The following is a 55,739-nucleotide window of genomic DNA, read 5'->3' as shown; positions in this document are numbered from 1 at the left end:
CCCGCCGCAGCAGCGGCCGCCCGCCGGGGGCGGCGCCGCCGAGGCGGAGCGACTCGCCGAGCGCCAGGACGTCGTCGGCCGTGCCGAAGACGCCGGCGTGGCCCGCGACGCCGCCGAGCGCGTAGGAGGTCTCGTCGTGCACCTCGCCGCGCACGCAGCCGGGACCCGGGCGTTCCGGCTTCCACTCGGTGGCGGCGACGCGGTGGAGCTCGGCGGGCCGGTAGCCGGTGTCGGCCAGGCCCAGGACGCCGGTGACGCGGGCGGCCACCAGCGCGTCGAGCGGGGCGCCGCCGGCCACCTCGGCGACCCGGCCCGCCATGATCATGCCGACGTCCGTGTACAGGTACGGGCCGCCCACCGGCGCGGTGACGGGCGTGTCGATCATGGCCGCCATGCGGGTGCCGGGGCTGGCGTCGGGCAGCTCCAGGTCGATGCGGCGGATCGGCTGCAGGCCCGCCGTGTGGGTCAGCAGCCGGCGCAGGGTGATCCGCGCGTCGCGGCCCGGCAGCCAGGTCGCCACCGGTTCGTCGAGGTCCAGCAGGCCGTCCTCGGCCAGCGACAGGATGGCCGCCGTGGTGAACAGCTTGCTGATCGACGCCAGGTCGAAGATCGAGTCACGGCGGGCCGGCGGCCTGTCGCCGGCGAGCGTGAAGTCCGCGTCGCTGTAGCGGACGAGCTCCCCGGCGGCGGCGGACGCCACGACCGCGCCGTCCACGGCGATGAGCGCGACCGCGGCCGGGCACACGCCCGGCACCCCCTCCGCGAGGATCGCCTCCAGCCGGTCGGACATCTCCTCATACCTCCCCGTATGCGATGGCCCGTATGCGATGGCCCGTATGCGATGGCCCGTATGCGATGGCCCGTATGTGACGGCCCGTATGTGACGGCCCGTACGTGATGGCCCGTGTGGTGCTTCGGTCAGCTCAGCGCGTCGCTGAGGCGCTCGCCGTGCGACTCCAGCAGCGCGCGGGCGCCGTCGGCGTCCAGCCCGTGCTTGAGCATGACGACGGCGATCTTCGCGTGCCCGCCCGCCGCGTCCAGCGCCTTGCCCGCCGCGTCGTGGTCGGCGCCGGTGATGTCGCTCACCATGCGCACCGCCCGGCCGGCGAGCTTGCTGTTCATGGCCGACATCTCGATCATCTTGTTCCCGTACGTGCGTCCGAGGCGCACCATCGAGATGGTCGAGATCATGTTGAGCACCAGCTTCTGCGCGGTGCCCGCCTTGAGCCTGGTCGAGCCGGTCACCACCTCGGGGCCGACGACGACCTCGATGGCGTGCTCGGCGGCGGCCGACAGCGGAGCGCCGTCGTTGCACGACAGGGCGGCGGTGAGCGCGCCCCGGCGGGCGGCCTCGGCCAGCGCGCCGAGCACGAACGGGGCACGCCCGCTGGCCGACACGCCCACCACGGAGTCGAGCTCGCCCACCTCCAGCTCGGCGAGCGCGGCGGCGCCCGCCGCGGTGTCGTCCTCGGCGCCCTCGATGGAGCGGGTCAGGGCGTCGGGGCCTCCGGCGATGATCCCCACCACGAGCTCGGGGTCGGTGCCGAAGGTCGGCGGGCACTCGGAGGCGTCGAGCACGGCGAGCCTGCCGGACGTGCCCGCGCCCACGTACAGGAGCCTGCCGCCCTTGGCCATCCGCGCGGAGATCGCGTCGATGGCGTCGGAGATGGCCGGGATGGCCACCGCGACGGCGGCGGGCACGGCCGCGTCGGCCTGGTTCATCAGCCTGGCGAGCTGCGCCGTCGGCAGCCGGTCGATCTGGCTGTAACGGGGGTCGCTCTGCTCGGTGGACAGCTCGGGTAGCGGATCAATCATGACGCTAATTTCCACCCTTTACTTCTCTCTTGTAAATATCTTTCAGACAATGGGTTCATGTCATACGTACGCACCGGAGCTGAACGGCTGGCCGCGGATCCTTCGCTGGCGGCCGGAGCACGCCTCGGCCTGATCACCAACCCCACCGGGGTTCTGCCCGACCTGACCCCCACCGCCGACGCCCTGCTGGCCGCCGGCACGCCGCTGACGGCGCTGTTCGGCCCCGAGCACGGCATCAGGGGCACCGCCCAGGCGGACGGGAGCGAGCAGGACCCCGTCGACCTGCGGACCGGCCTGCCGCTGTTCGACACGCACAAGGCGTCCGGCGAGGCGCTGGACGAGATCGTCGCCCGCTCCGGCGTGGACACGCTCGTGTTCGACATCGCCGACGTCGGAGCCCGCTTCTACACCTACGTCTGGACGATGTACGACCTGATGGCCTCGGCCAGCAGGCTGGGCCTGCGGTTCGTCGTCCTCGACCGGCCGAACCCGCTCGGCGGAACCGTCACCGAGGGCCCGCTGCTCGACCCGGCCTTCGCCAGCTTCGTCGGCCGCTTCCCGCTGCCGGTGCGGCACGGCAGGACCGCCGGGGAGCTGGCCACGTTGTTCGGCTTCGACCTGGACCTGCGGGTCGTCACGATGGAGGGCTGGCGGCGGGAGATGTCCCACGCCGACACGGGCCTGCCCTGGGTGATGCCGTCGGTCAACATGCCCACCCCCGACACCGCCCTCGTCTACCCCGGCACCGGGCTGTTCGAGGGCACCGGGTTCTCCGAGGGGCGCGGCACCACCCGGCCCTTCGAGCTGGTCGGCGCGCCGTACGTGGACGAGCGCTTCCAGCCCGCGCTGGCGGCGCTGGACCTGCCCGGCGTGCGGTTCAGGGACACCTGGTTCACGCCGACCTTCCACAAGCACGCGGGCACCGCCGTACGCGGCGTCCAGCTCCACGTGCACGACCGGGAGGCGTTCCGGCCGGTGCTGACGGGGCTGTCGATGCTGCACGTGGCCCGCACGCTCTACCCGGACGACCTGGTCTGGTGGGGGCCCGAGCTGTTCATGGACCACCTGTGGGGCTCCGACTCGCTGACCAGGTGCCTTGAGGAGGGGCGGGACCCGCGTGAGCTCTGCCCCGACCCCGCACCCCCCGGCGGGCCACTGCTCTACGGGTGACCTCACGCCAGTTCGCGCCCGTACAGCCAGAAGACCCTCTCGGCCCGGGCGCCGACGGCGCGCGAGTAGAACCGCAGCGGACCGACCCAGCCGATCTGGGCGGTCCGCTGACCGGCGGCGCGCTGGTCGGCCAGGCAGCGGCGCAGCAGCACCCCGCCCACGCCCAGGCCGCGCGCCTCCGGCGCGGTGCCCATGGGGCCGAACCACGACGGGCGGGCGCCCCAGGCGGCGAATCCGAGGACGCGGCCGTCTCGCTCGGCGTGGTGCACGCCGGCGGCGTTGGCCACCTCCCAGGCCCAGTTCTCGTTCCAGTGCTCGCGGGCGAAGGCCACGACCCGCTCGCGGCCGTCGCCGGTGGCGTGCACGCTCACGCCCTGCCCGGCCAGGCGGCGCACGTCGTCGCCGGTGGACAGGTCGGCCGACAGGTCGGCGGTCATGTTCCAGGCGACGCGGGACTGCTCGTAGCCGAGGCTCTCGGCCAGGCAGGCGGCGGCGGTGTAGCGCACGTCGATGCCGGGCCAGGCGTAGCAGGGCGGGTTGCCGGCGAAGACGGCGCGCCGGGCGCCCTGCCCGCGCAGCCAGTCCTCCGCCGCGCGTGCCAGGGCCCGGCCGCGCCCCTCGCCCTGGCGGTCCGGGTGCACGGCCAGCAGGTCGATGTGGCCGACGCCCGGGTCCCTGCCCGACACGGAGGCCAGCGCGACGCCGCCGTCGGTCAGCAGCGCGGTCCAGCGGCGGCCCGCGGGCGGGGCCGCCAGCCGGCGGACCAGGGCGGGCGCCTCCCCGGCGTCGAGCGTCAGGGCCGCGCGCGCCACCTCCCCGGCCGCGGCGAGCTCCGCGTCGCCGGGGTCCGCCACCACGCGCACGTCCGGCAGCGGCCGGGACGTGTCAGGGGAGGAGGGCACGGTCACACCTCGCTCAGCGGGCGGGCGATGACGCTGCGGCGCTCGGGGTAGAAGCAGGCGTGCTCCTGCGGGAAGCCCTCGCTGACCTGCAGCAGCGGGCGCTCGCCGCAGCGCTCGCCGCGGAACGGGCACCGGCTCGCGAACAGGCAGCCGGTGTCGTCGCCGGTCGCGTCCAGCGACGACAGCGGGACGACCGGCTGCTCGCCCGGCCGCTCCAGGCCGTGCAGCACCGGGATCGCCGACAGCAGCGACTGCGTGTACGGGTGGACGGGATCGGCGATCACGGTGTCCACGGCGCCGCGCTCGACGACCTGGCCCCGGTAGATCACGTACAGCTCGCCGTCGTCGCCGATGTAACGCGCGGTGGCCACGTCGTGGGTGATGAACAGGACGCTCACCCCGAGCCGCTCGCGCAGGTCCTTCAGCAGCGCCAGGATGCCCAGCCGGAGCGAGACGTCGATCATGGAGACGGCCTCGTCGGCGACGAGCATCTCCGGGTCGACGGTCAGCGCGCGGGCGATGACGACCCGCTGGCGCATGCCGCCCGACAACTGGTGCGGGTAGCGGGCCAGCACGCTGCCCGGGTCGAGGCCGACCAGCGACAGCACCTCGGCGGCCCGCTCCTCGATCCACCCCTTCGACCGGCCGGTCTGCTTGGCGCGCAGGCTCAGCGGCGCGAACAGCGTCTGGTGGACGGTGCGGGTGGGGTTCAGCGCCGAGTACGGGTCCTGGTGGATCATCTGGATCTTGCGGAAGTGCGGCTGGCGCTGCTTGGGCTTCAGGCCGGACATCGCCGTGCCGTCGATGACCACCTCGCCCTCGTCGTAGGACTCCAGCCCGGCGATGATCCGGCCCAGCGTGGTCTTGCCGCAGCCGGACTCGCCGATGAACGAGGCGGCGCCTCCTTTGGGGATGGCGAAGTCGACGCCGCGCAGCGCCCGCACCTCCCGCCCGGCGAGCACGTTGCCGCGCTGCTTGAAGGTCTTGACGATGCCGGTCCCGGTAATCACGCGTGCTCCTTCACGGTCACCGCATGGCAGGCGACGATCCTCGGGCCGTGCGCGACGGCCTCGGGGTCGACGGTGTCACAGACGTCCATCCGCAGCGCGCACCGCTCCCGGAACACGCAGCCCTGCTTGGGCACGGTGGCCAGCGTCGGCGGGCGGCCGGGCAGCGCCCGCGCCTCGTCGATGTCGCCGACCAGCCGGGGGATGGCGTTGATCAGGCCCTTGGTGTAGGGGTGGCTCGGCCTGCCCAGCACCTCGCGGGTGGGGCCCTGCTCGACCAGCCGCCCGCCGTACATGACGGCGAGCCGGTCGGCGACCTCGGCCACCACGCCGATGTCGTGCGTGATCACCAGCGTGGTCAGGCCGCGCTCGGCGTGCACCTCACGGACGATCTTGAGGATGTTGGCCTGCGTGATCATGTCGAGCGCGGTCGTCGGCTCGTCCAGCACCACCAGGTGGGCGTTGAGCACCAGCGCCAGCATGATGCCGACGCGCTGGCGCATGCCGCCCGACAGCTCGTGCTGGTGCGAGTCGAGCACCCGGGCGCCGTCCAGGCCCATCCGGCCCAGCAGCTCCTTGGCGTCGCGCACCAGGCCGCGCAGGTCCTCCACGCCGTGCGAGCGGCCCAGGTCGAGCAACTGCTTGCCGACCGTCTTGAGCGGGTTGAGGGAGTTCTGCGCCGCCTGGAAGACGTAGCCGATGTGGCGGCCCCTGGCCTTGCGGAGCTCCTCGCCCTTGAGGGCGGCCACGTCGCCGAGCCCGTCGATCTCCACCGAGCCGGCGGAGATCCGGCCGGGCGGCTGCACCGCGTTCAGCAGGGACAGGGCCAGCGTCGACTTGCCGGACCCGGACTCGCCGACGATGCCGGTGATCGAGCCGGGCTCCAGGGTCAGGCTGACGTCCCGCACGGCGGGCAGCTCGCCCGCCGGCGTCTTGTAGACGACCGTGAGGCCGCCGATGCGCACTCCCGGCGCTTGTTCCGCCACTGCTACTCCTCACGCAGCCGGGGGTTGAAGATCTCGTCCATGGCGTCGACCACGAGCACGATGCCGAGCGTGAGCAGCAGGATCGCCAGCAGCGGCGCCAGCAGGTAGCCGAGCGCGTTCGGCTGGATCATGGCGCCCGCCTGGAACACGGCCAGGTTGAGCATCACGCCCCAGTTGTCCGACTCGTACGGCAGGACGCCGAGGAAGAACAGGCCCACCTGGGCGTAGACGGCTCCGGTCACCGAGATGAGCATGTTCATCGCGATGTACGGGGCCATGCTGGGCAGCAGTTCCTTGCTCACGATGTGCGTCGTGGACAGGCCCAGCCCGCGCGCCGCCTCGATGAAGCCGCGCTCGCGCAGCGACAGCGTCTGCGCGCGCACCGCCCGGGCCACGCCGCCCCAGCCGAGCAGGCCGAGCACCAGGCCCATCTGCATCGGGCTGCCGAACTTCCACACGGTCGCCAGCACCAGCAGCAGCGGCAGGCCGGGGATGGTGAGCTTCATGTCGGTGATCCGCATGAGCACGGTGTCCCAGCGGCCCCGCTTGAAGCCGGAGAACAGCCCGATCGCGGTGCCGGCGACGACCGTGATGACCGCGGTCACCGCCGCGCACAGCAGCACGTACCGCGAGCCGGTGATGACCAGCGCGAGCACGTCGCGGCCCTGCGGGTCGGTGCCGAACCAGTGCTCCCAGCTCGGCGGCTTGGTGATCTGGTTGATGTCGCCCGGCAGGTGGTCGGGGTAGAACATCGGCCCGAACACGCCCATGAAGGCGAAGCCGACGACGATGACCACCCCGGCCATCCGGCTCGGCTTGCGCTTCATGACCCGCCACACGCCGCGCCAGAAGTTGCGGCGCATGGTCCCGGCGGCCGACGCCGACTCCGGGATGAGCGTCGCGCTCATGCCGCCTCCTCTCCGCCGCGCACCCGCGGGTCGATGACCGTGTAGAACAGGTCGGCCACGATGTTGGCGACGATGACCGCGACCGTGATCAGCAGGAACGCGCCGCCCATCGTGGCGTAGTCGCGCTCGTTGACGCTGTCGATGAGCAGCAGCCCGAGCCCCGGATAGTTGAAGATCTTCTCGATGAAGACCGCGCCGCCCATGAGCAGGCCGAGCGAGAGCGCCAGGATCGTGAACAGCGGCAGGATCGCGTTGCGCGCGATGTAGCGGAAGACGATCGAGCGCTTCATCCCGCGCAGCTCGCTGGCCAGGATGAAGTCGTCGCCGAGCACGGTGACCACGCTGGACTTCATCGCCAGGATCCAGCCGCCGTAGGCCGACAGCGCGTAGGTGACGACCGGCAGCACCGCGTGCTCGACGAGCGAGCCGATGTAGCCGGCGTTGAAGCCCGGCTCGAACAGGATGTCCACGGGCCCGTCGGCGGGGAACAGCGGGATCAGCGTGGAGAAGATGACCACGAGCAGCATGGCGAGCACGTACTGCGGGATGCCGTGCAGCAGCGAGCCGGAGATGGCCAGCGCGTCACCGAGCTTGCCGGTGCGCTTGATGGCCGCGTAGACGCCGAGGATGATGCCGACGAGGAAGCTCAGCAGCGTCCCGGCCAGCACCGGTAGAACGGTCCACTTGGCCTTCTCGCCGAGGACGTCCAGCACCGGGGTGCCCGGCCTGGTGACGGACTCGCCGAGGTCGAGGCGGAGCAGCCCGCTCATGTAGTCGACGTACTGCTGCCACATCGTGCCGTCGGGCTGGAACCCGTACAGCACCTTGACCGCCTGCGCCGCCGCCTCCGGCGACATGCCCTGCTCGACGAGCTTCTCGAAGCGGGCCGCCAGGGGGTCGCCGGGGATGTTGTTGATGATGAAGAAGCTGATCGTGGCGACGACGAGGATCATGACGAACCCGCGGGCCAGGTGGCCCGCGAGTCGGCGTGCGATGACCGTCATGGATTACTTCTTCGACTTGATCATGCCAGCCTGGATCCACACACCGGAGGCGAGCACACCGGTGCCCAGGCGGAGGATCTCGTCATCGTGCGGCCAGCCGGTGAAGCGGCTGTTGTTGACGAACTGGGTGTTGACGTAGTCCCAGAGCTGGATGACGGGCAGGTCCTGGTTGGCGGCCTTGGCCAGCTTGGCCATGATCGGCTTGGCCTCCTCGGCGGTGGCCGAGTTGAGCTCGCCGGTCAGCTCACCGGGGTTGATCTTCTCGCCGTCGACCTCGATCTCCTCGGGGCCGCCCATCCAGTTGCCGTTCTTGCCGGGCGCGGAGTGCGACACCTTGCCCTGGACGTTCGTCCAGCCGTTGGAGGTGCCGTAGAGGCGCTGGAAGATGTCGTACGGCGCGGGGCCGAGCGCCATCAGCCAGAAGCCCGCGTCGTACTTGCCGGCGGCCAGCTCCTCCAGGTAGAGCGGGTAGTCGGTGGTCGTGACGACCTCGGCGTCGACGCCGCCCTTGATGAGCTGGCTCTTGATGTTCTCCTGCGCCGACAGCCAGTCGGAGAAGCCGGACGGCGCGTGCATGGAGACCTTCCACGGCGTGCCGTCGGCCAGCGCCCACTTGCCGTCCTTCTTCTGCAGGCCGGCCTTCTTGAACTCCTCCTCGGCCTTGGCCAGGTCGGGAGCGTAGGGCTCGAGCTGCGGGACGGTCTCGGGGATCCAGGCCTGGGCGGCCTTCTGGTGGATGCCGCTGGTCGTGGTGGCCGGGGTGCCGCCCTCGGGCGAGGCGACCTTCGTGACCTCCTCGCGGTTGATCAGGTGGGCCAGGCCGCGGCGCACGTGCACGTTGTCGTACGGCTTCTTGCTCTGGTTGAACGCCAGGCCGACGGCGACCGGCGAGTAGCCCTTGATGACCTCGCTGCCCGGCGCCGCCTTGATGCGGTTCATCACGTCGGTGGGGGCGGCGACGAAGCCGGAGTGGTCGAGCTTGCCGGCGGTCAGGTAGTTCCAGATCTGCTCGTTGCCGGTGTAGTTGAGGAACTTCACCTGGTCGGGCGCGACGTTGGCGGCGTTGAAGAAGCTCTTGTTCTTGACCAGCAGCGCCTCGCCGGGGTTGACCCGCTCCAGCACGAACGGGCCGGCCGAGACGTCCTTCTGCGGCGCGAACGCGAGCACCTTCTCGCCCAGGCCGGTGATCTCCTCGCGGGCCTTCTCGGCGTCGGCGCCCTCGCCGCGGGCGGTCTTGATCTTGTCCCAGAAGTCGGCGGGCAGGACGCTGCTCCACACGTGCGCGGGCACGACCGTGGTGTCGAGCACGCCGCGCGCGAACTTCGGACTGGGATTGTCCATGTTCTGGGTGATCTTCACCGTCTGGTCGTCGACCACGGTGACCTCACCGGCCGCGCCCGCCGCGCCGGGCGTCACGGCGAAGGCCGTGCTGCCGACGGTGTAGGCGATGCCGATGGAAAGCTGCACGTCCTGCGCGGTGACCGGCTTGCCGTCGGACCACTTGGCGTTGGGCTGGAGCTTCAGCGTGATGGAGGAGTTGTCCGGGGCGATCTCCCAGCTCGCGGCCAGGCCCGGCAGTGCCACGTTCGGGTCCGTCAGGTGGTTCTTGACCCAGCCGAGCTTCATCGAGTTGAAGGCGGAGAACGAGTTGCCCTTGGGGGCGTACGGGTTGGGCGGGGCCGACGGCTCCAGGCCGGGCCGGTTCACGTCGATCGTGGTGAACAGGCCGCCACCGCCGCCGGACGAACCTGACGTGTTGGTGGTGCCTTCGCCGCCGCTGCACGCTGTGGCGGTGGCAAGACCCAGCAACGCCACTACCGCTGCTAGTCGCTTCATCTGCCGCTCCGGGGGTGTCGAACCTGTTGAGGATCTGTAGGGGTTGTCCGGACCCTACGATCGCGCCGGGGGCGCGTCAATAATCTCCAGATGTTGTGAGGCTAATGTAACTTTCCTTCATCACCCGCTCGGATGGCGCTCGTCTCCACCCGGGGGCCATCAGCCTATGCGGAGCACGGCAGCACCGCTGACCTGCCCGGTTGCCAGATCGGCGAGCGCCCGGTCCGCCTCCTCGAAGGCGTACGGGACGGTTTTCACGACCGGCGGGCACTCGGCCGCCAGCGCCAGATACGCCCGCCCGTCCGCGCGGGTGCTGGCCGTGACGCTGCGCAGCGTGCGCTCCTGGAACAGGTGCCGCTCGTAGTCCAGCGGCGGGACGTCCGTCAGGTGGATGCCGGCGACGGCCAGCGTGCCGCCCCGGTCCAGCGCCTCCAGCGCGACCGGCACCAGGTCGCCGCTGGGCGCGAACAGGATGGCCGAGTCCAGCGGCTCGGGCGGCCGGTCGCCGGCCGAGGCCGCGCCCAGCTCCAGCGCCAGCGCGCGGGCCGCCGGCGAGCGGGTCACCACGTGCACCACCGCCCCGCGGGCGATCGCGGCCTGGGCGGTCAGGTGCGCCGACGCGCCGAACCCGTACACGCCCAGCCTGCCGCCCTCGGGCAGGTCGCAGCGCAGCAGCGCCCGGTAGCCGACGATGCCGGCGCACAGCAGCGGCGCCAGCGTCTCGGCGGGGGCGTCCTCCGGCAGCGGGTACACGTACGCGGCCGGAGCGGTCAGGTACTCGGCGAACCCGCCGTCGGCGTCCCACCCCGTGTAGGCGGACTCCGGGCACAGGTTCTCCAGGCCGCGCGCGCACTGGCGGCAGCGCCCGCACGTCGAGCGCAGCCACGCCACCCCGACCCGCCCGCCGTCGCCGCCTCCCGGCCGCACCACCCGGCCGACCGCCTGGTGGCCCGGCGTCGTCAGCGGCCGCCTCGGCCGCAGGTCGCCCTCGGCCAGGTGCAGGTCCGTGCGGCACACCCCGCACGCCTCCACGCGCACCAGCACCTCGCCCGGCCCGGCCACCGGAACCGGCCGCTCGACCAGCGCGAGCGGCCGGGACCTCATCGGCCCGGGCCGGTCAACCGCCCAGGCCCGCATCGGCCGCGGCGGCCGGGTCCGCGGCGGCCAGGGCCAGCCGCTCGTGGGCCAGCGACGCGTACAGCGCCGCCCCGTCGGGCAGCACCGCGTCGTCGAACAGCGCCTCCGGCGAGTGGTTGTAGGCCGCCGTCGCCGGGTCCAGCCCCGGCGGGCACGCCCCCAGGAACACGAACGCCCCCGGCACCGCCTCCAGCACGTACGAGAAGTCCTCCGACCCCATCACCGGCTGCGGCGGGACGAAGAAACGGCCGGGCCCGAACAGCCCGTCGGCCGTGCGCCCGGCGAACCCGGCCTCCACCGGGTCGTTCACCGTCACCGGGTAGCCCATGCCGAAGGAGGTCTCCACGCCCAGCGCGTGCGCCGCCGCCACGCCCTCGACGACCTCCACCAGCCGCCGCTTGACCAGCGTCCGGTTGCCCGGGCTGAACGTGCGCACCGTCGCCTGGAAGACCGCCTCGTCCGGGATCACGTTGTCGGCCGAGCCGCCGTGGAAGCTGCCCACCGTCACCACCACCGGGTCGAACACGTCGAACGTGCGTGTCACCATCGACTGGATCGCCGCCACCATCTCGCAGCCCGCCTGGATCGGGTCCAGCGCCCGGTGCGGGCTGGAGCCGTGCCCGCCGCGCCCCTTGACCGTCACCTGGAACACGTCCGCCGCCGCCATGATCGGCCCCGGCCGCGACGCGAACAGCCCCAGCGGCAGCATCGAGGAGACCACATGCATCCCGTACGCCGCCACCGGCCGCTCGCCCGCCGCGTCGAGCACGCCCTCCTCGATCATGTGCTTGGCGCCCTCGTGCCCCTCCTCGCCCGGCTGGAACATGAAGATCACGTCCCCGGCGAGCTCCTCCCGGCGGGCGCTCAGCAGGTGCGCCGCCCCGGCGAGCATCGCGGTGTGCAGGTCGTGGCCGCACGCGTGCATCTGGCCGGCGATCTGCGAGCGGTACGGCAGGTCGTTGCGCTCGGCGACCGGCAGCGCGTCCATGTCACCGCGCAGCAGGACGGCCGGGCCAGGCCGTCCGCCCCGCAGCACCGCCGTGACCGAGCTGAGCCGGGTGCCGAGGGTGATCTCCAGCGGCAGCCCGTCGAGCGCCGCCAGCACCTTCTCCTGGGTGCGCGGCAGCATGAGCCCCAGCTCCGGCGTGGTGTGCAGCGAGTGACGGAGGCGGACGAGTTCGTCCCGCATGTCCAGCGCGGATTCAGTGAACGACATGAAGAACATTGTTCACGTACCGGGGGGAAAGTCGATGAGCCGCGCTCGGTACGATGGCCGCGTGACCGAGCGTAAGCGGATCGACTTCTGGCTGTCCGACATGGACGGCGTCCTGGTCCACGAGGGGCGGCCGGTGCCCGGCGCCGACGACTTCATCAAGCGGCTCGGCGAGTCGGGCAAACGCTTCCGGGTGCTGACCAACAACTCCATCTACACCCAGCGCGACCTGTCGGTCCGGCTGGCCGGGGCCGGGCTCGACGTGCCCGCCGACTCGATCTACACCTCGGCGCTGGCCACCGCCCAGTTCCTGGACGACCAGCGGCCCGGCGGCTCCGCGTACGTGATCGGCGAGGCCGGGCTGACCACCGCGCTGCACGCCGCCGGCTACGTGCTCACCGACCTCGACCCCGACTACGTGGTGCTCGGCGAGACCCGCACCTACAGCTTCACCCAGATCACCCGGGCCGTCCGCCTCATCGAGGCCGGAGCGCGCTTCATCGCCACCAACCCCGACCCGATCGGCCCCTCCACCGAGGGCTCGCTGCCCGCGTGCGGCGCCGTCGCCGCCATGATCACCCGCGCCACCGGCGTCGAGCCGTACTTCGTCGGCAAGCCCAACCCGCGCATGATGCGCAGCGCGCTCAACGAGATCGGCGGCCACAGCGAGACCACCGCCATGATCGGCGACCGGATGGACACCGACATCGTCTGCGGCATGGAGGCGGGCCTGTTCACCATCCTCGTCCTCACCGGCGTCACCCAGCGCCACGAGGTCGACCGCTTCCCCTACCGGCCGTCGCTGATCGTCGACTCCGTGGCCGACCTCGTCGACCTGATCGAGCCCGCCGGGAGCTGACGGCGGCGTCGGCCGGGGGTCAGCCGGGGCTCAGCGGGAGCCGGCGATGAGCCGGGGCAGCGCCGTGATGTGCGCCGACAGGTAGTCGGCCACCGCCTCGGGGATGAGGTGGCGGGAGGTGATCTCCGCCTCCCGCAGCGGCACCCGCTCCACCTCGTACACCCCGCGCGCCGGGTCCTCGAACTCCGGCCCGTGCCGCAGCGCCGGGTCCATCGACAGCAGGCGGCACCCGTACACGTGCTGGGTCTTGACCCCGCCCTGCCACGGATAGCTGACCGTCGTCAGCGGCGTGACGGAGGAGACGGTGGCGCCGAGCTCCTCCAGCAGTTCGCGGTGGAGGGTGTGCTCCAGGGTCGCGTCGCCGGGCTCCACGTGGCCGCCCGGCACCGACCAGTAGACCTCCCGGCCCGGCACCGTACGCCGGAAGATCACCAGGCGCTCGTCGTCGTCGAGCAGGACACCTCGCACGCTCGGCCGCATACGCCCCACCTTATTTGACCTGTATGTCTTTCCGGTAATCTAACCTACGGTGCCGTAACCTTGAGGGAGAGGATCCTTGCATGGCGATGACCCAGACGCAGCTGCTGCACGAGCTGGAGCCGGTGGTGGCCGGCGAGCTCGACCGCCACGAGAAAGTGGCAAAGGAGTGGTTCCCGCACGAGTACATCCCGTGGAGCGAGGGGCGCGACTTCGACGGCCCCTACGGCGGCCAGGCCTGGCAGGAGGGCGACTCCAAACTGCCGGAACCCGCCCGCGTTTCGCTCATCGTCAACCTCCTCACCGAGGACAACCTGCCCAGCTACCACCACGAGATCGCCAGCACGTTCGGGCGTGACGGCGCGTGGGGCACCTGGGTGCACCGCTGGACCGCCGAGGAGGACCGCCACGGCACCGCGATCCGCGACTACCTGACCGTCACCCGCGCGGTCGACCCCGTCGCGCTGGAGCGGGCCCGCATGTCGCACATGCAGAGCGGCTTCGTCACCGAGTACGGCACGATGCTGCAGCAGCTCGCCTACGTCTCCTTCCAGGAGCTGGCCACCCGCATCGCCCACCGCAACACCGGCAGGGCCTCCGGCGAGGAGGGCTGCGAGCGGCTGCTGGCCCGCATCGCCGCCGACGAGAACCTGCACATGCTCTTCTACCGCAACCTGCTCAAGGCCGCCTTCGAGCTGGACCCGGACCAGACCATGCGGGCCGTCACCGACGTCGTCACCACCTTCCAGATGCCCGGCTCCAACATCGCCGGCTTCACCCGGATGGCCATGACGATCGCCCACGAGGGCATCTACGACCTGCGCCTGCACCTCGACGACGTGCTCATGCCGGTGCTGCGCCAGTGGAGCGTGTTCGACAAGGGCGGGCTCGGCCCCGAGGGCGAGCAGGCGCGCGAGGAGCTGGCCGCGTTCCTGGCCAAGGCCGAGACCACGGCCGCCCGGTTCGTCGCCCGCCGCGAGGAGCGCAAGGCACGCGCCCGGGGCTGACCCGGCATGGGAGGATCTGTCCCTATGGATCTCCCCCTGAGCCTGTTCTTCTCGTTCTTCGCGCTGCTGATGATCATCGCGCTGGCGGTGGTGGCGCAGCGGCTGCTGGACGTCAGGTTCGGCGCGATCCGCACCTTCCTGGCCGGCCTGGTGGCCTTCACGCTCGCCCAGCCGCTGCTGTCGCCGATCCTCGCGTCGTTCGGCGAGCGGCCGCCCGGCGGCGGCCCGACGGCGGCCGAGGACCCGGGGATCGGCGCCCTGTGGGTGCTGTTCCTCATCGTGATGTGCGTCGTGCTCATCCCGATGGTCATCCTGGTGCTGGCCGAGGCGCTGATCCCGCCCGGGTCCATCCCCGGGCCGCTGGAGTTCTTCCGGTCGCTGCGCGGCCGGATCTCCCGGGGCCGCCGCTACTCGCAGATCACCAGGATCGCCGTGCGCCACGGCCTCGGCCCCTACCTGCGCGGCCGGGGCGACCGCCTCGACGACCGCACCGGCAAGGTCCGGCTGGCACGCTCGCTGCGCGCCGCCCTGGAGGACGGCGGCGTCACGTTCGTCAAGCTCGGGCAGGTGCTGTCCACCCGGCGCGACCTGCTGCCGGCCGAGTTCACCGACGAGCTCGGCCGCCTTCAGGACCAGGTCGCGCCCGCCCCCTGGGAGCAGATCGAGCCGGTGCTGGCCGCCGAGCTCGGCGGGCCGGTCGACACCGTGTTCGCCGCCTTCGACCGCACCCCGCTCGCCGCCGCCTCCATCGGCCAGGCCCACACCGCCCGCCTGCACAGCGGCGAGAGCGTCGTGGTCAAGGTGCAGCGGCCCGGCATCGGCCGGACCGTGGCCCGCGACCTCGACATCGTCCGGCGGCTGGCCGCCACCCTGGAGTCACGCACCCGCTGGGGCCGCTCGCTCGGCATGCGCGACCTGGCCGAGGGGTTCGCCGCCGCCATCCGCGAGGAGCTCGACTTCCGCGTCGAGGCGGCCAACATGGCGGCCGTCGCCGCCTCCAACGGCGGCGGCGTCACCTACCCGGCCCCCGTCGCCGCCATGTGCACCGAACGCGTCCTGGTCATGCAGCGCCTCCACGGCAGGCCGGTCACCACCGCCACCCCCGAACAGGCCCCCGCGCTTGCCCGCGACCTGCTCGACTGCCTGCTTCGCCAGATCCTCGTCGAGGGCGTCTTCCACGCCGACCCGCACCCCGGCAACCTCATGCTGCTCGACGACGGCACGCTCGGCCTGCTCGACTTCGGCAGCGTCGGCCGCCTCGACGGCTCCATCCGCTCGGCGCTGCAGCGCTTCCTGCTCGCCCTCAACCGCCAGGACCCGCTCGGCGTCACCGACGCCCTGCTGGAGGTCGTCCCGCGTCCCGAGGACATCGACGAGGCCGCCCTGGAGCGGGCGCTCGGCCAGTTCATGGCCAAGCACCTGGCGCCCGGCCTCGACAGCGCCCAGATGTTCACCGACCTGTTCAAGATCGTCTCCGCGTACGGGCTGTCCATCCCGCCCGAGGTCGCCGCCGTCTTCCGCGCGCTGGCCACCCTGGAGGGCACGCTCGTACGGCTCTCGCCCGGCTTCAACCTCATCGGCGAGGCCCGCGCGTTCGCCGGCCGCTACCTGGCCGAGAAACTCGACGGCGGCACGCTCAAGGAAGCCGCCACCCAGGAGATCGCCGCCCTGCTGCCCATGCTGCGCCGCCTGCCGCGCCGCGTCGAGCGCATCGCCAGCGCCGTCGAGCACGGCCGCCTCGGGCTCAACGTGCGCCTGCTCGCCGACGAGCGCGACCGCCGCTTCGTCACCGGGCTGCTGCACCAGGTGCTGCTCACCGTGCTCGGCGCCACCGCCGGGCTGATGGCGGTGCTGCTGATCGGCACCGAGGGCGGGCCCGTCGTCAGCGCCCAGCTCGACCTGGGACTGTTCGAGCTGATCGGCTACAACCTGCTGGTGATCTGCGCCATCCTCGTGCTCCGCGTGCTCGTGCTGATCTTCCGGCGGCCGCGCGACACCCTCTGACGACGGAAGCGACAACCCGGGCATCCTCTTGACCTGGGGATGGTCTTGGACAACCACGGCATCGGGCAGGTTTCCGACTACCGGCCCTACACCAAGACCGCCTGGGGAGTAGTGGGTGAAAGTCATCGGGATCGCCGCCAGCCTCCACGCGGGTTCGTACATCAACAGGCTGCTGGAAGCGGTGCGCGGCGAGCTGCCGCCCGGCGCCCGCTTCGAGGCCTGGCCGGGGCTGGGGGAGACGCCCCCCTGCACCGGCGGGCCCGCCCCGCGCGCCGTGCGCGAGCTGCTCGCGCTCGTCGAGGAGGCCGACGCGGTGGTCATCACCGCGCCCGAGCACAGCCTGCTGCCCGCCGAGCTGGAGTACGCGCTGGCCTGGCTGTCGGAGAGCGGGGCGCTCGCGGGCAAGCACGTGGCCGTCATGTGCGCCAGCGCCCGCGCGTGCGGCGCGATGTGGGCCCAGGCCGAGCTGTACAAGGAGCTGATGGCCGCCGGGGCCGTGGTCATGGGGGCCGAGCTGGTCATCTCGCCGGTCTGCCCGCACTTCGACGACGACGGGCGGCTGTGGGCCCGCGACCTGCGCGCCCAGGTGCGCGAGGTGGTCGCCCAGCTCTGCCCGGCCGTCCAGCTCACCGTGCGGCTCAGGGAGCCCGTGCTCACGCCGGGCTAGCCGTATGGACCCTGGCTCGTCAGATGTCGCGGCGCAGGCGCTTGACGTCGGAGCGGTGCTTCTTGGCCGCGATGCGGCGCTCGACCGAACCCCGGCTGGGCTTCGTCGGGCGGCGGCGCTTGGGCGGCGGCGCGATGGCCTCCCGGATGCGCTGGGCGAGCCGCTGCTCGGCGGCCTCACGGTTGCGCAGCTGGGAACGGTGCTCGGAGGCGGCGATCGTGATCGTCGGCGCGCCGAGGCGGTCCAGCGCGCGGGCGCGCAGCGGCTCGGAGAACGCGGTGGACGCGGCCACGTCGAAGGTCAGCTCCACCCGGCTGTCGGTGGTGTTGACGCCCTGGCCGCCCGGTCCCGAGGAACGCGAGAAGCGCCAGACGAGCTCGGCGTCGGGGATGACGACCGCGTCGTTGACGACCAGTGGGCCCGGCATGAGCGCTTCCTCCTTCCTCGTTCCGTCTCGCTACGGAACACCACCGTATCCGCCCGCCCCCCGCGCGCGGCAAGCGCATTTCCCGTCACCGGTTGACTGGCCCGGCGCGGACGGCGTATGCCAGAGTCGCGCGAGAGCAACGGGGCGAGGGGAGCGGCTGTGGCGGGCATCGTCGGTGTGCACGGCATCGGCAAGTACAACTACTACGTCGACGCAGGGCATTCCGCGGCGGGCGCGGCCGAGGCGATGCGCGCCAAATGGGACCGCTACCTGCACGCCGCGTGCGGCGGCGGGCCGGAGCGCCGCTACTTCAGCGAGGTCGCCTACTTCTCCCACCTGCTGCACGAGGGGCCGCCCGGCAGCCCGCGCGAGGCCGCGGCGGTGGCCGAGGCCCGGGAGCGGGTGCTCGCCGGGTGGGCCCGCAACCTGGGGCTCGGCGAGCACCTGACCGGCGCGCTGAAGTCGTTCACCGGCTGGCTGCTCGACAAGCTCGACGGCCGCTCGGCCGCGTTCGCCGAGCTGTTCGCGCCCGAGGTGGCCACCTACCTGACCGACGCCGCCAAACGGAGCGAGACCCAGCGCGTCGTGGCCCAGACCATCCGGAAGAACCGGCCGGACGTGGTGATCGCCCACTCGCTCGGCAGCGTCGTCGCCTACGAGACCTTCTGGGCCAACCCCGACCTGCGGACCGATCTGCTCATCACGCTCGGCAGCCCGCTCGGCATGCGCCACGTCGTCTTCGAGCGGCTGCTGCCCGCGCCCATCAACGGCCGGGGCAGCCGCCCCGAGGGCGTGGCCCGCTGGGTGAACATCGCCGACAAGGACGACATCGCCGCCATCCCGCCCGACCTCGCCGGCAGCTTCACCGGCATCGACGTCGAGGAGCTGGTCAACCTCGACTGGATCGACTTCCACACGGCCGAGAAATACCTGGGCTGCCCGGCGATCCATCCGCATCTGCGACCATTTCTCGTATGAAGTGGATCATCTTTGACTACGGCAACGTCCTGTCCCTGGCCCAGCCCGAGGCCGAGGTCGACGCGATGGCGGCCGCCGCCGGAGCCGACCCGGCGGCCTTCCGCCTCGGCTACTGGAAGCACCGCCTCGACTTCGACCGGGGCGTGCTGACCGCCCCCGCCTACTGGTCGGCGGTGCTCGGCCGCGACGTGCCCGGTGAGGAGTCGGCGCGGCTCGTCGCGATGGACGTGGCGAGCTGGTCCCACCCCGACGCCGGCGCGGTCGCGCTGCTCGGCGAGCTGCTGGCCGCCGGGCGCGGCGTGGCGCTGCTGTCGAACGCGCCCGCCGAGACCGCCGACGGCATCGACCGGCTGCCCTGGATCGCCGCCATCCCGCACCGCTTCTACAGCGCCAGGATGGGCCTGGTCAAACCCGGCCGGGAGATCTACGACGAGGTCGCCCGCGCGCTCGGGACCGACCCGGCCGAGGCGGTCTTCGTCGACGACCGGCCCGACAACGTGGCGGGCGCCGAGGCGGCCGGCATGACCGGAGTCCTCTACACCGGCGCGGCCGGCCTGCGGGAGCTGCTGGCCTAAACCCGGGGCGGAATGTCGGTTATGTGATCTATGGTGTGCCGCGTGGACAACGCCTTCCAAGTGGACCTGCGCGGCGTGGTCGATCTCCTCAGCCGCCACCTGTACTCGAGCCCCCGCGTCTACGTGCGCGAACTCCTGCAGAACGCGGCCGACGCGATCACCGCCCGGCGCGCCGCCGACCCCGACGCGCCCGCCACCGTCACCATCGAGGCGACCGGCGGGCTCATCAGCGTCCGCGACACCGGCATCGGCCTGACCGAGGACGAGGTCCACGCGCTGCTGGCCACCATCGGCCGCTCCTCCAAACGCGACGAGCTCGGCTTCGCCCGGCACGAGTTCCTCGGCCAGTTCGGCATCGGCCTGCTGTCCGGGTTCCTCGTCGCCGACGAGATCTCCGTCGAGACCCGGTCGGCCAAGGGCGGCCCCACCGTGCTGTGGACCGGCCGCTCCGACGGCCGCTACCGCGTCGAGCTCGCCCCCGCCGACCGCGCCGAACCCGGCACCACCGTCACCCTGCGCACCCGCCACGACGCCGCCGAATGGGCCGCCCCCCGCACCGTCGCCGAACTCGCCGAACTCTACGGCTCACTGCTGCCCGTCGACGTCACCGTCAACGGCCGCCGCACCACCCTCGGCACCCCGCCCTGGCGGGCCGCCCACCCCTCGCCCGACGCCCGCCGCCGCGCCCTGCAGGCGCACTGCGAGGAACTGTTCGGCTTCGTCCCGCTCGACGTCGTCGACCTCAACGTGCCCGAAGCCGGGCTCACCGGCGTCGCCTACATCCTGCCCGCCCCCGCCAACCCCGCCGTGCGCGGCACCCACCGCGTCTACCTCAAACGCATGCTGCTCACCGAGACGGCCGACGGGCTGCTGCCCGACTGGGCGTTCTTCGCCCGCTGCGTCGTCGACGCCGCCGAACTGCGCCCCACCGCCAGCCGCGAAGCCCTCTACGAGGACGACCTGCTCGACCACACCCGCGAAGAGCTCGGCCGCCGCCTGCGCGCCTGGCTGGTGCGCCTGGCCGAGACCGACCCCGCCGGGCTGCGCGCCTTCCTCAACCTGCACCACCTCGGCGTCAAGGCGCTCGCCCTGCACGACGACGACATGCTGCGCCTGGTCGACCAGTGGCTGGAGTACGAGACCAGCTCCGGGCCGATGACCCTCGCCCAGTTCCGCCTGCGCCACCCCGGCGGGCGCTACACCACCAGCGTCGACGAGTTCCGCCAGCTCGCCGCCGTCTCCGGCGCCCAGGGCGTCGGCCTCGTCAACGGCGGCTACGTCTACGACAGCGAGATCCTCGCCCGGCTGCGCCGCATCGACCCCGGCGCCGTCCTCGACCGCCTCGAACCCGCCGAACTCGCCACCCACCTCGGCCCCGCCGACCCCGACGCCGAACTGCGCGCCCGCCCCTTCCTCACCGCCGCCGCCCGCGCCCTCGACCCGCTCGGCTGCGAGGTCGTGCTGCGCGACTTCGACCCCGCCTCGCTGCCCGCCCTCTACCTCACCAGCCGCGCCGCCCAGCACCACGCCGACCTGCGCGAGGCCCGCGACACCGGCGACGCGCTGTGGGCCGACGTCCTCGGCGCCCTCGAACGCAGCGTCGCCGCCGACCGGCCCAGGCTCGTGCTCAACCACCGCAACCCCCTCGTCCGCCGCGTCACCGGCCTGCCCGACCTCACCCTCGCCGCCACGGCCGTCGAAGCGCTGTACGGCATGGCGCTCCTGCACGGGCACCACCCGCTGCGCCCCGCCGACACCGCCACGCTCAACCGCTCGTTCCTCGGCCTGCTCGACTGGGCCGTCCAGGGAGGCACCCATGACTGAGGACGTCCAGGCGCTGCTCAGCGAGGCCGGCGCGATGCCGTACGGAGAAGCCAGGACCGTCCTCGCCGAACGCGCGCTGCGCGAGGCCGAGGCGCGGCGCGAGCACGCCCTCATCGTGCGCGCCCGGCTCGACCTCACCCAGGCCTACCAGTACGGCGGCGAGCCCGTGAAGGCGTTCACCGTCTTCTCCCGCAACCTCGCCGACCACGACGCCGAACCCGGCCGCTGGGGCCACTGGGAGACCCGCGAACTGCTCTGGCACTTCAAGTGGATCATCGCCGACATGCGGCGCTTCCCCGAGATCCCGCTGCGCCGCGCCCTCGACGCCATCGACGACATGGAACGCCGCTACCGCCAGGCCGGCGACCTGCTGCACGCCGTGCACGCCAAGCGCTGCTTCATCGCCCTGCACCTCGGCGACGACGACGCCACCCGCGAATGGTTCCACCGCTGGCGCACCACGCCCCGCGACAGCCTGTCCGACTGCGAGGCGTGCGACACCGACTCCACCGCCGCCGCCCTCGTCCACCTCGGCCGCGACGAGGACGCCATCGCCGCCGCCCAGCCCATCCTTCAGGGCGAGACCACCTGCGAGGTGCAGCCCCAGGGCATCCTCACCACGCTGATGCTGCCCTACGTGCGCACCGGCCGTCACCGCGAGGCCGTCCAGGCCCACCGGCGCGCCTACCGGCTCGTCCAGGGCAACATCGCCTACCTGGACGACTTCGGCGACCACATGGAGTTCTGCGCGCTCACCGGCAACGAGGCGCGCGGGCTGGAGATCCTGCAACGCGAACTCCCGCTGCTGGAGCGGCCGCCGTCCCCCTCCGACGCGCGGCGCTTCATGGGCTGCGCCGCGCTGCTGCTGCGCCGCCTGGAGGAGACCGGCCACGGCCACCTCACCGTCCACCGCGCCGGCCGCGACGTCCCCGTCCCCGAACTGCGCGCCACGATGGAGGCCGGGGCCCGCGAGATCGCCGCCCGCTTCGACGCCCGCAACGGCAACGACACCTCCACCCGGCGCCTGGAAGCCCTGCTCGCCGCCACCCCGCTGGCCGGCCACCTCCCCCTCGTCGCCCACCACCGCCCCGCCACCACCGGCTCCCCGCACACCCACTGGCGCCGGGGCGCCGCCCTCCTCCCCACCCCCACCGCCTTCTCCACCTCCACCCCACCCACGGAAACCGCCCCCTCGGGGGATGCACCCGCCTCGGCGGGTGAGCCGTCCCCGGAGGGCGGCGCGTCCGTGAGCGGAGCGGCACCGTCCCCGGAGGGCGCCGTCCGTGCGGTGGGTGGCTCGGCTTCGGGGGTGGAGGCGGCCGTGGGGGAGCTGGCGGAGGCGGTCGCGGGGTTCGCGGGGCTGGGGGACCGGGGGCGGGCGGCGCTGGCCAGGGTGGACCTGGCGCGGGCGTACCTGCTCACGGGCCGGGTGCTGGACGCGGCGGAGACGGCCGAGGAGGCCGTGGCGGCGCTCCCGGACGGCGAGCAGCGGGACGCGGCCCGCAGGACGCTGGCCGCGGCGCTGCGCGAGCTGGGGGAGGCCGAGCGGGAGCTGGAGACGCTGAAGCTGCTGCGCGACCCGGCGTCGCTGACGGAGCTGGCCGACCGCCTGGCCGAGCGGGACGACGACCGGGAGGCGGCCCGCGCCTACGCCGAGGCGGCGGCCCTGCACCGGGCGGCGGGCGATCCGCTGGAGGCGGGCCGGTCGCTGGCGAGGGCCGCGAAGTGCGTCTACTACTCGACCAGCGACCTCGCCACCTCGCTGCGCGCGTACGCGGAGGCCCGGGAGGCGCTGTCGGCCGCCGATCCGGCGGAGGCGGCCCGCGACCTGGCCGAGCTGGCGTACGACGAGGCGACGGTCCTGGACTGGTACGAGGATGCGGCCCGCGCCGCGGAGCTGTGCGAGGAGGCCGCCCGGCGTTTCGCCGAGCTGGAGGACGAGGACGGCGTGGAGCGGGCCCGCGACCTGCTCGAATCGCTGTCCGACTGACCGGCGCTGTTCACCTGCCCGTGACGCCGCTGTCACGGCGGGGTCAGCGTTGCCGGACATACCTGGATCGTGGACCGCAGATCCTTCCTCGCGGCGGTGCCCGCGACCTTTCTCGCATCTCCCTCCAGAACTCTCAAAGCCGACCCGTTCACGCTCGGCGTCGCGTCCGGTGACCCGGGCGCGGACGGGTTCGTGCTGTGGACCCGCCTGGCTCTCGACCCGCTCGGCGGCGCCGGGCTGGGCGGCATGCCCGCGCGGGACGTGGACGTCGACTGGCAGGTGGCCGCCGACGAGCGGTTCACCCGGATCGTCCGCTCCGGCACCGCCACGGCCCGCCGGTCGGCCGCCCACAGCGTGCACGTCGAGCTGACCGGCCTGGAACCCGGGCGCGAGTACTTCTACCGGTTCCGCAGCGAGGGCAGGCTGTCGCCCGAGGGCCGCACCAGGACCACGCCCGCCGAGGGCGCGGAGACGCCGCTCGCGTTCGCGGTGGCGGCGTGCGCCCACTACGAGCACGGCTACTACACCGCCTACCGCCGCCTGGCCGAGCAGGAGCCCGACCTGGTGCTGTTCCTAGGCGACTACCTGTACGAGTACGGTCCCAGCGGCTACACCGCGCTGGCCGGGCGGGTCCGCTCGCACACGCCGGGCAAGTGCGCCACGCTCGCCGACTACCGGCTGCGGCACGCCCAGTACAAGAGCGACCGCGACCTGCAGGCCGCCCACGCGGCCGCGCCGTGGCTGGTGGCCTTCGACGACCACGAGGTGGAGAACAACTGGGCGGGGCCGGTCTCCAGCACCGGCGCCCCGGCCTTCGCCCGCCGCCGCGCCGACGCCTTCCGCGCCTACTACGAGAACATGCCGCTGCGCCGCGCCAGCCTCGACGGCGCCCGCCTGCGCGTCAACCGCCGCGTCTCCTGGGGGCGCCTGGCCCGCTTCCACCTGCTCGACACCCGGCAGTTCCGCGACGACCAGGCGTGCCAGGACGGCGTACGGGCCGGCTGCGACGAGCGGCTGTCGCCGGAGCGCACCCTGCTCGGCGACGGCCAGTGGCGCTGGCTGGAGGAGGGCCTGCGCGGCTCGCCCGCCCGCTGGAACCTGCTCGGCCAGCAGATCCTCATGACCCACCGCGACTACCGGACGGGCCCCGGCCGCGAGGTGAACCTGGACTCCTGGGACGGCTACGCCCCCGAGCGCACCCGCCTGCTGACCTCGCTCGCCCGCACCTCCAACCCGGTCGTCCTGACCGGTGACGCCCACATGCACCACCTGGCCGACCTCAAGACCGACTTCGACGACCCCGACTCGCCCGTCGTCGCCCGCGAGCTCGTCACGACCTCGATCGCCAGCGACGGAGACGGCTACCGCGACTCCGCCTGGATCGCCGAGTCGCTGGCCGAGAACCCGCACATCGCCTACATCGACCAGCGGCGCGGCTACATCATGGCCCGGCTCACCCGTGACGGCCTCGACGCCGACTTCCGCACGCTCGACCGGGTCTCGCGCCGGGGGGCCCGCGCCCGTACCTCTCACCGGGTCACGATCCCGGCGGACCCCGGCGCCTGAACGTCCGCTGTCAACGCCCCGAACCGTGGGAAAACGGGAGAAAGGGACGGTATACCTGGGTGACATGGACGGTCCCCCAGCCACGGTCACCCCCACCCCCAGGGCCGGCGTCGCGCGCCCGCCGCGGGGATGAGGCGGCACCTGGCCCGCGCCCCGCTGTGGCTGCGGCTCGTCTCCGTCACGCTGCTCCTGGTCACGGTGGCCGTCACGGCGACGGGACTGTTCGCGGTCCGGCTGCTGCGCGGCTAACTGGTCGAGCGGGTGGACCACCAGCTGCGCGCGGCCGGAGGCGCGTGGCGGGCGATGCCGCCCGCGCTCGACCCGCAGCCGCAGGCCCGGCCGCAGCGCTTCTACGGACTGTTCCACCAGGTGCTCGTCGACCCCGGCGGCACGGTCACGCGCACGCTCGCCGAGTCGACCGAGAGCCACCTGCCCGACCTGCCGCCGCTCACCACGGCCGAGGTCGCCCGCCGGGCGGGCCGCCCGTTCACCGTCCGGTCGCGCGGCGCGGACGACCCCGGCTGGCGGGTGGTGGCCGTGCCCCGGCGCGACGGCGGCAGCCGGGTGATCGCGATCAGCCTGGGCGACGTGGACGCCACCGTCTCGCAGCTCGGCGTCATCGTCGCGGCGGGCGGTGGCGGGACGCTGCTGGTGCTCGGGTTCGCCTGCCACTGGCTGGTGCGCCGCAGCCTGCGCCCGCTCGGCGAGATCGAGCGTACGGCCGGCGACATCGCGGGCGGCGACCTGTCGCGCCGGGTGCCGCAGTGGGCCGGCACCACCGAGGTCGGCAAGCTCGGCCGGGCGCTCAACGGCATGCTCGGCCAGATCGAGCGCGCCGCCCGCGAGCGCGAGGCCGCCGCCGAGTCGGCCCGCGAGTCGGCCACCGCCGCGCGCCGCTCGGAGGAGCTGATGCGCCGCTTCATGGCCGACGCCTCGCACGAGCTGCGCACGCCGCTCACCTCCATCAGGGGGTTCGCCGAGCTGTACCGCCTGGGCGAGAACCAGGACCTGGGGGAGGCGGTGCGGCTGCTGGAGCGGATCGAGGGGCAGGCCGCCCGGATGGGGCTGCTGCTGGAGGACATGCTGCTGCTGGCCCGGCTCGACCAGCGGCGCGCGCTCGCCCGGCGGCCGGTCGACCTGCTCAGCCTGGCCGCCACGGCGGTGATCGACGCGCGGACGCTGACGCCGGACCGCGACGTCGAGCTGGTCCGGCTGGACGGCGGCGACGGCCCGGTGCTCGTCACCGGCGACGAGTCACGGCTCGGCCAGGTGGTCGGCAACCTCGTGGGGAACGTGCTCGCGCACACCCCGGACGGGACGCCGTTCCGGATCGGGGTGGGCGTCCGCGACGGCCTGGCGGTGCTGGAGGTCGCCGACGAGGGGCCCGGGTTCGCGCCGGAGGTGGCCGAGCGGGTGTTCGAGCGCTTCTACCGCGCCGACCCGGCGCGCAGCAGCGGCGGCTCCGGGCTGGGCCTGGCGATCGCGGCCACGCTGGTGGAGGCGCACGGCGGCACGATCGCGGCGGCGGGGGAGCCGGGCAAGGGCGCCGTCTTCACGGTCACGCTGCCCCACCGGCCGGACCGGCAGCCCGGGTCTCAGCCGATCGCGTAACCGTACAGGCCCTCGCCGGAGCCCAGCTCGCGCGCCCGGCCCGGGCGCAGGCCGCGCTCACGCGCGCCCGGCACGTACGTCACCACGCCCCGATCGGGCGCGGCCACCACCAGCCCGTCCAGCGGCGGGCGATCGGCCAGGGCACGCAGCCCGCCGGTGGCCGGCAGCGCCGACACCGACCAGCCCTTCCCCTTGATCAGCACGTCGCCGTGCCGGGCGAGGCCCCCGCGTGGCCCCCCGGCCAGCACCTGCACCGCGTTCTCGCCCGGCACGCCGACGGCCAGCTCGTCGTCCCCGTCGCCGTCGAAGTCCCCGGCCGCCAGCGACGCGCCGAACCGGTCGAAGTAGCGCGGCGTGCCCTTGAGCAGCGTCTGCGTCCACATCTCCGACCTGGCGCCCCGCAGCCCGGCGCGCGTCCCGTACAGCACGTGCAGCGCGCCGTCGCCGTAGTCCATCGCCCGCTGGTTCGCCGTCAGCCCCTCGCCCGGCACGCCCACCGCCAGGTCGGCGCGGCCGTCGGCGTCGAAGTCGCCCGTCGCCAGCGCCGCCCCGAACCCGTCCCACTTCTCCGCGCTCCCCTTGATCCCCGGCGAGCTCTGCGTGATCCGCAGCGCCCGCTGCCGCCGCACGTCCAGCACCGTCACCGAGCCCTGCCCGTCCCGGGTCACGCTGTCGGACGGCGCGCCGGCCACCAGCTCGTCGCGGCCGTCGCCGTCGAAGTCGCCCGTCGCCAGCGACTCGCCCCACTGGTCGGTCGCCCGCGCCGCCTGCCGCACCCACCCCGTCCGCTGACTGATCAGGTACGGCTTGCGGCCCTTCATCCAGTACACGGTGACGCCGCCCCCGCCACGCAGGCCCGGAGCGCCCACCGCCAGCTCGTCGCGCCCGTCCCCGTCCAGGTCCCCGGCGGCCAGCGACGCCCCGAACCGGTCGCTCGACGGCCGGGCCGGAGCCAGCTCCTCGCCGGGCCGCAACCCGCCGGGGGAGCCGTGGTAGAGCTGCACGACGCCGTTGCCGTCGGCGGCGGGCACCCGTTCGCCCGTGAACTCCTCCGACACCCCCACCGCCAGGTCCGCGCAGCCGTCGCCGTCGAAGTCGCCCGTCGCCAGCGCCGACCCGAACGCGTCACCCGGCTCCGCGCCGTCCTGGACGAGCTTCACCCGCTCGCCCGACCCGTACAGGATCGTCACGGAACCGGCCCTGCGGTCGTCGTACGGGGCCGCCACCGCCACGTCCGGGCGGCCGTCGGCGTCGAAGTCCGACGGCGTCCCGGAACACCGCGCCACCTGGGCGGGGGCCGTACCGGCGGCGAGGGGGAGGAGCAGGCAGGCGGCCAGCAGAGCGTTCATACCTCTAGGAATGTCCGCACCAGCCGAACCCGGTCTTAACTCCACGGGAACGTGCCAGGATAGGCATGTGGACATCGACCTCGCCGATCTCGACTTCTGGCGCAAGCCACTCAAAGAACGACACGAGGCGTTCGCCCGGCTCCGCGATCTGGACCGGCCGGTGTTCTTCCCGGAGAAGAAGGTGCCGTTCCTGCGGTCCGGCAAGGGCTTCTACGCCCTGGTGCGCCACGCCGACGTGGTCGAGGCCAGCCGCAACGCCAAGCTGTTCTCCAGCGAGCCGGCCGTGACCAACCCCGAGCCGCCCGGCTGGGTCAAGCAGGTGTTCGGCGAGTCCATGGTCAACATGGACGACCCCCGGCACGCCCGGCTGCGCCGCATCGTCACCCGGTCGTTCAGCCCGCGCATGCTCGCCGGGCTGCAGTCCGGCATCGAGGCCGCGTGCGCCCGCATCGTCGACGACGCCGTCAAGGAGGGGCCGCGCGACTTCGTCTCCCAGATCGCCGCCCGGCTCCCCATCCACGTCATCTGCGACATGCTCGACATCCCCGCCGAGCTGCGGGCCAAGGTCCACCAGCACGTCGACGTCTCCACCGCCTACACCGGCGTCCGGCCCAGCCTGGCCCGCAGCGTCCAGCTCGCCGGGCAGAACATGCTGGCCCTGCTCGCCCTCCAGCGCATGGTGATCAAGCTCGGGCACGAGCGCGCCGCCGACCCCAAGGGCGACCTGATCTCCCTGCTCGTCACCGCCAACCCCGACGGCGAGAAGCTCACCGACCGCGAGCTCGGCTCGTTCTTCGCGCTGCTGCTGGTGGCCGGCAACGAGACCGCACGCAACACCATGGCCCACGGCATCAAGCTCCTCACCGACAACCCGGCCCAGCGCGAGCTGCTGATGAGCGACTTCGACGCGCACATCGCCGGCGCCGTCGAGGAGATGGTCCGCTACGTCTCACCGATCATGCAGTTCCGCCGCACCGTCACCGAGGACTGCGCGCTGCGCGACCTGGAGCTGAAGAAGGGCGACAAGGTCGTGCTCTTCTACGGCTCCGCCAACCGGGACGAGTCGGTCTTCCCGGATGCCGACCGGTTCGACATCACCCGCGACACCAAGCCGCACGTCGGCTTCGGCGGCCCCGGCCCGCACTTCTGCCTCGGCGCCAACCTGGCCCGCCAGGAGATGCGCACGATGTTCCGCGAGCTGCTGACCCGGCTGCCGGAGATCCGCTCCGTCGGCGAGCCCGAGCTGCTGGTGTCCAACTTCGACAACAGCGTCCGCAGGCAGGCGTTCACGTTCTGAGCACGTTCTCCCGGATCGAGACCGCGGTGATCAGCGCGGCCACCGCCATCATCCCCGCGCTGATCAGCATCGCCTGCCGGAACCCGGCGTCGAACACCGGCGCGTTCTGGAACGCGTCGCCGACCAGGCCCACCAGCGGCGGCACCGCCGCCACCGCGAGCAGCCCGCCGGTGCGCGCCACCGCGTTGTTGATCCCGCTCGCCGTGCCCGCGTAGCGGTCGTCGACCGTGGCCAGCACGGTCGCCGTCAGCGGCGCCACCGCCGCCGACAGGCCGAGCCCGAACACGGTGACCGCCGGCAGCACCTGGAGCACGTACGAGGCCCCGGGACCGATCGTGCTCATCCACACGAACCCCACGCCCGCCAGCGCGATGCCGCACGTCATCGGCAGCCGCGGCCCGACGCGCTTGGCCAGGTCGCCCGCCCGCGGCGACAGCACCAGCATCAGCACCGTGACCGGCAGCAGCGCCGAGGCCGCCGCCACCGGCGTGAACCCCGACACCACGATGAGCTGCACCGCCAGCAGGAAGAACACCACGCCCATCGCGCCGTACATGATCAGCGTCACGACGTTCACCGCGCTGAACACCCGGCTGCGGAACAGCCCCACCGGCACCAGCGCGTCAGGCGACCTGTGCCGCTCCAGCCACACGAACGCCACGCCCAGCGCCACGCCCGCGCCCAGCACCACCGGCGCGCCCAGCTCGATCAGCCCGTACGTGATCCCCGCCAGCGCGAGCGCGGCCAGCGCCGCCCCCAGCACGTCGAAACGGCCCGTGGCGGACTCGTCGCGGCTCTCGGGCACGTGCCGCGCCGTCACCAGCACCACCAGCGCCGCGAACGGCAGATTGATCAGGAACGCCCAGCGCCAGCCCACGGTCTGCACCATCAGCCCGCCCAGCAGCGGCCCCACCGCGCTCGCCACCCCGCCGAGCCCCGACCAGACGCCGATCGCACGCGGCCGGTCGGCGCGGTCGAACGACGCCTGGATGATCGCCAGCGAGCCCGGCGTGAGCAGCGCCCCGCCCACCCCCTGCAACGCGCGGGCGGCCACCAGGAACTCGATGTTCGGCGCCAGCCCGCACAGCGCCGACGCCAGCGCGAACCAGACCGTGCCGACGAGGAACACCCGCCGCCGGCCGTAGCGGTCGCCCAGCGAGCCGCCCAGCAGGATCAGCCCCGCCAGCGTCAGCGTGTAGGCGTTGACCGTCCACTGCAGCCCCGCCATGCCCGTGCGCAGCTCCGCGCCCAGATACGGCAGCGCCACGTTGACCACCGTGCTGTCGAGCATCGCCAGGCCCGAGCCGAGCACCGTGGCGGCGAGCACCCAGCGGCCCTGCGCCGACCTGATCGCCAGATGGCTCATCGCCGCGCCGCCAGCGCGCGCAGCACGAACCCGGAGACCACCTCGGCCGCCTGGTCCACCGTGACCGCGCCGCTGATCAGCGGAACCCGCTCGGCGCCGACCACCGCCAGGATCATGCGGCTCGTCGCCGCCCGGTCGGCCACCTGGAAGTCACCCGAGGCGACGCCGCCGTCGAGGATGTCCAGCAGCACCCGCTGCATCGGCGCCACGTGCTCGGCCAGCCGCTGGTAGGCGTCCGGCCCCAGCGCCGCGCCCAGATCGGCCGCCCCCGGATGCGGGTGCGCCAGCAGCCCCTCGAGCTGCAGCCGCACGAACGCCCGCAGCCGGTCGGCCGGCGAGGCATCCTCCGGCAGGCCGCGCTCGTAACTGTCGATGAAGTAACTCGTCACCCGCTCGGCGAACGCCAGCAGCAGCGCCGCCTTGTCCGGGTAGTAGTTGTAGAGCACGGTGCGGGTGATGCCGGCCTCGCCCGCCACGTCCGTCATCGAGATGGCGTCGATGCCCTGCACCCTCGACAGGCGCGAGACGGCCTGCAGGATCCGGTCGCGCGTCTGGGCACGGTGCTCGCCGATGGTGGCGGCGGAGATGCGGGGCATAGGGCCATCGTAGGCTTTCGCTCAGGCGGCGGCCCGTAGCGTGTGCATGAGTTCGGCCAGGACCTCGGTGTTGAGCTGGTACGCCAGCCGCACCTCGCGGATGATCCGCTGCCGCTCCCGCTCGTCGAGCTCCAGCGCGTCCAGCCGCGCCCGATACTCGTCCTTGAACCGGGGCAGGCTGCCCACCTCGTCGAACACGTAGAAGTCGGCGCCCCCGCCGCCCCTGCGGTAGCCGTAGATCTTCTCCAGCTCCATCCGGATGAACTGCCCGCCGGACAGGTCGCCGAGATAGCGGGTGTAGTGGTGGGCGATGTAGCCGCCCGGCCAGTCGGCCACCTGCTCGATCCGCGCGACCAGCGTGCGCGTCGCCTTCGACGGCGCGATCCGCTCCCGCCAGCCCGGCCCGTACACCGTCGCCAGATCCCGCTCCAGCGCCGCCTCCCGGTAGAGCTCCGGGAAGACGAACCGGCCCGCCACCGGGTGCCCGCTCAGCCCGCGCGACACCGAGTCGAGGGCGACGTAGGCGAAGTAGTGCTGGGCGACCATCTCGCCGTACTCGGGCTCGCTCAGGCGGCCGCCCATCAGCTCCTTGAGATAGCTCTCCCCCTCGGCCGACTCGTGGTCGCCCCAGGTGGCGGCTCTCAGGGTCTCGGAGAACGAGGTCACGGCTCACCCCAACATGTGCACGGCTCTTTCATGACACAGTGTCACAAACCTTGGGTGTGGCGGTCAAGTGGATGACGACACCATGTCACCAACCTTACGTACCCACCGTCACCACCCCCGACCCCCACCCAATACCCCCACCACCCCAACCCCCACCTACACCAGCCCCGGGCCGCCCTAACTCCGCCCCCGACCCCGCCCCAGCTCCCAGCCCCCAGCAGTCAGGCCCCTGGCGCCGCCCCGAGGCCTCCGGGCCTCCGGGCCTCCGGGCCTCCGGGCCTCCGGGCCTCCGGGCCTCCGGCCTCCGGGCCTCCCGGCCTCCGGGCCCCCGGCCTCCCGGCCTCCGGGCCCCCGGCCTCCCGGCCTCCGGGCCCCCGGCCTCCCGGCCTCCGGGCCCCCGGCCTCCCGGCCTCCCGGCCTCCCGGCCTCCCGGCCTCCGGGCCCCCGGCCTCCCGGCCTCCGGCCCTCGGGCCCCGGGCCTCTGGACCCGGCCGCCCCGGACCCCGAGGGTGCCCGGCCCCCTGGCAACCGGCCCCGGACCCGGGGCCCATTGGCTCCTGCCCGCCGGGCGCCCGGACCCCGCCTCCTGGCTCGCGACCCCGGCCCCCCAGGCCCCCGGGCCCCGGCCCTGGCCAGGGCCGTCCGTGCTGGGGCCGGGCGCTCGTGTGGTCGCCCGCCACTCCCTACGGTGGCGGGGTGGGCGCGGGTGCACGGGTGCATCGGCGCATCGGTGGGCCGGCGCATCGGCGGCCGGCGGGCCGTTGGGGCCCCGGCAGTTTCGGCGGCCCCGGAGAGCGCCCCCGGGCGTGTCGGCAAGGTGGGCAGGCTGCGCGGTGCGTCGGCCCTCCGGCGGGCCAGGCGCCCCGGGTGTGGCGGTGTCGTGCGGTGTGCGGCTACTCGCCTGGGCGTACGAGGCCGGTTTCGTAGGCGTAGACGATGGCCTGGGCGCGGTCGCGGAGGCCGAGTTTCATCAGGACGCGCCCCACGTGGGTCTTGACCGTCTGCTCCGCCAGCACGAGCTTGTCGGCGATCTCCTGGTTGGACAGCGCCTGAGCGATGAGCGTGAGGACCTCGGTCTCGCGGTCGGTGAGCTCGCCGAGGCGGCTGTCGGCGGGGGAGGAGGCGCGGGGGCGGGGCAGTTTGGCGAACTCGTGGATGAGCCGCCGGGTGATCGCCGGGGCGATGAGGGCGTCGCCGGCGGCGACGACGCGCACGGCTTCGGCGAGCTGGGCGGCGGAGGCGTCCTTGAGGAGGAACCCGCTGGCCCCGGCCCGCAGCGCCTCGTAGACGTAGTCGTCGAGGTCGAACGTCGTCAGGATGAGCACCTTGGACCGCGCGCCGGAGGCCAGCAGGCGGCGGGTGGCCTCGAGGCCGTCCATGACGGGCATGCGCACGTCCATGAGCACCACGTCGGGGGCCAGCTCGGCGGCGCGCTCGATCGCCTCGCGGCCGTCGGCGGCCTCGCCCACGACCTGGATGTCCGGTTGCGCGCTCAGGAACACGGTGAACCCCGTGCGCACCATGCCCTGGTCGTCGGCGATCAGCACCCGGATCACCCGGTCCCCCGTTCGTCGATCGGCAGTGTCGCGGTCACCTGGAAACCTCCCACGGGCACCGGGCCGGCGTCGAGCGTGCCGCCGAGCAGGGCGGCCCGTTCGCGCATGCCGACGAGGCCCTGCCCGGCGCCGGGCTCGCCGGCGGGGGAGGAGCCGGGCCCGTTGGTGACGTGCAGCCGCAGCCCGGTGTCGTCGCGGCCGATGTCGAGCATGACGGTGGCGCCGGGGGCGTGGCGCATGGCGTTGCTGAGGGACTCCTGGATGATCCGGTAGGCCGACAGGCCCACCGCCGGCGGCAGCCCGTCGACCGATTCGGGCCGTTTTACCAGCACGGACAGCCCGGTGGCGCGGGCGTTGGCGATGAGCTCGTCGATGCGGTCGAGGCCGGGCTGGGGCGCGGTGTCGGTGCGGCCCTCCTGGTCGCGCAGCACGCCGAGCACCTGGCGTAGCTGGGCGATCGCCTCCAGGGACAGGCCGCGGATCTCGGCCAGGCCGGCCTCCAGCTGGGCCGGATCGCCCGCCGCCCGGAGCGGCACGGCCTCTGCCTGGATGGCGATCACCGACATGTGGTGCGCGACGACGTCGTGCAGCTCGCGGGCGATGCGGGCGCGCTCCTCCAGCACGGCCTGGGCGCCCTCGGCCTCCTGGGTGCGCCGCTCCTCGGCGAGCAGCCGGGCGGTGGCGTTGCGCCGCACCCGCACGTTGTAGCCGAACAGGACGGCGATCGTCACCATGGTGAGCGCGATGGCCACCGAGTTGGGATGGAAGACCCAGGTCGCCAGCGCGGTCAGCGCCCAGACCGCGACCGTGATCCGCCGGTCGCAGCGCACCGCGACCGCGTAGGTCACCAGCAGGTAGCAGATGATCGCCGGCGCCGTGTAGGGCAGCGTGTCGTCGGAGGGACGCTCGCGCATCCAGATCGTGAGGGGGATCAGCCCGGCGGCGATCCGCCAGGCGACCAGCGGGTGGCGTCCGCGCAGCGCCAGGGGTAGGGAGAAGGCGAAGGCCGCCACGTACGGCAGGAACTGGCCCAGGGCGCCGCCCCCGCGCAGGCCCGCCCGCTCGGAGGCCGCGGTGACGAAGAAGAGGGCGGCCAGCGCCAGATCGCCGGCCTGCACGAGGTCGATCCGGCGGAACGGCAGCAGGCCGAGCCAGCGCGGCACGCGCACGGTGAGGCGGCGGGGCGGCGGCGGGTCGGCGTCGCCCCGATAGAGCGCGAGCCTGAGCGGCTCCAGCACTGCCGAGAACACCCCCGAAGCCTACGAGCCACGAGGTCCTGGCCGCGTCGGACCAAGGGTTGATCCGCCCTCACCCTCAGGTATGGCTTACAACATTACGATCGCTGTGAGCGAACATCGGCAGAGAAGGGAACAACGATGGGCTCCAATGAATTGAGTCGATGTAACTCAACCCTTTGGAGTTCGCATGAGTGAGAGCTTGATCCTCCCGGTCCTGCCGCTGGACGACGAGGTCGTCCTGCCGGGCATGGTGGTTCCGCTGGACCTGTCCGACTCCGAGGTGCGCTCCGCCATAGACGCGGCACAGGCATCCGGTGGCAACAAGCCACGGGTCCTCCTCGTTCCCCGGATCGACGGCCGTTACGGCGCCGTGGGCGTACAGGCCGTGGTCGAGCAGGTCGGGAGGCTGCCGGGCGGCGAGCCCGCCGCCGTCGTCCGCGGTGTCAACCGGGTGCGGGTGGGCACCGGCACGACCGGCCCCGGCGCCGCGCTGTGGGTCGAGGCCATCACGATCGACAAGGTCGCCGCCGGCGAGCGCGCCCAGGAGCTGGCCAAGGAGTACAAGGCCCTGGCCACCACGATCCTGCAGAAGCGCGGCGCCTGGCAGGTCGTCGACCAGGTCAACCAGATCGACGACCCGTCGGTGCTGGCCGACAGCTCCGGCTACACGCCCTGGCTGACCACCGCCCAGAAGGTCGAGCTGCTGGAGGCGGCCGACCCCGCCGACCGGCTGGCCAAGCTCGTCGAGTGGTCCCGCGAGCACCTCGCCGAGCTGGACGTGGCCGAGACGATCCGCAAGGACGTCCAGGAGGGCATGGAGAAGCAGCAGCGCGAGTTCCTGCTGCGCCAGCAGCTCGCCGCCGTCCGCAAGGAGCTCAAGGAGCTCAACGGAGACTCGGCCGAGACCGAGGAGGAGGACTACCGCGCCCGCGTCGAGGCCGCCGACCTGCCGCAGAAGGTGCGCGAGGCCGCGCTCAAGGAGGTCGACAAGCTGGAGCGGACCTCCGAGCAGTCCCCGGAGACCGGCTGGATCCGCACCTGGCTCGACACCGTCCTCGACATCCCGTGGAACGAGCGCACCGAGGACAACTACGACATCACCGGCGCCCGCGCCGTGCTGGACGCCGACCACACCGGCCTGGCCGACGTCAAGGACCGCATCATCGAGCACCTGGCCGTGCGCAAGCGCCGCCAGGACAAGGGACTCGGCGTCGTGAGCGGCCGCCGCAGCGGCGCCGTCCTCGCCCTGTCGGGCCCGCCCGGGGTCGGCAAGACCTCGCTCGGTGAGTCCGTGGCCCGCGCGATGGGCCGCAAGTTCGTCCGCGTGGCGCTCGGCGGCGTCCGCGACGAGGCGGAGATCCGCGGCCACCGGCGCACCTACGTCGGCGCGCTGCCCGGCCGCATCGTCCGCGCGATCCGCGAGGCCGGCTCGATGAACCCGGTCGTCCTGCTCGACGAGATCGACAAGGTCGGCGCCGACTACCGGGGCGACCCCACGGCCGCGCTGCTGGAGGTGCTCGACCCGGCGCAGAACCACACGTTCCGCGACCACTACCTGGAGGTCGAGCTCGACCTGAGCGACGTGCTGTTCCTGGCCACGGCCAACGTCCTGGAGGCGATCCCCGGGCCGCTGCTCGACCGCATGGAGGTCGTCACGCTCGACGGCTACACCGAGGACGAGAAGGTCGCGATCGCCCGCGACCACCTGCTGCCCCGCCAGCTCGACCTGGCCGGCCTGACCGCCGACGAGGTCACCGTCCAGGACGACGCGCTGCGCAGGCTAGCCGCCGAGTACACCCGCGAGGCCGGCGTCCGCTCCCTGGAGCGCTCGGTCGCCCGCATCCTGCGCAAGGTCGCGGCCAACGACGAGCTGCCCGTCACGGTCGGCGCCGACGACCTGGTCGGCTACCTGGGACGGCCCAGGTTCGTGCCGGAGTCGTCGCTGCCGGAGGCCACCCAGCGCACCTCGGTGCCCGGCGTCGCCACGGGCCTGGCCGTCACCGGCGCGGGCGGCGACGTCCTGTACGTGGAGGCGTCGCTGGCCGACCCCGAGACCGGCGAGACCGGCCTCACGCTGACCGGCCAGCTCGGCGACGTGATGAAGGAGTCGGCCCGCATCGCGATGTCCTACCTGCGCTCCCACGGCGCGGAGCTGGAGCTGCCGGTCACCGCGCTGAAGGACCGTTCGGTGCACGTCCACTTCCCGGCGGGCGCCGTGCCCAAGGACGGCCCCTCCGCGGGCGTGACGCTGACGACCGCGCTGGCCTCGCTGCTGTCGGGCCGCCTGGTCCGCGGCGACGTGGCCATGACCGGTGAGATCTCGCTGACCGGGCGGGTCCTGCCGATCGGCGGCGTCAAGCAGAAGCTGCTCGCGGCGCACCGGGCGGGCATCACGACCGTCCTGATCCCGGCCCGCAACGAGCCGGACCTGGACGACGTGCCCCAGGAGGTCCGCGACGAGCTCACCATCCACGCGGTGAGCGACGTGCGCGAGGTCCTCGACATCGCCCTGGCCCCGGCCCAGGTCGCCACCACGGTCGCGGCCTGACGCCCGTCCGCCCCCGCCCCGCCGTGTCCCGACACGGCGGGGCGTCGGCATTCCGTACGGCGGGGTGTCGGGAATAGATGGATAAATCATCCCGCCGTTTGACTGAATGATTCGCGCCTGCTTGCCTGCCTCCCATGCTGTACGGCACCCCCGCGCTCGACCCCGCAGACAAGGACGTCCTCGTGGAGATCGAGGAGATGCGGCGCGATCTCAGGCACCGCCTCGCCGAGCCGCACCGCTGGGACGGGCAGCTCCGCCGCCAGCTCCAGGCCAGGGCCATCCAGGGGTCCAACTCGATCGAGGGCTACCGGGCCAGCGTGGAGGACGTGGAGTCCATCATGGCGGGGGAGGAGCCGCTGGAGGCGTCGCCCGTGGTGAGCCGGGAGATCGCCGGCTACCAGCAGGCGCTCACCTACGTCCGGCACCTGTCGCGCGCCACGTCGTTCCGCTACGACGTGGGCACGCTGCACGCGCTCAACTTCATGATGATCGGGCACCACCGTCACAAGGACCCGGGAGTGGTGCGGCCAGGCGGCGTCTACATCCGCGACGGGGAGACCCGCGAGGTCGTCTACGAAGGGCCGGACGCCGAGCTGGTGCCTGGCCTGCTCGACGAGCTCGTCCAGTGGCTCAACGAGGGCGACCTCGACGTGCCGAGCTACGTGCGGGCGGCCATGGCGCACCTCAACCTCGTCAAGATCCACCCCTGGCGGGACGGCAACGGGCGTATGTCCAGGGCGCTGCAGACGCTCGTCCTCGGCCGCGACCGCATCACCACGCCCGAGTTCTGCTCCATCGAGGAGTGGCTGGGACGGCCCAGCGTGACGCTCGGCTACTACGACGCGCTCAACGGCGCGGGCGGGCGCCGCTGGGATCCGCCCGGTGACACCTCGGCCTGGGTGCGGTTCTGCCTGCGGGCCCACCACCTGCAGGCGCAGCGGGTCGCGCAGCGCCTGGCGCAGGCGTCGGAGATCTGGGTGCTGCTGGAGGAGGAGGCGCGCGGCGACGGGATCAACGGCCGCTGCGTATCGGCGCTCTACGAGGCGTTCGTGAGCAGGCGGCTGCGCCGCAGCCGTTATCAGGCGGACGAGGGGCTGAGTCAGGGGCAGGCGGCGCGGGATCTGCGGGATCTGGCCGCGCGCAAGTGGTTGCAGCCGTACGGGGAGACGAAGGGGCGCTTCTACGAGCCGGGCCCTCGGATGCTGGCGATCAGGGCGGAGTTCGCCGGGCGGGTGCGGCCGTTGCGGGACCCGTACCGGTAGGTGATGCAGATCACCCGGCAAGTCCGGAATACCGGGCGGCACGCAGGCCGTTGACCACGGCGTGAACGAGGCATACGCGGACCGCCGGAGCGCCATGGGCCCCCGGTGTTGTCGCATGTGTACGGGGCGAATGCGTACCCCCCGCACCCGCTGACGATCCGCCGTCTCCTCGAAGGTCACCATGATCACTCCGCACTTCGTGCTGCGCAGGCTGAGCCACCTGCCGTACCACCCCGGCACCGCGTAGCCCCCACCTTTCGCGTACCGACGTTTGTTCGTTCCAGATCTGTGGGGAATTGTTGTGATCCAGGCTTCCGGCCTGCGCAAGTCGTACGGCGGCACCGTCGCGCTGGACGGCGTCGACCTGCACGTGCGCCAGGGTGAGATCTACGGCGTGGTGGGCCAGAGCGGCGCGGGCAAGAGCACGCTGCTGCGCTGCGTCAACCTGCTCGAACGCCCTGACGCGGGCACCGTCACGGTCGACGGGCAGGAGCTGACCGCGCTGAGCGGCAAGGAGCTGAACCTGGCCCGCCGCCGCATCGGCATGATCCACCAGCATTTCGCGCTGCTGTCCTCGCGCACCGTCGCGGGGAACGTGGCCTTTCCCCTGGAGGTCATGGGCGTCCCGGCGGCCGAGCGCCGCCGCCGCGTCGGTGAGCTGCTGGAGCTGGTCGGGCTCGGCGGGCGCGGCGGCGACCGGCCGAACCAGCTCTCCGGCGGGCAGAAGCAGCGCGTGGGCATCGCCCGCGCGCTGGCCGGCAACCCGTCGGTGCTGCTGTCGGACGAGGCCACGTCCGCGCTGGACCCGGCCACCACGCAGTCGATCCTGGCCCTGCTCAAGCGGCTCAACACCGAGCTCGGCCTGACGATCCTGCTCATCACCCACGAGATGGACGTGATCAAGAGCGTCTGCGACTCGGCCGCCATCATGGCCGGCGGCCGGGTCGAGGAGTCCGGCGTCATCGCGGACCTGATCAGGACGCCCGGGTCGCGGCTGACCCGGGAGATCTTCCCGCTGCCCGAGCCCGCGCCCGCGGGGTCGGTCACGCTCACCTTCACCGGCGACCCGCGCCAGCCGGTGGTGTCGGAGGTCGTGCGGAAGTTCGACGTGGACCTGAGCATCCTGGGCGGCTCCATCGAGGAGCTGACGGCCGGCCCGGTCGGCCGCCTGCGCGTCGCCCTCACGGGCGATGAGGCCGCCCCCGCGCTGGACTACCTGCGCGAGCGCGGCCTGCTGGTGGAGACGGCGTGAGCACGGCCGTCAGTACGCGTGCGAGTGCGCGTGTGAATGCACGTGTGAATGCACGGAGGGGGAAGCGATGACCTGGGACGAGATGGTTCCGCTGCTGGGCGAGGCCACCTGGCAGACGGCGCTGATGGTGGCCTGGTCGACGCTGTTCACGGTGCTGCTCGGGCTGCCGCTCGGGGTGGCGCTGGTGGTGTTCGACCGGGGCGGGCTGCGGCCGATGCCGGTGCTCAAGTCGGCGCTCGGCATGGTCGTGAACGTCGGGCGGTCGCTGCCGTTCATCGTGCTGATGATCGCCATCATCCCGTTCACCCGGCTGGTCGTGGGCACCACGATCGGCACGGCGGCGGTGGTCGTTCCGCTCACGGTGGGCGCGGTGCCGTTCTTCGCCCGGCTGGTCGAGACGGCGCTGCGCGAGGTCGACCGCGACGTCGTGCAGGCCGCGCAGGCGATGGGCGCCGGGCGGACCACGATCGTGCGCAAGGTGCTGCTGCCGGAGGCGCTGCCGGGGATCGTCGCGGGCGTGACCGTGACCGTGGTGGCGCTCATCGGCTACACGGCCATGGCGGGCACGATCGGCGGCGGCGGCCTGGGCGACCTGGCGGTGCGCTACGGATACATGCGCTTCGAGACCGAAATCATGATCGCGACGGTGGTGGTGCTCGTCGTGATCGTGCAGATCATGCAAAGCCTGGGCGATCTCGTCGCTCGGCGTCTTTCACATAAATAAAGGAAAAATCATGAAAATTCGTAGCATCGTAGGCGCGGCCGCCCTCTCCCTGTTGCTCACCGCATGCGGCTCGACACAGTCCGCCACCACGGACGCCGGCGCGGCCAGCCCGGCCGAGTCGGCCGACACCGTGCTGAAGGTGGGCGCCAGCCCCGTCCCGCACGGCGAGATCCTCGCCTACGTGAAGGACAACCTGGCCCCGGCCGCCGGGCTGAAGCTGGAGATCGTGGAGTTCACCGACTACGTCCAGCCGAACATCCAGCTCAGCGAGGGCCAGCTGGCCGCCAACTTCTTCCAGCACAAGCCGTACCTGGACGACTTCAACGCCTCCAAGGGCACCGAGCTGAGCTTCGTCACCCCGGTGCACCTGGAGCCGCTCGGCCTGTACTCGAAGAAGGCCACGGACCTGGCCGCGCTGCCCTCCGGCGCCACGGTCGCCGTGCCGAACGACGCCACCAACCTGGGCCGCGCGCTCAAGCTGCTGGCCGACAACGGCACGATCACCCTCAAGGAGGGCGCCGGCACCGCCGCCACCGAGCGCGACGTCACCGGCAACCCGAAGAACCTGCAGTTCAAGCCGCTGGAGGCGGCGCAGCTCCCGCGCTCGCTCGACGACGTGGACGCGGCGGTCATCAACGGCAACTACGCGATCGAGGCCGGGCTCAAGCCCGCCACCGAGGCCCTGGTGCTGGAGAAGACCGAGGGGAACCCGTACGTGAACGGCCTGGTCGTGGCCAAGGGCCACGAGAAGGACGCGAGCATCGTCACGCTCGGCAAGCTCCTCCAGGACCAGAAGGTCAAGGACTTCATCGCGCAGAAGTACCAGGGCTCGGTCATCGCGGCCGGCTGAAGAACGGCCGGCTGAGAAATCCGGCTGAAACGAAATTGCCGGACCGTTTCAAGCCGGATGAAAGCCGCGGGCAATGGGGGCGGCGTACGAATACGGGGACAGAAGAACTCACCTCTCCCGAGGAGTCCCCGAATGCGATTCGTCAGCCGGATCCTGATCGGCGTCGCCGCCGCCACCGCGGTCGCGATCGCCGCCCCCGCCGCGGCCTCGGCCACCACGCCGGCCTCCTACGAGGCCGGCTGGGGAGCCTATTTCTCCACCGACCACGACGCCAAGGCCCAGGGCCACGTGAGCGTGGACCAGAAGAAGTACAAGGACTGGTACTGGAAGACGTACTGGGTGAAGAAGCGCGTCTGCTGGAAGGACGCCGACGGCCACAAGAAGTGCAAGTGGGTCACCCAGAAGGTCAAGAAGCACAAGTGGGAATGGAAGTACGAGGACGTCTTCACCGTGCGCAGCAAGCTCACCAACGACAAGTGGTGGGGCAGGAACAGGTGCGCGTGGGAGGTCTTCAAGGTCGTGACCGGCGAGGGCGACACGTACGTCAAGCGGTTCAAGAACTGCGGCGAGTCCCCGAAGCACTTCTCCTTCTCCGGTACGGACGCCGCCCACATCTACGTGGACGTCAGCCGGGGCCGCGCGTGGGGCCCCACCGGCAAGCACTCGGGCTGGAAGGACGTCTACCACGCCGCGTGACCCACGCCGAGCCGCGGTTCCCGGGAGGGGGGCCGCGGCTCCGCCGTGTCCGGGTCCTGGCGCGGGACGAATCGGCAGAATAGTGTTCGGTTCATGCACCCGGGAGCCATCGCAGCCGTCACCCCCGACAAGCCCGCTGTGATCATGGCGGGCTCCGGAGAGGTCGTCACCTACCGCCGGCTCGACGAGGAGTCGAACCGCCTGGCCCACCTGTTCCGCGCCGCCGGCCTCCAGCCGGGGGACCACGTCGCCTTCATGCTCTCCAACCATCCGCTCTTCCTGGCCGTCGCCTGGGCGGCGCACCGCTCCGGCCTCTACTACACGGCGATCAGCTCGCGGCTGCAGAGCGACGAGCTCGCCTACATCGTCGGCAACTGCGGCGCCCGGGTGTTCATCGCGAGCGCCGACCTGGCCGCCGTCGCCACCTCCGTCACCGACGCCACCCCCGGCGTGGAGCTGCGCCTGATGCTCGACGGCGTCGCCGAGGGCTTCACCTCGTACGAGGAGGCCGTGGCGGCGCACCCGGCCACCCCGATCCCCGACGAGTGCCAGGGCGCCGACATGCTCTACTCCTCGGGCACCACCGGCAGGCCCAAGGGCGTCAAGCCCGCCCTGTCCAAGGCGCCGCTGGCCGAGCCGAACGTGCTGCTCAAGCTCATCGAGGGCCTGTTCGCGCCCACGGCCGACAGCGTCTACCTGTCGCCGGCGCCGCTCTACCACGCCGCGCCGCTGCGCTACTGCATGTCCTTCCAGCGGCTCGGCGCGACCGTCGTCGTCATGGAGCGCTTCGACCCCGAGCAGTACCTGGCCCTGGTGGAGAAGCACCGGGTCACGCACTCGCAGCTCGTGCCGACGATGTTCGTCAAGATGCTCAAGCTGCCCGAGGAGACGCGCAACCGCTACGACCTGTCGTCGCTGACGTGCGCCGTCCACGCCGCCGCGCCCTGCCCGGTCCCGGTCAAGGAGCGGATGATCGAGTGGTGGGGGCCCATCGTGCACGAGTACTACGCGGGCACCGAGGGCAACGGCTTCCTGTACGCGAACGCGCACGACTGGCTGGAGCACCGGGGCACGGTGGGGCGTTCGCTGCTCGGCCCCGTGCACGTGTGCGACGAGGAGGGCGAGGAGCTGCCGCCGGGCGAGCACGGCACGGTCTACTTCGAGAGCGCCGCGTTCGAGTATCACGGCGACCCGGACAAGACCCGTTCCGTGCAGGACCCGAAGGGCAGGGGCTGGACGACCCTCGGCGACATCGGCTACCTGGACGACGACGGGTTCCTTTACCTCACCGACCGCCGCTCGTACATGATCATCTCTGGCGGGGTGAACATCTACCCGCAGGAGGCCGAGAACGTGCTGTGCCTGCACCCGCGCGTCGCCGACGTGGCCGTGCTCGGCGTGCCGGACGAGGAGATGGGCGAGCAGGTCAAGGCCGTGGTCGAGCCGGTGTCGATGGAGGAGGCCGGGCCGGAGCTGGAGGCGGAGCTGATCGCGTACTGCCGCGAGCGGCTGGCGCACTACAAGTGCCCGAAGTCGGTCGACTTCCGCGCGGAGCTGCCGAGGCACCCGACGGGGAAGCTGTACAAACGCCTGCTGAAGGACGAGTACCGGGCCCGCTACCAGCAGTGACAGGCGCCTCCCGGGCTCCGGCCGAACCGCAGGCAGCTCCTAGTCGCCCGGGCGGCCGGCTTCCGTGCCGAAGCCGTCGTGCGACGCGCGCTCCTCAAGGGTGCTCAGCTCCTGGAAGACCGTGATGTGCAGGCCGCCGGGCGCGTCGAGCCGGGCGTTCAGCGACTCCCACGGGGTGACCGTGGGCGGCGCCACCTCCTCCGCGCCCGCGGCGACCAGCCGCCCGGTGGTCTCGCGAGCGTCGTCCACCTCGAACGCCACCCGGAACTTGGGCGCCACCTGCCGTCCGACCTCGACCTCGTCGATCATCTTCTTCTGCGCCGGGTTGGCGATCTCGAGCGTGGCCCGTCCGGCGTCCAGGATCGCCACCCGCGCCCCGTCGCCGCCGCTGAAGGCCGCCTGCTCGGGCAGGCCGAGAACGTCGCGGTAGAAGGCCACGGCGGCCTCGTAGTCCTCCGCCTCCACCACCAGCCTGAGCTGGCGGACGGCCGGGCTGCTCTCCTGGGGGGCGCTCATGGGGGGCTCCTTCGGGTACGCGGGGTTCCGTGTCCCTGTGCCCAACCCTTGGCCGCCCCTGTTCATTCCGATCGTCGTGGAACGGCGCGGCATCGATTTCCGCGCGATCTGAGTTGCGTAATCGGGCCCCCACCAGCAGTGATAAGCGCCACGTCAGCACTCTCAGGCTTCTCTGATCAATGCCTTAACCGGCGCTTACGCCGCTCTTGGCACCCTTGAGTCATCGGGACTTGAGGAGATGTGAGATGAACGCGAACGAGCCTCACGAGCAGGGCGCCGGAGGGTGGAGCCAGTTCGGTGACACGCCGCCCTCCGCCGGGGGCTTCCCCCGGCGCGACGACACCCGGGCGATGGCCCAGCCGGTGCCGCCGCCCCCGCCGCCACCGGCGGGGAAGCCGGGCTTCTCCGCCCGGCAGAAGGCGGTCGCCGGGCTGGCGATGGCGGCCATGGCCCTCGTCGGCGGCGTCGTGGGCGGCGCGGTCGTCACCTCCTTCCAGCAGCCGTCCGTCGCCGCGGTGAGCGCGCCGAGCCCGACGTTCAAGCAGGCCTCCAACCCGCTCTCCGTGGCCGAGGTCGCCCGGCGCACGCAGCCGTCCGTGGTGATGATCCAGGGCGCCTCCGGTGAGGGCTCGGGTGTCGTGCTGTCGGCCGACGGGCTGATCCTCACCAACAACCACGTCGTGGTCGGCGCCGCGCAGGGCGGCCAGATGTCGGTCAAGTTCAGTGACGGCAAGACGGCCAAGGCCACCGTGGTCGGCACCGACCCGGCCACCGACCTGGCCGTCATCAGGGCCGAGGGCGTCTCCGGGCTCACCGCGGCGCAGCTCGGCGACAGTGGCCGGCTCCAGGTCGGCGACTCGGTGCTGGCGATGGGCAGCCCGCTCGGCCTCGACGGCTCGGTCACCATGGGCATCATCAGCGCCCTGGACCGCACGCTGACGGTCGGCGGCGGCGGGCAGGAGCAGCTTCCCCCGGGCTGGGGGCGCGAGCAGGGCCAGTCGGGCCAGCCGACGACGATCGGCGGCGCCATCCAGACCGACGCCGCCATCAACCCCGGCAACTCGGGCGGCGCGCTCGTCAACGCCTCCGGCCAGGTCGTCGGCATCAACACCGCGATCGCCACGGCCGGCAGCAACGGCAGCATCGGCGTCGGCTTCGCCATCCCGATCAACACCGCCAAGCACGTGTCCGAGCAGCTCATCAGCACCGGCAAGGTCAGGCACGCGTTCCTCGGCGTGAGCGTCACCGACGCCACCGGCGACGTGGCCGGCGCCCTGGTCAGCCAGGTGAACGCCGGAAGCCCGGCGGAGAAGGCCGGGCTGAAGCAGGGAGACCTGATCACCAAGATCGGCGACAAGCCGGTCGACGGCTCCGAGAACGTTGTCGGGCAGGTCAGAGGTTTCAAACCGGGCCAACAGGTTCAGATCACTTATATGAGGGACGGTCGCCAGAGCACCGCCACCGTGACCCTCGAAGAGAAGAAATAACAGAAGCCCCCTCCCGGACGGGTGTGCCGTTGAGATCGCTGCGGACTCGGCGGCACACCCCCCGTACGCGGGGCCCGTACGTCAGGAGTAGCGGCGGCCCTCGTCGCGCCGGTACGCCCACGCCGCGACCGCCCCGGCCACGACCGTCCACACCGCCAGCGTCACCAGCGGCAGCACGCCGGGCTCGACGCCCGTGGTCGCCCACCACACCAGCTCGCCCGCGCCCCGGCTGGGCACGAACTGCGCGACCGTCCGCACCAGCTCCGGCATCATCTCCAGCGGCAGCATCAGCCCGCCCAGGATGGCGAACGGGAAGAACAGCAGCTGCGACACGCCGATCGCCGCCTTCGACGGCAGCAGGAAGCCCAGCACCAGGCCGATCAGCATGAACGGCACCGACGAGACGATCACCGCGCCCACCCCGAGCAGCAGCCGCGGCGGCGTCACCGTCGCCTCGGTGAACAGCACCGCGATCAGCAGCACCGGGACCATCGACACCAGCATCACCGCCGTCGTGGTGATGATGCGGCCCGCGAAGCGCGGCAGCGGCCCGGCGGGCAGCGTGCGCAGGTAGGGGTCCCAGGGCTGCTCCCGGTCCTGCGCCACCGTGATCGACAACCCCATCAGCGCCGCCGACATGGCCCCGACCAGCGTCATCGACCCGGTCGACACCGTCGAGGACAGCGGGTCGTCGCCGACGAACGGCACCGCGAACGCCAGCATCGCGATGGCCGGGAACAGGCTGCTGGCCAGCAGGCCGATCGGCACCCGGATCTGCTCCAGCATCTGGTGCCGGGTGTGGGCCAGGACGAGGCTAGACATGCGCGCTCTCCTTCTCGGTGATGGCGAGGAAGGCCTCCTCGAGCGAACTGGGCCGGATCTCCAGGCCGGAGAACGGCACCCCGCTGCGCACCAGCTCGACGACCAGCTCGTCGGAGTCGGACGCCAGCAGGTGGAAGCGGCCGTCCTCACGGTCGCTGGAGATGAGCCCGGGCAGCTCCGGCAGCCGGTCGGCGACGAGCGAGACCCGTCGCACGCCCACCATGTCGCGCACGGCGCGGACCGTGTCGTCGGCGAGCACCCGGCCCCGGCCGACGACCACGACCCGCTCCGCCAGGGCCTCGATCTCCTCCAGGTAGTGGCTGGTCAGCAGGACGGTGCCGCCGGACTCGTGGTAGGCCTTGACGCCGTCCCACAGCGCGCGCCTGGCCTCGACGTCGAGCCCGGTGGTCGGCTCGTCCAGGAACACCATCCGCGGGTTGCCCGCGAACGCCAGCGCCACGGCCAGCCGCCGCTTCTGCCCGCCGGACAGCCCGCCGACCTGCCGCTTGACCAGGTCCTCCAGCCCGAACCTGGCCAGCAGCTCCGCCTTGCCCGCCGCGTCGGGGTAGTGCGCCGACACCAGGTCCACGATCTCGCCCACCCGCAGCGCCTCGGGCAGGCCGGTCTCCTGCGGCGTGACGCCGATGCCGCGCCGCACCAGCGGGTCGGCGGGGGAGCCGCCGAGCAGCTCCACCAGCCCCGACGACGGGCGGCGCAGCCCCACGAACAGGTTGATCAGCGTCGACTTGCCGGCCCCGTTGGGACCCAGGAGGCCGACGATCTCGCCCGCGCGGATCTCCAGCGACACCCGGTCGAGCGCCACCACCTCGCTGTAGCGGCGTGTGGCCTCGACGGCTCTGGCCAGGACGGTCATGCGGTGCCTCCCGCGGTGTCGAGCAGGGCGCGGATCGCCCTGGTGTAGTCCTCCAGGGCCGCCCGGCCCCGTTTCGTCATGGCGACGTACGTGACGGGCGTGCGGCCCTTGTGGGTCTTGACGATGCGCACGTACTCCGCCTCTTCCAGCTTGGACAGGTGCACGGACAGGTTCCCGGCGGTCATGCCGAGCAGGTCCTTGAGGGACGGGAAGGCCATCTCGTCGCCTTCCGGCAGCGTGTTGAGCGTGACCATCACCCGCAGCCGGGCCTGGGCGTGGATGACCGGGTCGAGCTCCGGGGCGGCGTCGGTCACGAGCGCCGCCACAGCCACAGCCCCACGGCGATCTGGCCGCCGCCGAGCAGGACCGCCGTCAGCAGCGCGTGCCAGCCCGCCCCGACCAGCACGCCGACCCCGTTGACGGCGGCGATCCAGACGCCGAGGAAGAACATCGGCCACTGCAGCCAGAGCGCGCCGCCCGCCATGTAGAGGATCGCCACCACGGTCAGCATGCCGCCCGCCCACAGCAGGCCGGACAGCTCCGGAGGCAGCAGCGGCGACACGCGCATCGCGATCAGGATCATCAGCACCATGCCGGCGAACCATGTGTAGCCGTACATGGTGCCCCTGGCCTGGTTGTCGCCGCGGGTGTGGCCGCTCATCCGGACGATCTCGTACGCCGCCACCGACCCGGCCACGATCTGGGCGACCATCAGCACGGCCAGCGCCTGCATCTGGCCGATCGGCGCGTACGACTCGCCGTGCAGGCCGTAGTGCAGGAAGAACGCGGTGAAGCCGACGAGCCAGGCCACGCCCCACGGCACGTACATCCGCAGCGGGTTGGGCTGCAGCGCCCGCGCCGTGGCGGCGCGCTGCTGCTCGATGACCCGCAGCGTCTCCTCGGGGCTCGGGATCTGCTCGCCGTCTTCTGTCATCCCAACTCCTCTTGGCCTCAAACTGGTTTGTACTTTAAACCAGCTTGCCATGCCAACGCAAGGTGAGGGGATTCCGGCGCCTCACCGCCGGGTCAGGACCTCCGACTCCCACAGGTCGCGGTAGTAGCCGGGCGAGCGCACCAGCTCGTCATGGCGGCCGCGCTGCGTCACGCGGCCCTCCTCCAGCACCACGATCTCGTCGACCGACTCCAGGCCCCGCAGCCGGTGCGTGACCAGCAGCGTCGTACGGCCGCGCGTCACGTCCAGCAGGTCCGCCATCAGCGCGTCGGCCGTCTCCTCGTCCAGCGCCTCCGCGGGCTCGTCCAGCAGCATCACCGGCGGGTCGTGCAGCAGCGCCCGGGCCAGGGCCAGCCGCTGCAACTGGCCGCCCGACACCGTCCGGCCGTCCTCGCCCAGCTCGGCGTCCCACCCCGTGCGATCGGCCCACTCCTCCAGCCGCGCGTCCCGTACGGCCCGCCGCAGCTCCTCCTCGCCCGCCTCCGGCCCCGCCAGCCGCAGGTTGTCGCGGAACGTCGTCTGGAAGATGTACGGGTCCTGCGTCAGGCCCGTCATCATCGCCCGCACGTCATCGGAGTCCATCGCGCGGACGTCGGTCCCGTTCACCGTCACGCCGCCCGACTCCGGCTCCACCAGCCGCATCAGCGCCGACAGCACCGTGCTCTTCCCGGCGCCGCTCGGCCCCACCAGCGCCACCCGCCTGCCCGGCGTCAGCGTCAGCGACACCCCGTCCACGGCCGGCCGGTCCGCGCCCGGATGGCGTACCACCAGATCGGCGACCTCCACCGTCAGCGGCGCCGACGGCCGCGCCACCGGCGCGACCGGGTCCGTCACGGCCGGGGGAGCGTCACGCACGGCGCGCAGCCGGCGCAGCGCCGCCAGCACGCCCGCCAGCCGCTCACCCGCCGCCGCCAGCGGCAGCACCGGCTCGAACGACACCAGCGCCGTCAGCGCCAGCACCGCCGTCGCCACCGTGCCCGCGCCCGCCCCCTGCGCGATCAGCACGATCGCCGCCACCGTCAGCCCCTGCACCAGCGTGCCCCCGGCCAGCGCCGCCGCGTGCACCCGCGCCTGACGCCGCTCCAGCGACGCCAGCGCCTCGTCCGCCGCCCGCGCGTCGCCCAGCGCCCGCCCCGCCGCGCCGTACGCGGCCAGGTCCGCCGAACCGTGCACCAGATCCGCCACCCGGCCCGCCAGCTCCGCCCGGGCCGGCGCGATCCTGGCCGCCCAGCGCCGCGCCGCCGCCGCCGTGCCCGCCGGCAGCAGCACCCCCGCCACCAGCAGGCCCGCCACCAGCACCAGCGCCGTCACCGGCAGCACGAACAGGCCCACCGTCACCGCCGCCAGCCCCGCCAGCGCCGCCGCCGCGGCCGGCAGCAGGCAGCGCACCAGCAGATCCTGCACCGCCTCCGTGTCGTCCACCATCCGGCTCAGTAGATCCGCGCCGCCCAGCCCGTCACGGCGCGGCGGGATCAGCGACTCGTACAGCCGTTCCCGCGTCCCCGCCTGCGCCCGCAACGCCACGTCGTGACCCGTCAGCCGCTCGGCGTAACGGAACACGCCCCGGCTCGTCGCGAACGCCCGCGTCGCCACGATCGCCACGCTCAACGCCGCCAGCGGCGGCTGCTCGGCCGCCCTCGTGATCAGCCACGCGGCGGCCGCGATCAGGCCCACGCCGGCCAGATCGGCCGCCCCGCCGGCCAGCACCGCCCCGGCCAGCCGCCACCCCATCCGCCGCCTCACAACGCCCCCTCGACCCGAGCCGCGAACCCCTGACCAGAACCCGCCCCACCAGCGGCACTACCGTGAGATGCCGTACCGGTGGACACCCCGCCGCCGGGTGGCGCACCACCATAGGCGCCCCTCTCTCCGCCACCGGGCCCCGAGCCACCGACGGCCCCGTCGTCGTCCCCGGAGGACGCGCGGGCCGTCCCGCCACCAGAGGGGGCCTCGCCGTCCCCGAAGGGCGCGCCGCTGCGGGGCACGCCACCGCGCGGTGCGCCGCTGCTGGGGGGCGTCCCGCCGTCGGCAGAAGGCGTGCCTGCGGTGGGGGCCGCGTCATCGGGAGCGCCCGCGCCGCCCACGCCGGGTTCCGCGCCGTCGGGGCGTGCCGCGCCACGGTGAGGCGTCGCGCCGTCGGCGGTCGTCCCGCCACCCGAGGAGGCGTCGCCGTCCCCGGAGGGCGCGTCACTGCGGGGTGGCTTGCCGACGTACGGGGCGTGGCCGTCCACGGGAGGGGGGTCGGGGAGGAGGTGGCCGTCGTGGAGGCGGATGACGCGGTCGGCGAGGTCGATCATGGCGGGCCGGTGGGCGACGACGATGGCGGTGCGGTCCTGGCAGAGGGCGGCGGTGGCGGCCACGACGGCGGCCTCGCTGCGCCCGTCGAGGCGGGCCGTGGGCTCGTCCAGCAGGAGCACCGACGCCGAGGGCCGGCAGAAGGCGCGGGCGAGGGCGACGCGCTGGCGCTGCCCGGCCGACAGGTTGGCGCCCCGCTCGCCGACCGGCGTCTCGTAGCCCTGAGGGAGCGCGTCGATGAACGCGTCGGCCTGGGCGGCCCGGGCGGCGCGGCGTACGTCGTCGAGGGACGCGGTGGGGTCCCCGAGGCGGATGTTGTCCGCGACGGACGTGGTGAACAGGTGGGGCCGCTGCGGGACGAACGCCAGCCGGGCCCGCCACGCCTCCAGGTCGAGCTCGCGCAGGTCGGTGCCGTCGACGAGCACCCGGCCGGCGGCCGGCTGGACGAAGCCGAGCACGAGCGCGAGCACGGTGCTCTTGCCGCCTCCGCTCTCGCCGACGAGGGCGACCCGTTCGCCGGGTTCGATGGTGAGGGTGACGTCGCGCAGGGCGGGGTCGTCGCGGCCGGGGTAGCGGACGGTGACGTTCTCGAGCTGGATCCGCGGCGCGGCGGCGCCGCCGGGGGGCGCGGTGCGGGCACCGGGGGCGGGCCGTTCGCCGGGTTCCTGGTCGAGGACGGCGAAGGCGGCGTCGGCGGCGGCGACGCCTTCCATCGAGGCGTGGAAGCGGGTGCCCATGGCGCGCAGCGGCAGGTACGCCTCGGGCGCGAGCAGCAGCACCAGCAGCGCGGTCGTCAGGTCGAGGCTGCCGCCGAGCAGGCGCAGCCCGATGGGCACGGCCACGAGGGCCAGCGAGAGCGACGCGCACAGTTCCAGCACGAGCGACGACAGGAAGGCCACGCGCAGCGTGCGCATGGTGGCGGCGCGGTGGGCGTCGGCGACCTGCCGGATGACGGTGGCCTGGTAGCGGGCGCGGCCGAAGGCGCGCAGGGTGGGCAGGCCGCGCACCACGTCGAGGAAGTGGCCGCCGAGCCGCGACAGGGCGTGGAACTGCTTCTCGGTGACGGCCTTGGTGGTCAGCCCGACGAGGGCGCCGAAGATCGGGATGAGCGGCAGCGTGACGAGGACGATGACGGCGCTGGCCAGGTCGGCGGCGAGCAGCCGGACGAGCACGGCGACGGGCACGACGGCGGCGACGGCGATGGAGGGCAGGTAGCCGGTCAGGTAGGCGTCGAGGCCGTCGAGCCCGCGCCCGGTGAGGGTGACGAGCTCGCCGGAGCGGTGGCCGGTGAGGCGGGCGGGCCCGAGCTCCTGCAGCCGGGCCAGCAGCCGGTGGCGCAGCGCCGACTTGACGCCGGTGGCGGTGCGCCCGGCGAACACGCCCTGCGTCCAGCCGAGCAGCGCCCGCAGGGCGACCACGCCCGCCACCCCGGCCAGCGCCGCGGCGGTGAACCGGCCGGACAGCACGCCGGCCAGCAGCTCGGCCTGGACCAGGACGAGCAGCCCGGCGACCGTGGCCGCGGCGAAGGTGACGGCGAGGTGGCGGCGGACGGCCCGCTCGGCCCGCATGAGCCGCAGAAGATCTTTGTGCACGGTGCCTCGGGTGCCTCAGAAGAACGATGGGATCCGGTCGGCGCCCTTGCCCGGTCGGAAAGTGCGCCATACCCATACTTGCGCGGCGACCATGAGGGGTGCGAACGGGAGCACCATGAGACTGAGCACATTCAGCGTGGCCGGGGGCGCGCTGTGGTCGAGCAGGTAGCCCATGGCGCCCGCGAGCAGGCCGAGCGCGGGCAGCGCGGCGACGGCCCCGGTGAGGGCGAGCACGCGTCCGGACCGGGCGGCGCCGGTGAGCGCGGGGTCGCGCCAGCCGAGGAACGTCCAGCCGTGGAAGGCGAACAGCAGCGTGACCACGACGCCCAGCAGCAGCCCCACGGGGTGCATGGGGGAGGAGGTGAACCCGGTGGCGGCCCCGTACAGGGCCATGCCCCAGCCGGCCGACAGCCACAGTGAGCCGAGGGCGATGAGGGCGTCCCAGAAGCGGCGCCAGCCGGGGCCGCCCACGCGGCGGCGGAACCACAGCCCGGCGTCGCGCACGACCCACGCCAGCAGCATGGCCACGACCAGCGGGTAGAGCCCGAACAGCACCTCGCCTTCGAGCATCGGGTAGACGCCGAACAGCGTCCCGGCGACGGCGACCAGCCACACCTCGTTGGCGAGCACGAACGGCGCGATGGCGGCGACCATCCGGTCGCGGCGTTCGACGGTCCGGCCGAGGACGGGCAGCAGCAGCCCCACGCCCAGGTCGAACCCCTCAAGGGCGAAATATCCGGCAAGCAGCACGGCGAAGAGGGCGAACCACAGCAGTTCCATGTGCGACTCCCTAGTACGTCAGCGCGGGGGCGCGCCGCTCGCCGGCGGCGCCGAGGGACAGGTCGTCGCCGGGCCCGCGCCGGATGATCCGGGCGATGAGCACGTAGTCGACGACCGCGAGCAGCCCGAGCACCGCGGTGAACCCGGCGAGCGAGGCGGTGACCATGCCCGAGGTGAGCCCGGGCGTCAGGGCGTCGGCGACGGTGAGCCGTTCCCAGATCATCCACGGCTGCCGCCCGATCTCCCTGGCCAGCCAGCCGAAAATGGCCAGCACGAACGGCAGCGGCGTCAGCGCGATCAGCAGCGGGTGCGCCCACCGCCAGCGGGGCAGCAGGCGGATGCACGGCAGCATGAAGAACAGCACGATCAGCGAGAACAGGTGGCCGCCCTCGACCATGAAGCCGAGCGGCACGGCGGCGGCCGTGTTGCCGGAGAACTTCCCGGGCTGGACGCCGACGGCGAACTGCGCGTAGCCGAACATCACGGTCACCGTGATGCCGATCGCGGCGGTGATCACGCCGGTCTTCATCGACCGGGTGAAGAACTCCACCTCGGCGGTGCGGCGCCGCAACTGGTAGGCGCTGGCGCCGACGAGCACCATCCCCCCGGTGAACAGCCCGGCGCCCAGTACGTGCGGGAACGCGTACACCAGGGCGTCGTTGGTGAGCAGCGCGCCGAAGTCGGTCAGCTCCAGCCGCCCGCCGGACAGCACCGCGCCCGCCGGGTTCTGCAGGAACGCGTTCGCGGTCAGGATGAAGAACGCGCTGCCGTACGCGGTGGCGGTGACCATCCAGATGCACGCCACGTGCGCCCATTTGGGCAGCCGTCCCCAGCCGAAGATCCACAGTCCGAGGAAGGTGGATTCGAGGAAGAACGCCACCAGGGTCTCCATGGCCAGCGGCGCGCCGAACACGTCGCCCGCGTAGTGCGACAGCCCGCTCCACGCCAGCCCGAACTGGAACTCCATCACCAGGCCGGTGACGATGCCGAGGGCGTAGTTGATCAGGTAGATCTGCCCCCAGAAGCGCGTCATCCGCTCGTGCAGCGGCAGGCCGGTGCGCGCCCAGCGGGTGTGCATGATCGCCACCAGCGGCGCGAGCCCCAGCGTGAGCAGCACGAACAGGAAGTGCAGGCTTCCCGTCACGGCGAACTGGGTGCGCGCCAGGTCGAGTACGTCCAAGGTTCCGCTCCGTCGTTGTGTCTGTCTACATATAGAGAGCCTACATGTAGGCTGGCTACATGCAGAACGGATGCCTAGGATCGATGACATGAATCCCGACGCGCTCCGCGGCCACATGGACGCGCTGCTGCTGTCCGTGCTGGAGCGCGAGCCCCTGCACGGCTACGCCATCATCGAGGCCCTGCAGGAGCGCAGCGAGGGCGCGCTCTCCGTGCCGACCGGCACGGTCTACCCGGCGCTGCGCCGGCTGGAGCGCACCGGCTGCCTGGCCAGTGAGTGGGCCACGGTCGGCGGGCGCAGGCGGCGCACCTACCGGCTGACCGACGCGGGGCGCAAGCAGCTCGCCGCGGAGCGGTCGGCCTGGCGCGAGTTCGCCGGCGTGATCGGCAGCGTGCTCAGGCCCGACCCCGGACCGGCCGGCTGACCCGCAGGCACCGGGTGGCGCAGTAGAGCTGCATGCCCCAGAACGCCCAGGTCACCAGGTTGGCCAGCACCGCGGGCAGGAAGAGCGCGACCCCGGCGGGGGAGGTCTGCGCGAGCACCAGGCTCAGCACCCCGGTGACCGGCAGCATCACCCACACGATCACGCCCAGCGACCGGGTGACCAGGCCGGGCCGCACCAGGCCCCGGGCCAGGGCCAGCAGCGCGGCCCCGCCGTACAGGCCGGTGCCGAGCTGGAGCACGTCGAGCAGCCGCGAGGCGAACACGTGCCAGTCGGCGCGCGGCCCGTAGCTCGCGAAGGAGCCGGGGTGGAAGCGCCAGACCACCGACCACATGACCACGGTCACCGGCACGCTGACGAACAGCAGCAGCCCCAGCCGCCGCCCCGCGACCGCGGTGAGCTCCGCCTGGAAGCCGGGCGCGATGTCGCGGACCGGGCCGAACTCCTCGATCGCCAGCCGCTCGGCCTCCTCCCGCCCGGCCCCGCCCGCCTCGTAGGCGTCGGCGGCGTCGACCAGGCTGTCGCGGGCCTCGACGACCATGTCCCGCTTCGGCCCGGACGGCCCGGACAGGGCGCGGCCGAGGTCGGTGACGTAGTCGTCGATGCGCATGCGCACCAGTGTACGAACGGTCCCGCCGGGAGCCCATCAGGGTTTTCCCTGATTCGGGTTGTTATGTAGGAAAAAACCTACGTATAGTGGCTGACATGCTCATCTCACACATCGTGACCGTGACCGTGCCCGTCTCCGACCAGGACGAGGCGCACGCCTTCTACACCGGCGTCCTCGGCTTCGAGGTCCGCACCGACAACCCGTTCCCGATGGGCCGCTGGCTCACCGTCGCGCCCAAGGGGGCCGAGAGCACGCTGCTGCTCGCCTCCTGGTTCCCGTCGATGGCGCCGATCGGCGGCCTGGTCCTCTCCTCGCCCGGCGTCGACGCCCTCGCCGAGCGGCTGCGCGAGCACGGCGTGGCCGCCGAAGGGCCCACCGACGAGCCGTGGGGCAAGCAGCTGCTGTTCTCCGACCCGTTCGGCAACGGCTTCGTGGTCAGCCAGGAATGACCGCCGACCACGTCTTCACCGCGCTGGCCAGCCCGGCCAGGCGCGAGCTGCTGAGGCTGCTGCGCGAGGAGGGCTCGCAGCCCGCCGGCCGGCTGGCCGACCGCTTCGACATGAGCCGGCCCAGCGTCTCCGAGCACCTCAAGGTGCTCAGGGACGCCGGGCTGGTGGCCGAGACCCGCAAGGGCCGCGAGAGGCACTACCGGCTGGAGGCGGCGCCGCTCATGGAGATCCGCGACTGGCTGACCCCCTACGAGCGCTTCTGGCGCCAGAAGCTGACCGATCTCACCGACCTGCTGGACGACCTGGAGGACGACGATGCCTGACGACAGGAGGGCGATCCGGCTGGACCAGTTCATCGGCCACCCGCCCGCCAAGGTGTGGCGGGCGCTCACCGACCCCGGCCTGGTGACCCGCTGGCTCATGCCCGGCGACTACCGGGCCGAGGTGGGGCACCGGTTCACCTTCACCACGACGCCCAGACCCGACGTCGGCTTCGACGGCGTGGTGCCCTGCGAGGTGCTGGAGGTCGAGCCGGAGAAGCTGGTCAAGCTGGCCTGGGGCCGCGAAAGCTGGATCGTCACCTGGCGGCTCGAACCCGAGGGCCACGGCACCCGGTTCTTCCTCGACCACGAGGGCTTCGACCCGGACGACCCGGCTCAGCAGCTGTCGCGCCGGATCATGGGCGGCGGCTGGCCGCGCATCGTCACCCTGATCGGGCGGATCGCCGGCGAGCTGTGAGCCAGCGCAG

General features: G+C 72.8%; 53 protein-coding genes (2 of these 53 cut by a window edge). 24 read left to right on the top strand and 29 right to left on the bottom strand.

Going from position 1 to position 55,739, the window contains the following annotated elements:
- Both AB0J53_RS39645 and murQ read right to left on the bottom strand, forming a co-directional pair.
- Positions 1-790, bottom strand: partial view of a serine hydrolase domain-containing protein gene (locus AB0J53_RS39645; RefSeq protein ID WP_364182070.1) — the 5' portion only. The gene continues 272 nt to the left of window position 1, outside the view; the window shows 790 of its 1,062 coding nt (coding positions 1-790); it begins with the start codon at positions 788-790; the stop codon falls past the left edge of the window.
- Positions 791-918: 128 nt separating this feature from the next.
- Positions 919-1,815: an N-acetylmuramic acid 6-phosphate etherase gene (gene murQ / locus AB0J53_RS39640; RefSeq protein WP_357590540.1), complete on the bottom strand. Its 897-nt coding sequence runs from the start codon at positions 1,813-1,815 to the stop codon at positions 919-921.
- Between the two features lie 57 nt (positions 1,816-1,872).
- On the opposite strand from murQ, the gene AB0J53_RS39635 reads away from it, so the two are divergent.
- Complete coding sequence (locus AB0J53_RS39635; RefSeq protein ID WP_364182067.1) at positions 1,873-2,985, top strand: DUF1343 domain-containing protein; 1,113 nt, start codon at positions 1,873-1,875, stop codon at positions 2,983-2,985.
- A 2-nt stretch (positions 2,986-2,987) separates the two neighbouring features.
- Here the strand turns inward: AB0J53_RS39635 and AB0J53_RS39630 are convergent, their stop codons facing one another.
- The 8 genes from AB0J53_RS39630 to AB0J53_RS39595 all read right to left on the bottom strand — a co-directional run bounded on the left by AB0J53_RS39630 (position 2,988) and on the right by AB0J53_RS39595 (position 11,981).
- Positions 2,988-3,887, bottom strand: coding sequence for a GNAT family N-acetyltransferase (locus tag AB0J53_RS39630; RefSeq protein ID WP_364182064.1), 900 nt, complete (start codon positions 3,885-3,887; stop codon positions 2,988-2,990).
- 2 nt (positions 3,888-3,889) lie between these two features.
- A complete protein-coding gene (locus tag AB0J53_RS39625) occupies positions 3,890-4,897 on the bottom strand; it encodes an ABC transporter ATP-binding protein (RefSeq protein ID WP_364182061.1) in 1,008 nt (335 codons plus the stop codon).
- Positions 4,894-5,880: an ABC transporter ATP-binding protein gene (locus AB0J53_RS39620; RefSeq protein WP_357590544.1), complete on the bottom strand. Its 987-nt coding sequence runs from the start codon at positions 5,878-5,880 to the stop codon at positions 4,894-4,896. Before AB0J53_RS39620 ends, AB0J53_RS39625 begins: the two co-directional genes overlap by 4 nt.
- 2 nt (positions 5,881-5,882) lie before the next feature.
- Entirely contained in the window at positions 5,883-6,788 is a 906-nt protein-coding gene (locus AB0J53_RS39615; protein ID WP_219514068.1) for an ABC transporter permease, read from the bottom strand.
- A complete protein-coding gene (locus tag AB0J53_RS39610; protein ID WP_219514066.1) occupies positions 6,785-7,792 on the bottom strand; it encodes an ABC transporter permease in 1,008 nt (335 codons plus the stop codon). Before AB0J53_RS39610 ends, AB0J53_RS39615 begins: the two co-directional genes overlap by 4 nt.
- 3 nt (positions 7,793-7,795) lie before the next feature.
- Complete coding sequence (locus AB0J53_RS39605) at positions 7,796-9,628, bottom strand: ABC transporter substrate-binding protein (RefSeq protein WP_364182056.1); 1,833 nt, start codon at positions 9,626-9,628, stop codon at positions 7,796-7,798.
- Between the two features lie 159 nt (positions 9,629-9,787).
- A complete protein-coding gene (locus tag AB0J53_RS39600) occupies positions 9,788-10,732 on the bottom strand; it encodes a zinc-binding alcohol dehydrogenase family protein (protein WP_364182053.1) in 945 nt (314 codons plus the stop codon).
- 13 nt (positions 10,733-10,745) lie between these two features.
- Positions 10,746-11,981, bottom strand: coding sequence for a M20 family metallopeptidase (locus AB0J53_RS39595; RefSeq protein ID WP_219514055.1), 1,236 nt, complete (start codon positions 11,979-11,981; stop codon positions 10,746-10,748).
- Positions 11,982-12,081: 100 nt separating this feature from the next.
- On the opposite strand from AB0J53_RS39595, the gene AB0J53_RS39590 reads away from it, so the two are divergent.
- On the top strand, positions 12,082-12,837 hold the full coding sequence (locus AB0J53_RS39590; RefSeq protein WP_246646480.1) for an HAD-IIA family hydrolase: 756 nt from the start codon (positions 12,082-12,084) through the stop codon (positions 12,835-12,837).
- Between the two features lie 30 nt (positions 12,838-12,867).
- On the opposite strand, the gene AB0J53_RS39585 is transcribed toward AB0J53_RS39590, so the two are convergent.
- Entirely contained in the window at positions 12,868-13,317 is a 450-nt protein-coding gene (locus tag AB0J53_RS39585) for an NUDIX hydrolase (protein WP_364182049.1), read from the bottom strand.
- 80 nt (positions 13,318-13,397) lie between these two features.
- Between AB0J53_RS39585 and AB0J53_RS39580 the strand changes: the two genes are divergently transcribed.
- From AB0J53_RS39580 to AB0J53_RS39570, 3 genes are all read left to right on the top strand, one after another.
- Complete coding sequence (locus tag AB0J53_RS39580) at positions 13,398-14,321, top strand: acyl-ACP desaturase (RefSeq protein WP_219514043.1); 924 nt, start codon at positions 13,398-13,400, stop codon at positions 14,319-14,321.
- 24 nt (positions 14,322-14,345) lie between these two features.
- Positions 14,346-16,325: an AarF/UbiB family protein gene (locus AB0J53_RS39575; RefSeq protein ID WP_364182046.1), complete on the top strand. Its 1,980-nt coding sequence runs from the start codon at positions 14,346-14,348 to the stop codon at positions 16,323-16,325.
- A 115-nt stretch (positions 16,326-16,440) separates the two neighbouring features.
- Positions 16,441-16,992: an NAD(P)H-dependent oxidoreductase gene (locus tag AB0J53_RS39570; protein ID WP_219514038.1), complete on the top strand. Its 552-nt coding sequence runs from the start codon at positions 16,441-16,443 to the stop codon at positions 16,990-16,992.
- Between the two features lie 19 nt (positions 16,993-17,011).
- On the opposite strand, the gene arfB is transcribed toward AB0J53_RS39570, so the two are convergent.
- Complete coding sequence (gene arfB, locus AB0J53_RS39565) at positions 17,012-17,419, bottom strand: alternative ribosome rescue aminoacyl-tRNA hydrolase ArfB (RefSeq protein WP_219514028.1); 408 nt, start codon at positions 17,417-17,419, stop codon at positions 17,012-17,014.
- Positions 17,420-17,578: 159 nt separating this feature from the next.
- Here arfB and AB0J53_RS39560 point away from each other — a divergent pair, with 159 nt between their 5' ends.
- The 6 genes from AB0J53_RS39560 to AB0J53_RS39535 all read left to right on the top strand — a co-directional run bounded on the left by AB0J53_RS39560 (position 17,579) and on the right by AB0J53_RS39535 (position 25,963).
- Positions 17,579-18,397, top strand: coding sequence for a hypothetical protein (locus AB0J53_RS39560; protein WP_364182042.1), 819 nt, complete (start codon positions 17,579-17,581; stop codon positions 18,395-18,397).
- A complete protein-coding gene (locus AB0J53_RS39555) occupies positions 18,394-18,972 on the top strand; it encodes an HAD family phosphatase (RefSeq protein ID WP_364182039.1) in 579 nt (192 codons plus the stop codon). The genes AB0J53_RS39560 and AB0J53_RS39555 overlap by 4 nt, the downstream gene beginning before the upstream one ends.
- Positions 18,973-19,014: 42 nt before the next feature.
- Positions 19,015-20,796, top strand: coding sequence for an HSP90 family protein (locus AB0J53_RS39550; RefSeq protein WP_364182036.1), 1,782 nt, complete (start codon positions 19,015-19,017; stop codon positions 20,794-20,796).
- On the top strand, positions 20,789-22,786 hold the full coding sequence (locus tag AB0J53_RS39545) for a hypothetical protein (protein WP_364182033.1): 1,998 nt from the start codon (positions 20,789-20,791) through the stop codon (positions 22,784-22,786). Before AB0J53_RS39550 ends, AB0J53_RS39545 begins: the two co-directional genes overlap by 8 nt.
- A gap of 69 nt (positions 22,787-22,855) precedes the next feature.
- Positions 22,856-24,352, top strand: coding sequence for an alkaline phosphatase D family protein (locus AB0J53_RS39540; protein ID WP_364182031.1), 1,497 nt, complete (start codon positions 22,856-22,858; stop codon positions 24,350-24,352).
- 261 nt (positions 24,353-24,613) lie between these two features.
- Positions 24,614-25,963 (top strand): HAMP domain-containing sensor histidine kinase, encoded by a 1,350-nt coding sequence (locus AB0J53_RS39535; protein WP_364182028.1) that lies wholly within the window; start codon positions 24,614-24,616, stop codon positions 25,961-25,963.
- Here the strand turns inward: AB0J53_RS39535 and AB0J53_RS39530 are convergent.
- Positions 25,948-27,312, bottom strand: a complete 1,365-nt coding sequence (locus AB0J53_RS39530; protein WP_364182025.1) for an FG-GAP and VCBS repeat-containing protein — start codon at positions 27,310-27,312, stop codon at positions 25,948-25,950. The genes AB0J53_RS39535 and AB0J53_RS39530 overlap by 16 nt on opposite strands.
- Positions 27,313-27,379: 67 nt before the next feature.
- On the opposite strand from AB0J53_RS39530, the gene AB0J53_RS39525 reads away from it, so the two are divergent.
- Positions 27,380-28,609, top strand: coding sequence for a cytochrome P450 (locus tag AB0J53_RS39525; protein WP_308126103.1), 1,230 nt, complete (start codon positions 27,380-27,382; stop codon positions 28,607-28,609).
- Here AB0J53_RS39525 and AB0J53_RS39520 read toward each other — a convergent pair.
- From AB0J53_RS39520 to AB0J53_RS39500, 5 genes are all read right to left on the bottom strand, one after another.
- A complete protein-coding gene (locus AB0J53_RS39520; RefSeq protein WP_364182022.1) occupies positions 28,599-29,975 on the bottom strand; it encodes an MFS transporter in 1,377 nt (458 codons plus the stop codon). The two genes, AB0J53_RS39525 and AB0J53_RS39520, sit on opposite strands and share 11 nt — an antisense overlap.
- Complete coding sequence (locus AB0J53_RS39515) at positions 29,972-30,571, bottom strand: TetR/AcrR family transcriptional regulator (protein WP_364182019.1); 600 nt, start codon at positions 30,569-30,571, stop codon at positions 29,972-29,974. Before AB0J53_RS39515 ends, AB0J53_RS39520 begins: the two co-directional genes overlap by 4 nt.
- 21 nt (positions 30,572-30,592) lie before the next feature.
- Positions 30,593-31,237 (bottom strand): biliverdin-producing heme oxygenase, encoded by a 645-nt coding sequence (locus AB0J53_RS39510; RefSeq protein ID WP_219513990.1) that lies wholly within the window; start codon positions 31,235-31,237, stop codon positions 30,593-30,595.
- Positions 31,238-32,130: 893 nt separating this feature from the next.
- Positions 32,131-32,793: a response regulator transcription factor gene (locus AB0J53_RS39505; RefSeq protein WP_364182016.1), complete on the bottom strand. Its 663-nt coding sequence runs from the start codon at positions 32,791-32,793 to the stop codon at positions 32,131-32,133.
- A complete protein-coding gene (locus AB0J53_RS39500; RefSeq protein ID WP_364182013.1) occupies positions 32,790-34,043 on the bottom strand; it encodes a sensor histidine kinase in 1,254 nt (417 codons plus the stop codon). The genes AB0J53_RS39505 and AB0J53_RS39500 overlap by 4 nt, the downstream gene beginning before the upstream one ends.
- A 175-nt stretch (positions 34,044-34,218) precedes the next feature.
- Here AB0J53_RS39500 and lon point away from each other — a divergent pair, with 175 nt between their 5' ends.
- The 7 genes from lon (at position 34,219) to AB0J53_RS39465 (ending at position 42,992) form a co-directional block, all read left to right on the top strand.
- Positions 34,219-36,579 (top strand): endopeptidase La, encoded by a 2,361-nt coding sequence (gene lon / locus AB0J53_RS39495; RefSeq protein ID WP_364182010.1) that lies wholly within the window; start codon positions 34,219-34,221, stop codon positions 36,577-36,579.
- A 134-nt stretch (positions 36,580-36,713) separates the two neighbouring features.
- Positions 36,714-37,841: a Fic family protein gene (locus tag AB0J53_RS39490; protein WP_364182008.1), complete on the top strand. Its 1,128-nt coding sequence runs from the start codon at positions 36,714-36,716 to the stop codon at positions 37,839-37,841.
- A 301-nt stretch (positions 37,842-38,142) separates the two neighbouring features.
- Complete coding sequence (locus AB0J53_RS39485) at positions 38,143-39,093, top strand: ATP-binding cassette domain-containing protein (protein WP_364182005.1); 951 nt, start codon at positions 38,143-38,145, stop codon at positions 39,091-39,093.
- A gap of 67 nt (positions 39,094-39,160) precedes the next feature.
- The gene (locus tag AB0J53_RS39480; protein ID WP_219519039.1) at positions 39,161-39,817 is read left to right on the top strand and encodes a methionine ABC transporter permease; all 657 of its coding nucleotides are present in this window, start codon (positions 39,161-39,163) and stop codon (positions 39,815-39,817) included.
- A 10-nt stretch (positions 39,818-39,827) separates the two neighbouring features.
- On the top strand, positions 39,828-40,667 hold the full coding sequence (locus AB0J53_RS39475; protein ID WP_219519036.1) for a MetQ/NlpA family ABC transporter substrate-binding protein: 840 nt from the start codon (positions 39,828-39,830) through the stop codon (positions 40,665-40,667).
- A gap of 132 nt (positions 40,668-40,799) precedes the next feature.
- Positions 40,800-41,363, top strand: a complete 564-nt coding sequence (locus AB0J53_RS39470; RefSeq protein WP_219519033.1) for a hypothetical protein — start codon at positions 40,800-40,802, stop codon at positions 41,361-41,363.
- A gap of 93 nt (positions 41,364-41,456) precedes the next feature.
- Positions 41,457-42,992, top strand: a complete 1,536-nt coding sequence (locus tag AB0J53_RS39465) for an AMP-binding protein (protein WP_364182000.1) — start codon at positions 41,457-41,459, stop codon at positions 42,990-42,992.
- A 39-nt stretch (positions 42,993-43,031) separates the two neighbouring features.
- On the opposite strand, the gene AB0J53_RS39460 is transcribed toward AB0J53_RS39465, so the two are convergent.
- On the bottom strand, positions 43,032-43,508 hold the full coding sequence (locus AB0J53_RS39460) for a VOC family protein (RefSeq protein ID WP_364181998.1): 477 nt from the start codon (positions 43,506-43,508) through the stop codon (positions 43,032-43,034).
- Positions 43,509-43,753: 245 nt separating this feature from the next.
- Here AB0J53_RS39460 and AB0J53_RS39455 point away from each other — a divergent pair, with 245 nt between their 5' ends.
- Entirely contained in the window at positions 43,754-44,995 is a 1,242-nt protein-coding gene (locus AB0J53_RS39455; RefSeq protein ID WP_364181996.1) for a trypsin-like peptidase domain-containing protein, read from the top strand.
- Positions 44,996-45,076: 81 nt separating this feature from the next.
- Here the strand turns inward: AB0J53_RS39455 and AB0J53_RS39450 are convergent, their stop codons facing one another.
- The 8 genes from AB0J53_RS39450 to AB0J53_RS39415 form a co-directional block, all read right to left on the bottom strand.
- The gene (locus AB0J53_RS39450; RefSeq protein ID WP_364181993.1) at positions 45,077-45,817 is read right to left on the bottom strand and encodes an ABC transporter permease; all 741 of its coding nucleotides are present in this window, start codon (positions 45,815-45,817) and stop codon (positions 45,077-45,079) included.
- Positions 45,810-46,691: an ABC transporter ATP-binding protein gene (locus AB0J53_RS39445; RefSeq protein ID WP_364181990.1), complete on the bottom strand. Its 882-nt coding sequence runs from the start codon at positions 46,689-46,691 to the stop codon at positions 45,810-45,812. Before AB0J53_RS39445 ends, AB0J53_RS39450 begins: the two co-directional genes overlap by 8 nt.
- The gene (locus tag AB0J53_RS39440) at positions 46,688-47,017 is read right to left on the bottom strand and encodes a transcriptional regulator (RefSeq protein WP_364181988.1); all 330 of its coding nucleotides are present in this window, start codon (positions 47,015-47,017) and stop codon (positions 46,688-46,690) included. Before AB0J53_RS39440 ends, AB0J53_RS39445 begins: the two co-directional genes overlap by 4 nt.
- The gene (locus AB0J53_RS39435; protein WP_364181985.1) at positions 47,002-47,625 is read right to left on the bottom strand and encodes a hypothetical protein; all 624 of its coding nucleotides are present in this window, start codon (positions 47,623-47,625) and stop codon (positions 47,002-47,004) included. Before AB0J53_RS39435 ends, AB0J53_RS39440 begins: the two co-directional genes overlap by 16 nt.
- A gap of 81 nt (positions 47,626-47,706) precedes the next feature.
- A complete protein-coding gene (gene cydC, locus AB0J53_RS39430; RefSeq protein ID WP_364181982.1) occupies positions 47,707-49,386 on the bottom strand; it encodes a thiol reductant ABC exporter subunit CydC in 1,680 nt (559 codons plus the stop codon).
- A complete protein-coding gene (gene cydD / locus AB0J53_RS39425) occupies positions 49,383-51,530 on the bottom strand; it encodes a thiol reductant ABC exporter subunit CydD (protein WP_364181979.1) in 2,148 nt (715 codons plus the stop codon). Before cydD ends, cydC begins: the two co-directional genes overlap by 4 nt.
- Positions 51,531-51,545: 15 nt before the next feature.
- Positions 51,546-52,310, bottom strand: coding sequence for a cytochrome d ubiquinol oxidase subunit II (locus tag AB0J53_RS39420; protein WP_219509389.1), 765 nt, complete (start codon positions 52,308-52,310; stop codon positions 51,546-51,548).
- Between the two features lie 10 nt (positions 52,311-52,320).
- Complete coding sequence (locus AB0J53_RS39415) at positions 52,321-53,490, bottom strand: cytochrome ubiquinol oxidase subunit I (protein ID WP_364181976.1); 1,170 nt, start codon at positions 53,488-53,490, stop codon at positions 52,321-52,323.
- A gap of 88 nt (positions 53,491-53,578) precedes the next feature.
- Here AB0J53_RS39415 and AB0J53_RS39410 point away from each other — a divergent pair, with 88 nt between their 5' ends.
- A complete protein-coding gene (locus tag AB0J53_RS39410; protein ID WP_219509391.1) occupies positions 53,579-53,914 on the top strand; it encodes a PadR family transcriptional regulator in 336 nt (111 codons plus the stop codon).
- Here the strand turns inward: AB0J53_RS39410 and AB0J53_RS39405 are convergent.
- Positions 53,886-54,542, bottom strand: a complete 657-nt coding sequence (locus tag AB0J53_RS39405; RefSeq protein WP_364181973.1) for a permease prefix domain 1-containing protein — start codon at positions 54,540-54,542, stop codon at positions 53,886-53,888. The genes AB0J53_RS39410 and AB0J53_RS39405 overlap by 29 nt on opposite strands.
- 95 nt (positions 54,543-54,637) lie before the next feature.
- On the opposite strand from AB0J53_RS39405, the gene AB0J53_RS39400 reads away from it, so the two are divergent.
- From AB0J53_RS39400 to AB0J53_RS39390, 3 genes are read left to right on the top strand one after another with little or no spacing between them, the layout of a single operon-like run.
- Positions 54,638-54,991 carry a VOC family protein gene (locus AB0J53_RS39400; protein ID WP_364181970.1) on the top strand — a complete coding sequence of 118 codons (354 nt, stop codon included), beginning with the start codon at positions 54,638-54,640 and terminating at the stop codon, positions 54,989-54,991.
- Positions 54,988-55,314 (top strand): metalloregulator ArsR/SmtB family transcription factor, encoded by a 327-nt coding sequence (locus AB0J53_RS39395; RefSeq protein WP_219509394.1) that lies wholly within the window; start codon positions 54,988-54,990, stop codon positions 55,312-55,314. The genes AB0J53_RS39400 and AB0J53_RS39395 overlap by 4 nt, the downstream gene beginning before the upstream one ends.
- Positions 55,307-55,729 carry an SRPBCC domain-containing protein gene (locus tag AB0J53_RS39390; RefSeq protein WP_364181966.1) on the top strand — a complete coding sequence of 141 codons (423 nt, stop codon included), beginning with the start codon at positions 55,307-55,309 and terminating at the stop codon, positions 55,727-55,729. The genes AB0J53_RS39395 and AB0J53_RS39390 overlap by 8 nt, the downstream gene beginning before the upstream one ends.
- On the opposite strand, the gene AB0J53_RS39385 is transcribed toward AB0J53_RS39390, so the two are convergent.
- A protein-coding gene (locus AB0J53_RS39385; protein WP_219509396.1) for a pentapeptide repeat-containing protein crosses the window boundary here: on the bottom strand, positions 55,695-55,739 show its 3' portion. It continues 993 nt past the right edge of the window; only the last 45 of its 1,038 coding nucleotides appear in the window; its start codon lies off the right edge, out of view — the gene reads right to left on this strand; it ends in the stop codon at positions 55,695-55,697. The two genes, AB0J53_RS39390 and AB0J53_RS39385, sit on opposite strands and share 35 nt — an antisense overlap.

Source organism: Nonomuraea sp. NPDC049725 (genome assembly GCF_040674795.1).
Classification (GTDB): Bacteria; Actinomycetota; Actinomycetes; order Streptosporangiales; family Streptosporangiaceae; genus Nonomuraea; species Nonomuraea ceibae.
Note: the sequence above shows the minus strand (reverse complement) of the source record. Positions and strands in the feature narration are given on the sequence as shown.

Excerpts from the sequence above, each read along its gene's own strand:
- AB0J53_RS39460 (WP_364181998.1), bottom strand. The coding sequence starts at position 43,508 with ATGAGCGCCCCCCAGGAGAGCAGCCCGGCCGTCCGCCAGCTCAGGCTG.
- AB0J53_RS39515 (WP_364182019.1), bottom strand. The coding sequence starts at position 30,571 with ATGCCCCGCATCTCCGCCGCCACCATCGGCGAGCACCGTGCCCAGACG.
- AB0J53_RS39420 (WP_219509389.1), bottom strand. The coding sequence starts at position 52,310 with ATGGAACTGCTGTGGTTCGCCCTCTTCGCCGTGCTGCTTGCCGGATAT.
- arfB (WP_219514028.1), bottom strand. The coding sequence starts at position 17,419 with ATGCCGGGCCCACTGGTCGTCAACGACGCGGTCGTCATCCCCGACGCC.
- AB0J53_RS39435 (WP_364181985.1), bottom strand. The coding sequence starts at position 47,625 with ATGACAGAAGACGGCGAGCAGATCCCGAGCCCCGAGGAGACGCTGCGG.
- AB0J53_RS39585 (WP_364182049.1), bottom strand. The coding sequence starts at position 13,317 with ATGCGGCCGAGCGTGCGAGGTGTCCTGCTCGACGACGACGAGCGCCTG.
- AB0J53_RS39520 (WP_364182022.1), bottom strand. The coding sequence starts at position 29,975 with ATGAGCCATCTGGCGATCAGGTCGGCGCAGGGCCGCTGGGTGCTCGCC.
- AB0J53_RS39395 (WP_219509394.1), top strand. The coding sequence starts at position 54,988 with ATGACCGCCGACCACGTCTTCACCGCGCTGGCCAGCCCGGCCAGGCGC.
- AB0J53_RS39595 (WP_219514055.1), bottom strand. The coding sequence starts at position 11,981 with ATGTCGTTCACTGAATCCGCGCTGGACATGCGGGACGAACTCGTCCGC.
- AB0J53_RS39455 (WP_364181996.1), top strand. The coding sequence starts at position 43,754 with ATGAACGCGAACGAGCCTCACGAGCAGGGCGCCGGAGGGTGGAGCCAG.
- AB0J53_RS39400 (WP_364181970.1), top strand. The coding sequence starts at position 54,638 with ATGCTCATCTCACACATCGTGACCGTGACCGTGCCCGTCTCCGACCAG.
- AB0J53_RS39390 (WP_364181966.1), top strand. The coding sequence starts at position 55,307 with ATGCCTGACGACAGGAGGGCGATCCGGCTGGACCAGTTCATCGGCCAC.
- AB0J53_RS39610 (WP_219514066.1), bottom strand. The coding sequence starts at position 7,792 with ATGACGGTCATCGCACGCCGACTCGCGGGCCACCTGGCCCGCGGGTTC.
- AB0J53_RS39470 (WP_219519033.1), top strand. The coding sequence starts at position 40,800 with ATGCGATTCGTCAGCCGGATCCTGATCGGCGTCGCCGCCGCCACCGCG.
- AB0J53_RS39575 (WP_364182046.1), top strand. The coding sequence starts at position 14,346 with ATGGATCTCCCCCTGAGCCTGTTCTTCTCGTTCTTCGCGCTGCTGATG.
- AB0J53_RS39600 (WP_364182053.1), bottom strand. The coding sequence starts at position 10,732 with ATGAGGTCCCGGCCGCTCGCGCTGGTCGAGCGGCCGGTTCCGGTGGCC.
- AB0J53_RS39410 (WP_219509391.1), top strand. The coding sequence starts at position 53,579 with ATGAATCCCGACGCGCTCCGCGGCCACATGGACGCGCTGCTGCTGTCC.
- AB0J53_RS39545 (WP_364182033.1), top strand. The coding sequence starts at position 20,789 with ATGACTGAGGACGTCCAGGCGCTGCTCAGCGAGGCCGGCGCGATGCCG.
- AB0J53_RS39605 (WP_364182056.1), bottom strand. The coding sequence starts at position 9,628 with ATGAAGCGACTAGCAGCGGTAGTGGCGTTGCTGGGTCTTGCCACCGCC.
- AB0J53_RS39405 (WP_364181973.1), bottom strand. The coding sequence starts at position 54,542 with ATGCGCATCGACGACTACGTCACCGACCTCGGCCGCGCCCTGTCCGGG.
- AB0J53_RS39555 (WP_364182039.1), top strand. The coding sequence starts at position 18,394 with ATGAAGTGGATCATCTTTGACTACGGCAACGTCCTGTCCCTGGCCCAG.
- AB0J53_RS39445 (WP_364181990.1), bottom strand. The coding sequence starts at position 46,691 with ATGACCGTCCTGGCCAGAGCCGTCGAGGCCACACGCCGCTACAGCGAG.
- AB0J53_RS39635 (WP_364182067.1), top strand. The coding sequence starts at position 1,873 with ATGTCATACGTACGCACCGGAGCTGAACGGCTGGCCGCGGATCCTTCG.
- AB0J53_RS39530 (WP_364182025.1), bottom strand. The coding sequence starts at position 27,312 with ATGAACGCTCTGCTGGCCGCCTGCCTGCTCCTCCCCCTCGCCGCCGGT.
- AB0J53_RS39465 (WP_364182000.1), top strand. The coding sequence starts at position 41,457 with ATGCACCCGGGAGCCATCGCAGCCGTCACCCCCGACAAGCCCGCTGTG.
- AB0J53_RS39615 (WP_219514068.1), bottom strand. The coding sequence starts at position 6,788 with ATGAGCGCGACGCTCATCCCGGAGTCGGCGTCGGCCGCCGGGACCATG.
- AB0J53_RS39580 (WP_219514043.1), top strand. The coding sequence starts at position 13,398 with ATGGCGATGACCCAGACGCAGCTGCTGCACGAGCTGGAGCCGGTGGTG.
- AB0J53_RS39490 (WP_364182008.1), top strand. The coding sequence starts at position 36,714 with ATGCTGTACGGCACCCCCGCGCTCGACCCCGCAGACAAGGACGTCCTC.
- AB0J53_RS39475 (WP_219519036.1), top strand. The coding sequence starts at position 39,828 with ATGAAAATTCGTAGCATCGTAGGCGCGGCCGCCCTCTCCCTGTTGCTC.
- lon (WP_364182010.1), top strand. The coding sequence starts at position 34,219 with ATGAGTGAGAGCTTGATCCTCCCGGTCCTGCCGCTGGACGACGAGGTC.
- AB0J53_RS39480 (WP_219519039.1), top strand. The coding sequence starts at position 39,161 with ATGACCTGGGACGAGATGGTTCCGCTGCTGGGCGAGGCCACCTGGCAG.
- AB0J53_RS39590 (WP_246646480.1), top strand. The coding sequence starts at position 12,082 with ATGGACGGCGTCCTGGTCCACGAGGGGCGGCCGGTGCCCGGCGCCGAC.
- murQ (WP_357590540.1), bottom strand. The coding sequence starts at position 1,815 with ATGATTGATCCGCTACCCGAGCTGTCCACCGAGCAGAGCGACCCCCGT.
- AB0J53_RS39450 (WP_364181993.1), bottom strand. The coding sequence starts at position 45,817 with ATGTCTAGCCTCGTCCTGGCCCACACCCGGCACCAGATGCTGGAGCAG.